This window comes from Aeromonas sp. INTO2 (genome assembly GCF_049860605.1).
GTDB lineage: Bacteria > Pseudomonadota > Gammaproteobacteria > Enterobacterales > Aeromonadaceae > Aeromonas > Aeromonas caviae.
The window spans coordinates 3,227,497-3,282,764 of the sequence record NZ_CP187588.1 but is presented as its reverse complement, the minus strand read 5'-3'; the positions used below and the strand labels follow the sequence as shown (position 1 = coordinate 3,282,764).

General features: G+C 60.7%; 53 protein-coding genes, 7 tRNA genes and 2 pseudogenes (1 of these 62 running past the window's edge). 28 read left to right on the top strand and 34 right to left on the bottom strand.

Going from position 1 to position 55,268, the window contains the following annotated elements; genetic code table 11:
* Positions 1-102 precede the first annotated feature (102 nt).
* The 7 genes from ACPW74_RS15485 to ACPW74_RS15455 form a co-directional block, all read right to left on the bottom strand.
* Positions 103-654 carry an NAD(P)H-dependent oxidoreductase gene (locus tag ACPW74_RS15485; RefSeq protein WP_052815900.1) on the bottom strand — a complete coding sequence of 184 codons (552 nt, stop codon included), beginning with the start codon at positions 652-654 and terminating at the stop codon, positions 103-105.
* 54 nt (positions 655-708) lie between these two features.
* Positions 709-1,140 (bottom strand): MerR family transcriptional regulator, encoded by a 432-nt coding sequence (locus ACPW74_RS15480; RefSeq protein ID WP_052815914.1) that lies wholly within the window; start codon positions 1,138-1,140, stop codon positions 709-711.
* A 509-nt stretch (positions 1,141-1,649) separates the two neighbouring features.
* Complete coding sequence (locus ACPW74_RS15475; protein ID WP_336580497.1) at positions 1,650-2,567, bottom strand: IS5 family transposase; 918 nt, start codon at positions 2,565-2,567, stop codon at positions 1,650-1,652.
* A gap of 107 nt (positions 2,568-2,674) precedes the next feature.
* The gene (locus ACPW74_RS15470; protein WP_162629644.1) at positions 2,675-3,409 is read right to left on the bottom strand and encodes a hypothetical protein; all 735 of its coding nucleotides are present in this window, start codon (positions 3,407-3,409) and stop codon (positions 2,675-2,677) included.
* Positions 3,410-3,677: 268 nt separating this feature from the next.
* Entirely contained in the window at positions 3,678-4,658 is a 981-nt protein-coding gene (locus ACPW74_RS15465; RefSeq protein WP_026141915.1) for an IS5-like element IS5 family transposase, read from the bottom strand.
* Between the two features lie 45 nt (positions 4,659-4,703).
* A complete protein-coding gene (locus ACPW74_RS15460; protein ID WP_201896848.1) occupies positions 4,704-4,949 on the bottom strand; it encodes a hypothetical protein in 246 nt (81 codons plus the stop codon).
* 82 nt (positions 4,950-5,031) lie between these two features.
* Positions 5,032-5,406 carry a hypothetical protein gene (locus ACPW74_RS15455; protein WP_201896847.1) on the bottom strand — a complete coding sequence of 125 codons (375 nt, stop codon included), beginning with the start codon at positions 5,404-5,406 and terminating at the stop codon, positions 5,032-5,034.
* A 351-nt stretch (positions 5,407-5,757) separates the two neighbouring features.
* Between ACPW74_RS15455 and ACPW74_RS15450 the strand changes: the two genes are divergently transcribed.
* Positions 5,758-6,738 (top strand): IS5-like element IS5 family transposase, encoded by a 981-nt coding sequence (locus ACPW74_RS15450; protein ID WP_041211574.1) that lies wholly within the window; start codon positions 5,758-5,760, stop codon positions 6,736-6,738.
* Between the two features lie 37 nt (positions 6,739-6,775).
* On the opposite strand, the gene ACPW74_RS15445 is transcribed toward ACPW74_RS15450, so the two are convergent.
* Together ACPW74_RS15445 and ACPW74_RS15440 are read right to left on the bottom strand one after the other, a co-directional pair.
* Complete coding sequence (locus ACPW74_RS15445; RefSeq protein WP_201896846.1) at positions 6,776-7,834, bottom strand: putative phage abortive infection protein; 1,059 nt, start codon at positions 7,832-7,834, stop codon at positions 6,776-6,778.
* Between the two features lie 152 nt (positions 7,835-7,986).
* Positions 7,987-8,649, bottom strand: a pseudogene (locus tag ACPW74_RS15440) (IS630-like element ISAeme16 family transposase); the annotation flags it as partial.
* A gap of 84 nt (positions 8,650-8,733) precedes the next feature.
* Here ACPW74_RS15440 and ACPW74_RS15435 point away from each other — a divergent pair.
* Positions 8,734-9,651 carry an IS5 family transposase gene (locus ACPW74_RS15435; RefSeq protein WP_336580497.1) on the top strand — a complete coding sequence of 306 codons (918 nt, stop codon included), beginning with the start codon at positions 8,734-8,736 and terminating at the stop codon, positions 9,649-9,651.
* A gap of 26 nt (positions 9,652-9,677) precedes the next feature.
* Here the strand turns inward: ACPW74_RS15435 and ACPW74_RS15430 are convergent.
* The 3 genes and pseudogenes from ACPW74_RS15430 to ACPW74_RS15420 all read right to left on the bottom strand — a co-directional run.
* Positions 9,678-10,084 (bottom strand): annotated as a pseudogene (locus ACPW74_RS15430) (helix-turn-helix domain-containing protein); the annotation flags it as partial.
* Positions 10,085-10,675: 591 nt separating this feature from the next.
* A complete protein-coding gene (locus ACPW74_RS15425) occupies positions 10,676-11,269 on the bottom strand; it encodes an MliC family protein (protein WP_052815285.1) in 594 nt (197 codons plus the stop codon).
* A gap of 110 nt (positions 11,270-11,379) precedes the next feature.
* Positions 11,380-11,748 (bottom strand): DUF2061 domain-containing protein, encoded by a 369-nt coding sequence (locus ACPW74_RS15420; RefSeq protein WP_010675518.1) that lies wholly within the window; start codon positions 11,746-11,748, stop codon positions 11,380-11,382.
* Between the two features lie 180 nt (positions 11,749-11,928).
* Between ACPW74_RS15420 and ACPW74_RS15415 the strand changes: the two genes are divergently transcribed.
* Positions 11,929-12,135: a hypothetical protein gene (locus ACPW74_RS15415; protein WP_052815284.1), complete on the top strand. Its 207-nt coding sequence runs from the start codon at positions 11,929-11,931 to the stop codon at positions 12,133-12,135.
* A 98-nt stretch (positions 12,136-12,233) separates the two neighbouring features.
* Here the strand turns inward: ACPW74_RS15415 and ACPW74_RS15410 are convergent, their stop codons facing one another.
* Positions 12,234-12,830 (bottom strand): FMN-dependent NADH-azoreductase, encoded by a 597-nt coding sequence (locus tag ACPW74_RS15410; RefSeq protein WP_052815283.1) that lies wholly within the window; start codon positions 12,828-12,830, stop codon positions 12,234-12,236.
* A 109-nt stretch (positions 12,831-12,939) separates the two neighbouring features.
* On the opposite strand from ACPW74_RS15410, the gene ACPW74_RS15405 reads away from it, so the two are divergent.
* Positions 12,940-13,869 carry a LysR family transcriptional regulator gene (locus ACPW74_RS15405; RefSeq protein ID WP_103859254.1) on the top strand — a complete coding sequence of 310 codons (930 nt, stop codon included), beginning with the start codon at positions 12,940-12,942 and terminating at the stop codon, positions 13,867-13,869.
* Between the two features lie 50 nt (positions 13,870-13,919).
* On the opposite strand, the gene ACPW74_RS15400 is transcribed toward ACPW74_RS15405, so the two are convergent.
* Genes ACPW74_RS15400 through ACPW74_RS15390 form a run of 3 tightly spaced genes read right to left on the bottom strand, consistent with a single transcriptional unit; the run spans position 13,920 to position 17,132 of the window.
* Positions 13,920-14,774: a 23S rRNA (adenine(2030)-N(6))-methyltransferase RlmJ gene (locus tag ACPW74_RS15400; RefSeq protein WP_052815281.1), complete on the bottom strand. Its 855-nt coding sequence runs from the start codon at positions 14,772-14,774 to the stop codon at positions 13,920-13,922.
* Positions 14,768-15,229, bottom strand: coding sequence for a DUF2390 domain-containing protein (locus ACPW74_RS15395; protein WP_052815280.1), 462 nt, complete (start codon positions 15,227-15,229; stop codon positions 14,768-14,770). The genes ACPW74_RS15400 and ACPW74_RS15395 overlap by 7 nt, the downstream gene beginning before the upstream one ends.
* Positions 15,222-17,132, bottom strand: a complete 1,911-nt coding sequence (locus ACPW74_RS15390) for an ABC transporter ATP-binding protein (protein WP_042879860.1) — start codon at positions 17,130-17,132, stop codon at positions 15,222-15,224. The genes ACPW74_RS15395 and ACPW74_RS15390 overlap by 8 nt, the downstream gene beginning before the upstream one ends.
* Positions 17,133-17,279: 147 nt before the next feature.
* On the opposite strand from ACPW74_RS15390, the gene ACPW74_RS15385 reads away from it, so the two are divergent.
* Positions 17,280-17,690 carry a CBS domain-containing protein gene (locus tag ACPW74_RS15385; RefSeq protein WP_041212425.1) on the top strand — a complete coding sequence of 137 codons (411 nt, stop codon included), beginning with the start codon at positions 17,280-17,282 and terminating at the stop codon, positions 17,688-17,690.
* A 288-nt stretch (positions 17,691-17,978) separates the two neighbouring features.
* Here ACPW74_RS15385 and tnpA read toward each other — a convergent pair whose 3' ends face one another.
* Complete coding sequence (gene tnpA, locus ACPW74_RS15380) at positions 17,979-18,383, bottom strand: IS200/IS605-like element ISAs26 family transposase (protein ID WP_041211383.1); 405 nt, start codon at positions 18,381-18,383, stop codon at positions 17,979-17,981.
* Positions 18,384-18,440: 57 nt separating this feature from the next.
* On the opposite strand from tnpA, the gene ACPW74_RS15375 reads away from it, so the two are divergent.
* The 3 genes from ACPW74_RS15375 (at position 18,441) to ACPW74_RS15365 (ending at position 22,197) form a co-directional block, all read left to right on the top strand.
* The gene (locus ACPW74_RS15375) at positions 18,441-19,667 is read left to right on the top strand and encodes an RNA-guided endonuclease InsQ/TnpB family protein (RefSeq protein ID WP_021141234.1); all 1,227 of its coding nucleotides are present in this window, start codon (positions 18,441-18,443) and stop codon (positions 19,665-19,667) included.
* Between the two features lie 149 nt (positions 19,668-19,816).
* A complete protein-coding gene (locus tag ACPW74_RS15370) occupies positions 19,817-20,917 on the top strand; it encodes a porin (protein WP_029314791.1) in 1,101 nt (366 codons plus the stop codon).
* A gap of 335 nt (positions 20,918-21,252) precedes the next feature.
* Positions 21,253-22,197, top strand: a complete 945-nt coding sequence (locus ACPW74_RS15365) for a chemotaxis protein CheV (RefSeq protein WP_041212426.1) — start codon at positions 21,253-21,255, stop codon at positions 22,195-22,197.
* A gap of 86 nt (positions 22,198-22,283) precedes the next feature.
* Here the strand turns inward: ACPW74_RS15365 and ACPW74_RS15360 are convergent, their stop codons facing one another.
* Positions 22,284-22,892, bottom strand: coding sequence for an arylesterase (locus ACPW74_RS15360; protein WP_111896862.1), 609 nt, complete (start codon positions 22,890-22,892; stop codon positions 22,284-22,286).
* A gap of 57 nt (positions 22,893-22,949) precedes the next feature.
* Between ACPW74_RS15360 and ACPW74_RS15355 the strand changes: the two genes are divergently transcribed.
* Both ACPW74_RS15355 and ACPW74_RS15350 read left to right on the top strand, forming a co-directional pair.
* Positions 22,950-23,660 (top strand): ABC transporter ATP-binding protein, encoded by a 711-nt coding sequence (locus ACPW74_RS15355; protein WP_111896861.1) that lies wholly within the window; start codon positions 22,950-22,952, stop codon positions 23,658-23,660.
* On the top strand, positions 23,657-26,098 hold the full coding sequence (locus ACPW74_RS15350) for an ABC transporter permease (RefSeq protein ID WP_111896860.1): 2,442 nt from the start codon (positions 23,657-23,659) through the stop codon (positions 26,096-26,098). Before ACPW74_RS15355 ends, ACPW74_RS15350 begins: the two co-directional genes overlap by 4 nt.
* Positions 26,099-26,140: 42 nt before the next feature.
* Here the strand turns inward: ACPW74_RS15350 and ACPW74_RS15345 are convergent, their stop codons facing one another.
* On the bottom strand, positions 26,141-27,046 hold the full coding sequence (locus ACPW74_RS15345) for a TIGR01777 family oxidoreductase (RefSeq protein WP_111896859.1): 906 nt from the start codon (positions 27,044-27,046) through the stop codon (positions 26,141-26,143).
* 245 nt (positions 27,047-27,291) lie between these two features.
* On the opposite strand from ACPW74_RS15345, the gene ACPW74_RS15340 reads away from it, so the two are divergent.
* On the top strand, positions 27,292-28,833 hold the full coding sequence (locus tag ACPW74_RS15340; RefSeq protein ID WP_041212429.1) for an EAL domain-containing protein: 1,542 nt from the start codon (positions 27,292-27,294) through the stop codon (positions 28,831-28,833).
* 63 nt (positions 28,834-28,896) lie between these two features.
* On the opposite strand, the gene ACPW74_RS15335 is transcribed toward ACPW74_RS15340, so the two are convergent.
* The gene (locus ACPW74_RS15335) at positions 28,897-30,078 is read right to left on the bottom strand and encodes a PLP-dependent aminotransferase family protein (RefSeq protein WP_103259609.1); all 1,182 of its coding nucleotides are present in this window, start codon (positions 30,076-30,078) and stop codon (positions 28,897-28,899) included.
* A gap of 199 nt (positions 30,079-30,277) precedes the next feature.
* Positions 30,278-31,345 carry a M28 family metallopeptidase gene (locus tag ACPW74_RS15330; protein WP_111896858.1) on the bottom strand — a complete coding sequence of 356 codons (1,068 nt, stop codon included), beginning with the start codon at positions 31,343-31,345 and terminating at the stop codon, positions 30,278-30,280.
* 260 nt (positions 31,346-31,605) lie between these two features.
* On the opposite strand from ACPW74_RS15330, the gene trmB reads away from it, so the two are divergent.
* From trmB to ACPW74_RS15305, 5 genes are all read left to right on the top strand, one after another.
* A complete protein-coding gene (gene trmB, locus ACPW74_RS15325) occupies positions 31,606-32,319 on the top strand; it encodes a tRNA (guanosine(46)-N7)-methyltransferase TrmB (protein ID WP_162624630.1) in 714 nt (237 codons plus the stop codon).
* A 26-nt stretch (positions 32,320-32,345) separates the two neighbouring features.
* Positions 32,346-32,678, top strand: a complete 333-nt coding sequence (locus tag ACPW74_RS15320; RefSeq protein ID WP_042879866.1) for a YggL family protein — start codon at positions 32,346-32,348, stop codon at positions 32,676-32,678.
* A gap of 96 nt (positions 32,679-32,774) precedes the next feature.
* Positions 32,775-33,695: a glutaminase B gene (gene glsB, locus ACPW74_RS15315; RefSeq protein WP_010675499.1), complete on the top strand. Its 921-nt coding sequence runs from the start codon at positions 32,775-32,777 to the stop codon at positions 33,693-33,695.
* 38 nt (positions 33,696-33,733) lie between these two features.
* Complete coding sequence (locus ACPW74_RS15310; protein ID WP_373870293.1) at positions 33,734-35,017, top strand: sulfurtransferase; 1,284 nt, start codon at positions 33,734-33,736, stop codon at positions 35,015-35,017.
* A gap of 183 nt (positions 35,018-35,200) precedes the next feature.
* A complete protein-coding gene (locus ACPW74_RS15305; RefSeq protein WP_111896856.1) occupies positions 35,201-35,407 on the top strand; it encodes a YgdI/YgdR family lipoprotein in 207 nt (68 codons plus the stop codon).
* A 55-nt stretch (positions 35,408-35,462) separates the two neighbouring features.
* Here the strand turns inward: ACPW74_RS15305 and ACPW74_RS15300 are convergent, their stop codons facing one another.
* Positions 35,463-39,023 carry an ATP-binding cassette domain-containing protein gene (locus ACPW74_RS15300; protein WP_362777370.1) on the bottom strand — a complete coding sequence of 1,187 codons (3,561 nt, stop codon included), beginning with the start codon at positions 39,021-39,023 and terminating at the stop codon, positions 35,463-35,465.
* A gap of 97 nt (positions 39,024-39,120) precedes the next feature.
* Positions 39,121-40,398: an alpha/beta fold hydrolase gene (locus tag ACPW74_RS15295; protein ID WP_425858302.1), complete on the bottom strand. Its 1,278-nt coding sequence runs from the start codon at positions 40,396-40,398 to the stop codon at positions 39,121-39,123.
* A gap of 236 nt (positions 40,399-40,634) precedes the next feature.
* Here ACPW74_RS15295 and ACPW74_RS15290 point away from each other — a divergent pair, with 236 nt between their 5' ends.
* Both ACPW74_RS15290 and ACPW74_RS15285 read left to right on the top strand, forming a co-directional pair.
* Positions 40,635-40,769 (top strand): hypothetical protein, encoded by a 135-nt coding sequence (locus tag ACPW74_RS15290; protein ID WP_268915805.1) that lies wholly within the window; start codon positions 40,635-40,637, stop codon positions 40,767-40,769.
* Positions 40,770-40,924: 155 nt separating this feature from the next.
* A complete protein-coding gene (locus ACPW74_RS15285; protein ID WP_223924611.1) occupies positions 40,925-41,146 on the top strand; it encodes a hypothetical protein in 222 nt (73 codons plus the stop codon).
* A 64-nt stretch (positions 41,147-41,210) separates the two neighbouring features.
* On the opposite strand, the gene ACPW74_RS15280 is transcribed toward ACPW74_RS15285, so the two are convergent.
* Positions 41,211-41,286: transfer RNA gene (locus ACPW74_RS15280), tRNA-Asn, on the bottom strand.
* Between the two features lie 5 nt (positions 41,287-41,291).
* Positions 41,292-41,367 (bottom strand) — tRNA-Phe (locus ACPW74_RS15275).
* Between the two features lie 381 nt (positions 41,368-41,748).
* Between ACPW74_RS15275 and rraB the strand changes: the two genes are divergently transcribed.
* The gene (gene rraB, locus ACPW74_RS15270) at positions 41,749-42,084 is read left to right on the top strand and encodes a ribonuclease E inhibitor RraB (protein WP_010675493.1); all 336 of its coding nucleotides are present in this window, start codon (positions 41,749-41,751) and stop codon (positions 42,082-42,084) included.
* A gap of 68 nt (positions 42,085-42,152) precedes the next feature.
* Here the strand turns inward: rraB and ACPW74_RS15265 are convergent, their stop codons facing one another.
* The gene (locus ACPW74_RS15265) at positions 42,153-44,126 is read right to left on the bottom strand and encodes a sensor domain-containing protein (RefSeq protein WP_053288764.1); all 1,974 of its coding nucleotides are present in this window, start codon (positions 44,124-44,126) and stop codon (positions 42,153-42,155) included.
* 166 nt (positions 44,127-44,292) lie between these two features.
* On the opposite strand from ACPW74_RS15265, the gene ACPW74_RS15260 reads away from it, so the two are divergent.
* Together ACPW74_RS15260 and ACPW74_RS15255 are read left to right on the top strand one after the other, a co-directional pair.
* The gene (locus ACPW74_RS15260) at positions 44,293-44,787 is read left to right on the top strand and encodes a hypothetical protein (RefSeq protein WP_029314787.1); all 495 of its coding nucleotides are present in this window, start codon (positions 44,293-44,295) and stop codon (positions 44,785-44,787) included.
* Between the two features lie 148 nt (positions 44,788-44,935).
* Positions 44,936-46,138, top strand: a complete 1,203-nt coding sequence (locus tag ACPW74_RS15255) for an ISL3-like element ISAeme19 family transposase (RefSeq protein WP_084865641.1) — start codon at positions 44,936-44,938, stop codon at positions 46,136-46,138.
* Between the two features lie 61 nt (positions 46,139-46,199).
* Here the strand turns inward: ACPW74_RS15255 and ACPW74_RS15250 are convergent, their stop codons facing one another.
* The 5 genes from ACPW74_RS15250 to rsgA are packed head-to-tail and all read right to left on the bottom strand — an operon-like array spanning position 46,200 to position 49,041.
* Positions 46,200-46,601, bottom strand: coding sequence for a hypothetical protein (locus ACPW74_RS15250; protein WP_124812695.1), 402 nt, complete (start codon positions 46,599-46,601; stop codon positions 46,200-46,202).
* A gap of 2 nt (positions 46,602-46,603) precedes the next feature.
* Positions 46,604-46,855 carry a DUF2960 domain-containing protein gene (locus ACPW74_RS15245; protein ID WP_124812693.1) on the bottom strand — a complete coding sequence of 84 codons (252 nt, stop codon included), beginning with the start codon at positions 46,853-46,855 and terminating at the stop codon, positions 46,604-46,606.
* Positions 46,856-46,859: 4 nt separating this feature from the next.
* A complete protein-coding gene (locus tag ACPW74_RS15240) occupies positions 46,860-47,108 on the bottom strand; it encodes a VF530 family DNA-binding protein (protein WP_041212447.1) in 249 nt (82 codons plus the stop codon).
* Positions 47,105-47,977, bottom strand: a complete 873-nt coding sequence (asd, locus tag ACPW74_RS15235) for an archaetidylserine decarboxylase (protein ID WP_039040204.1) — start codon at positions 47,975-47,977, stop codon at positions 47,105-47,107. Before asd ends, ACPW74_RS15240 begins: the two co-directional genes overlap by 4 nt.
* A 29-nt stretch (positions 47,978-48,006) precedes the next feature.
* Positions 48,007-49,041 carry a small ribosomal subunit biogenesis GTPase RsgA gene (gene rsgA, locus ACPW74_RS15230; RefSeq protein ID WP_223924610.1) on the bottom strand — a complete coding sequence of 345 codons (1,035 nt, stop codon included), beginning with the start codon at positions 49,039-49,041 and terminating at the stop codon, positions 48,007-48,009.
* Positions 49,042-49,132: 91 nt separating this feature from the next.
* Here rsgA and orn point away from each other — a divergent pair, with 91 nt between their 5' ends.
* The 6 genes from orn (at position 49,133) to ACPW74_RS15200 (ending at position 50,430) form a co-directional block, all read left to right on the top strand.
* The gene (gene orn / locus ACPW74_RS15225) at positions 49,133-49,678 is read left to right on the top strand and encodes an oligoribonuclease (RefSeq protein WP_042014296.1); all 546 of its coding nucleotides are present in this window, start codon (positions 49,133-49,135) and stop codon (positions 49,676-49,678) included.
* Between the two features lie 177 nt (positions 49,679-49,855).
* Positions 49,856-49,931, top strand: a tRNA-Gly gene (locus ACPW74_RS15220).
* A 25-nt stretch (positions 49,932-49,956) separates the two neighbouring features.
* Positions 49,957-50,032: transfer RNA gene (locus tag ACPW74_RS15215), tRNA-Gly, on the top strand.
* A 32-nt stretch (positions 50,033-50,064) separates the two neighbouring features.
* Positions 50,065-50,140 (top strand) — tRNA-Gly (locus ACPW74_RS15210).
* 114 nt (positions 50,141-50,254) lie between these two features.
* Positions 50,255-50,330 (top strand) — tRNA-Gly (locus ACPW74_RS15205).
* Between the two features lie 24 nt (positions 50,331-50,354).
* Positions 50,355-50,430: transfer RNA gene (locus tag ACPW74_RS15200), tRNA-Gly, on the top strand.
* 554 nt (positions 50,431-50,984) lie between these two features.
* Here the strand turns inward: ACPW74_RS15200 and ACPW74_RS15195 are convergent.
* From ACPW74_RS15195 to ACPW74_RS15185, 3 genes are all read right to left on the bottom strand, one after another.
* On the bottom strand, positions 50,985-51,194 hold the full coding sequence (locus ACPW74_RS15195; protein WP_005297820.1) for a cold-shock protein: 210 nt from the start codon (positions 51,192-51,194) through the stop codon (positions 50,985-50,987).
* Between the two features lie 295 nt (positions 51,195-51,489).
* Positions 51,490-52,149: a LysM-like peptidoglycan-binding domain-containing protein gene (locus tag ACPW74_RS15190; protein ID WP_113977902.1), complete on the bottom strand. Its 660-nt coding sequence runs from the start codon at positions 52,147-52,149 to the stop codon at positions 51,490-51,492.
* 99 nt (positions 52,150-52,248) lie between these two features.
* Entirely contained in the window at positions 52,249-54,351 is a 2,103-nt protein-coding gene (locus ACPW74_RS15185; RefSeq protein ID WP_223924609.1) for a methyl-accepting chemotaxis protein, read from the bottom strand.
* A gap of 264 nt (positions 54,352-54,615) precedes the next feature.
* On the opposite strand from ACPW74_RS15185, the gene gltX reads away from it, so the two are divergent.
* A protein-coding gene (gene gltX, locus ACPW74_RS15180; protein WP_223924608.1) for a glutamate--tRNA ligase crosses the window boundary here: on the top strand, positions 54,616-55,268 show its 5' portion. The gene runs 763 nt beyond the window's last position; 653 of the gene's 1,416 nt are visible here — the first part of the coding sequence; it begins with the start codon at positions 54,616-54,618; its stop codon lies off the right edge, out of view.

Sequence of the window (55,268 nt, the reverse complement as noted above, 5' to 3'; positions counted from 1 at the left end):
CCGCAACTGCGGGGCTTTTTAATGGGCAAAACATGCCCATGGCAGGGATTAGGCGGGGCGCCTGCCCAGCCGCTGCACATCCTGGCGGGCGGCGGCCCCGGCCTAGCTGAGCCAGCGCTGGCGGGCCCCCTCATCCGAGGTGTGGACGGGCCCCAGATGCTGGCGGTGGGTCAGCCGGATACCGCACAGCCCCAGCACCGGCTTGTCCAGGGTGCGATCCAGGGGGGCTCCCTGCCACCAGCGGTAATACCAGGGGGGGCTGTCCATGGTGAGCAGCAGGCGTGCCGTCTTGCCGGCGAGCAACTGCTCCGGGTACGCCTTCCCCGGCTGGTAGCGAAAGGCGAAACCCGGCAGCAGGGTGCGATCCAGCAGCCCCTTGAGCCGGGCTGGCAGGTGGCCCCACCAGACGGGGGCGACGATCACCAGATGGTGGGCCTGCGTCAGGCTCTGCTGCACCGACTGCAGATCGGGCTCGAGGGGCTGCACCTCGTCATAGCCATGGTGAAGATCCGGCGCGAAGGCGAGCTCCCCCACGTGATGCAGGGTGACGCGCGCGCCCCCTTGCTCGGCACTGCGGGCATACTCTCGGGCGAGGGCGTGGCAGAGGCTGTCGGGTTTGGGGTTGCCGTTGAGAACAAGCAGGTTGGGGGTCATGGTATGGCTCCTTGAAGTGAGCCCCCATTACACCCCTTGTCCCATGGGACAGAGTCAAGCCACCTTTTGACCCCGAGCCGCGGCGGCGGGATGATCCCGCCCGTCGGGGGATTGCCGCGCCGGGGCGCCATAGCGGCAGGGGTGCTGCGCCAGCAGCGTGGCGCACTGGCTCAAGCCCTGATGCTGGCGTTGCAGCCGGGCGACCTCCGCCGCGATCTGCGCCAGCTTGTCCGCGATAAGCTGCTCCACCTTCTGCCAGGGGAAGTGGTCGAGGCTGGTGACGCCCGCGAGCAGGGGAACCAGCTCCCCGAGCTTGCAGCCAAGCCGCTGGGCCTCGCGGATAAAGCCGACCCACTCCAGATCCTCGGCCCGGTAGACGCGATACTTGCCGCGCCGCCTGGGCTCGGGCAGCAGCCCGAGCTGCTCGTAGAGACGGACCGCCTTTGGGGTGGTGCCCGCCAGCCGGGCAAATTCACCGATATACATACTGCTGCTCGCAAAGGTGGTGTGAAAGGAGCCCACTATAGGTCAGTGGCAGGGGGGATTGAATACCCGAGGGGGAGGGCGCCATCGGTGCAGTGTGGGGAGGATAACGATGTGGAGCTGTGACGGCATCGCCGCATCCCTGACACGGCGCAGGGGCGGGATATGGCTTTGCCCTCGACGGGGTTTCGCCCGCTCTTCGGGCCGGGGAGAGTGACATTGGAAAGACCCAAAGCCACCAAAGGTCTTCTCCCCCGGCAAGCCGTCCGTTTCGCGGATTCCCTCGCCTACTTCATCGGGTCGGACGGAGCACCGCACACGGCACATCCCTGTGCCGCCTGCGGCTGCGCCGTCATCCATGACGGCGCTCCTGACCAGCTAAACTCGGCTCGGCGGCTTGCAGGGGGAAATACCCTGCCTGTCTGCGGCGAAGGAGGTTGGTGTCAGGTGATAACTGGCGTTGTTGATCAAATCCGTCGCTGGATGGCCGTTCCCCAACCCGTTGATACCACTCAATTCACTGGCTGGCGAACAGGCATACCAAGCCCTGTCAGCTTGTTCATCACCTTCACGCCAGCCAGGATTTCGCCCACCTGGGCGTTGTAGTTCCGCAGGCTCAGCGTTGGCCCGATGAGTTGCTTGAACCGGTACATGGCGGTCTCGGCTATCGAGCGCTGGTGATAGCCGGAGTCTTTCTTCCATTGCTTCAGTTCACCGGCCTTGAGCGCCGTCACCGCCTCGTTGCGGGGATGGCCTTCCTCCCACGGTGCCGCATTTTTTCTCGGCGGTATGGTGGCTTTCGCCCCCTTCTTCTTCAGTAGCGCATGACAGGCCTTGGTGTCATACGCACCATCGGCGCTGACCTGTTTTATCTTGCGTCGTAAGGGGTTGAGCAACGTCGGTAACACCTCGTTATCCGCCACCGTCTCCAGGCTGACTTCGGCAGCGATGACCGCATGGGTTGTGGCATCCACCGCCAAGTGGAGCTTGCGCCACACTCGTCGCTTCTCCTTGCCGTGTTTGCGAATTTTCCATTCGCCTTCGCCATAGACCTTGAGGCCGGTGGCATCAATGACCAAGTGAGCCACCGGGCCTTGGCTGGGGACGCGGTACTTGATGTCGACGGTCTTGGCGCGCTTGCTGATACAGCTATAGTCCGGCGACTGCAAAGGCACCGCCATCAGTTGGAACAACGAGTTAATGAAGCCTTCTAGCGCCCGCAGCGGCAACTTGAACAAGCCTTTTAGCATCAGGGCCGTCTCAATGGCGGTGTCACTGTAGTGGAAACCTCTCCCTCGGCGGCCATGGTGGACCAGGCAATGCCACTGCTTAATGGCTTGTTCGTCCATCCAGATGGTCAACGAACCGCGTTGCACCAAGGCTTGGTTGTACTGCTGCCAGTTGCTGATCTTGTGCTTGGACTTGCCCATCTGATGCTCTCGGAGACTGCGCTACAGGATCAGATCACCGAGATGTCAGATAGTTCCCCGATTTGAGCAACAAGGCCGTGATAACTAGATCTGTACACACCGCCTTATTAATCATCATCCCAACCTGCCCGTCCATCACAAAACTCACACCCAGACCACATAGTACCTTCAGACAGATTTGTAGATTCATCATTGCACCATTCGCATACTCCATAACTGTCTGTAACTGTGAAACACTCGGTGCACAAAAACTCGTTTGTACCCACCTCAACGACAGTTTCGTAACTGCAACATTCGCCACAATTAATGGGGAATGGATAATCTCCGCCATCTTTGACTGCTAGGTAAGCTTCTGTCTCGTCAACAAACTCTTCAAGTAACGAACTACTCCCGTGTTCCTCATTGCATGAGGAGCACGTAGCCGACGGTTCTCCATGAAAAAATAAAATTCCGTCATCACACTCTTTGCAGGCAATACGAATGCAGTTTTCTTTTAACCCGCAGACCAGACATTCCGAAAGATAAAGCTTTTTTAACTCGGTTTCGTGCTGTTCTGCTGTAAATCCGCAGGATGGACATTCTTGGAATTCGTAACCCTTATTCTCCAGTTCAGCTATGGCGGGTTTTAACTCATCAAACACGACTTTTAGAAATTCATGGTGCTCCCTTAGTTTGGCATCAATATCGGAAATTTGAGTTGACCACTCTTCAAAAACCGATTTCCATTGACCTAACAATAAATCATGCAGGAAATACCACGCCTTTAGCTGCTCCTTTACAATGCCACGAACTCTACGCTCATCAGCTTCTGATGTTTCGGCTTCATGGAAAAAGTGAACCATCTGATTCCTATGCTTTGAGACTGAGCGAAATGCATCGACCTGTTTGCCGGATAAGCCAGATTGAGCAACCTTATCTAAACGCTTTGTAGCCTCTTCAAGCGTTACAGAAAGGAATTTACCTTGGGAAGGTGCGAATAAGCGGGGAAATTCTTCTCGGCTGACTCAGTCATTTCATTTTTTCAGTTTGAGCCGATCTTTTCTCCCGTAAATGCCTTGAATCAGCCTATTTAGACCGTTTCTTCGCCATTTAAGGCGTTATTCCCAGTTTTTAGTGAGATCTCTCCCACTGACGTATCATTTGGTCCGCCCGAAACAGGTTGGCCAGCGTGAATAACATCGCCAGTTGGTTATCGTTTTTCAGCAACCCCTTGTATCTGGCTTTCACGAAGCCGAACTGTCGCTTGATGATGCGAAATGGGTGCTCCACCTTGGCCCGGATGCTGGCTTTCATGTATTCGATGTTGATGGCCGTTTTGTTCTTGCGTGGATGCTGTTTCAAGGTTCTTACCTTGCCGGGGCGCTCGGCGATCAGCCAGTCCACATCCACCTCGGCCAGCTCCTCGCGCTGTGGCGCCCCTTGGTAGCCGGCATCGGCTGAGACAAATTGCTCCTCTCCATGCAGCAGATTACCCAGCTGATTGAGGTCATGCTCGTTGGCCGCGGTGGTGACTAGGCTGTGGGTCAGGCCACTCTTGGCATCGACACCAATGTGGGCCTTCATGCCAAAGTGCCACTGATTGCCTTTCTTGGTCTGATGCATCTGCGGATCGCGTTGCTGCTCTTTGTTCTTGGTCGAGCTGGGTGCCTCAATGATGGTGGCATCGACCAAGGTGCCTTGAGTCATCATGACGCCTGCTTCGGCCAGCCAGCGATTGATGGTCTTGAACAATTGGCGGGCCAGTTGATGCTGCTCCAGCAGGTGGCGGAAATTCATGATGGTGGTGCGGTCCGGCAAGGCGCTATCCAGGGATAACCGGGCAAACAGACGCATGGAGGCGATTTCGTACAGAGCATCTTCCATCGCGCCATCGCTCAGGTTGTACCAATGCTGCATGCAGTGAATGCGTAGCATGGTTTCCAGCGGATAAGGTCGCCGGCCATTACCAGCCTTGGGATAAAACGGCTCGATGACTTCCACCATGTTTTGCCATGGCAGAATCTGCTCCATGCGGGACAAGAAAATCTCTTTTCTGGTCTGACGGCGCTTACTGCTGAATTCACTGTCGGCGAAGGTGAGCTGATGACTCATGATGAACCCTTTTTCATGGCTCCAGATGACAAACATGATCTCATATCAGGGACTTGTTCGCACCTTCCCTTGCTGAAACTCAACCCAATCAGGATCTTTTTTAGGTGAGACAATCAATGACCAATGCTCTGCCATTAAGCGAGCTTTGAGGAACAGCTCAATTGCAGAGTGAAAGTTGATCACGGAGTACTTTGGATATTGTTGCAGCTCAGATATTGACTTGCTTAAGAAATCAATCGCGTTTCCCACCAAGTGCCTGAGCATCTTTTCTTGTTCTTTATGACTTCCCATAACTCACCAAGGTGTATAACGATTAAGCTAAGGGGCCGGCTTCGCCGGTCCCAGCGAACGAAGTGAACGCATTGTTAGTCTACTACTGCTCCGACCATTCGCGGTTCTTTACATATGTCCAACCTTCCTCACCGCGCGCGAGTGTGAAGCCTCTAGCTCCAATCTCGATTAATAGGCGTCTACACTCTTCCGGCTCAGCTCCTGTGACCCTAGAAAGAGTTTTCAATGAGCGTCCTTCGGTGAATTTAGGATTATCAAGCATCTTTCGTAATAAGTCTTTTCTCAGATTGTCTAGAGAATTTGCTCGACGATTTTGATACCAATGAAATATGAGATTTCCTATAACTGACAGAACAGAGCCTACTAACACCCCAATAAATCCAATAACTGCCGCCCAGAATTGGGCATCACTTATAAGTTTTAGTGCGATTTCCTGTGTGATTTGCGGGTCAGCCACGAATAACCTCCTGTAGTAGCCTAACGCTCGGCTAAACGGCGCGAACGCAGTGAGCGTCCGGCGTAGTGAAACGGAGCGAATTTGAGCCACTTGTTATGTGCAGTCTATGATACGTGATCATCAGATTCGTATTTTACGCTTGGGTAGTAGGTCTTATATCGAATTCCAAACAGGTGCTGCCCTGGTAAATTTTTAATCAAGTTGTATTTTGTTATTAGCTTTGAGTGGTTTTCGTCACTCTCTGATGAATCAGGTGTGAACTCCCATTTCATACCTATGCTAGGGAAGGTGCGAACAAGTCCCTGATATGAGATCATGTTTGTCATCTGGAGCCATGGAGCAGGGTTCATCATGAGTCATCAACTTACCTTCGCCGACAGTGAATTCAGCAGTAAGCACCGTCAGACCAGAAAAGAGATTTTCTTGTCCCGCATGGAGCAGATCCTGCCATGGCAAAACATGGTGGAAGTCATCGAGCCGTTTTATCCCAAGGCTGGTAATGGCCGGCGACCTTATCCGCTGGAAACCATGCTACGCATTCACTGCATGCAGCATTGGTACAACCTGAGCGATGGCGCGATGGAAGATGCTCTGTACGAAATCGCCTCCATGCGTCTGTTTGCCCGGTTATCCCTGGATAGCGCCTTGCCGGACCGCACCACCATCATGAATTTCCGCCACCTGCTGGAGCAGCATCAACTGGCCCGCCAATTGTTCAAGACCATCAATCGCTGGCTGGCCGAAGCAGGCGTCATGATGACTCAAGGCACCTTGGTCGATGCCACCATCATTGAGGCACCCAGCTCGACCAAGAACAAAGAGCAGCAACGCGATCCGCAGATGCATCAGACCAAGAAAGGCAATCAGTGGCACTTTGGCATGAAGGCCCACATTGGTGTCGATGCCAAGAGTGGCCTGACCCACAGCCTAGTCACCACCGCGGCCAACGAGCATGACCTCAATCAGCTGGGTAATCTGCTGCATGGAGAGGAGCAATTTGTCTCAGCCGATGCCGGCTACCAAGGGGCGCCACAGCGCGAGGAGCTGGCCGAGGTGGATGTGGACTGGCTGATCGCCGAGCGCCCCGGCAAGGTAAGAACCTTGAAACAGCATCCACGCAAGAACAAAACGGCCATCAACATCGAATACATGAAAGCCAGCATCCGGGCCAAGGTGGAGCACCCATTTCGCATCATCAAGCGACAGTTCGGCTTCGTGAAAGCCAGATACAAGGGGTTGCTGAAAAACGATAACCAACTGGCGATGTTATTCACGCTGGCCAACCTGTTTCGGGCGGACCAAATGATACGTCAGTGGGAGAGATCTCACTAAAAACTGGGGATAACGCCTTAAATGGCGAAGAAACGGTCTAAATAGGCTGATTCAAGGCATTTACGGGAGAAATAATCGGCTCAAACATGAAGAAATGAAATGACTGAGTCAGCCGAGAAGAATTTCCCCGCTTATTCGCACCTTCCCTAGAAATGCTATTTACAAGAAGTAGTGCCTGCTCATAAGTGGACAATTGGGCTCGATACATTTTTCCATAAGCATATTTCTGATCTTCGTTTAGGTAGTCACTCCCATTTAAGTATTTGTAGCTTTGATACAGGTGTCTAAAATAGTGGCCTAGGCGGAATTGATGGCCGCCATAATACTTTTCATATGGAAGGTGCATATTCAAATCGGCGGCCATCTGAGAGAGGTTGGCGGATTTTTCTGGGGTGCTCCTATTGCGGTACAGCTCTCCGATCAGTTCATGTAGTTTATTGAGGTCCAAGTTTCTTGCTTTCTCCCAGTTGGCGAACCTTTCTTCACTTGACCTTTTTGGCTTCAGCTTAATGTAGTACAGGAGCTTAAAATAATAATCAGGATTGTATTTTTTCTGGAAGAGTTTTCTCAATGCGATCTCCCCCTCAGCGCCAACCCCATAAAATACCATACAGTAGGCAATATCAATCCTGGCCAGTTCGATTGCATTAATTTTTGGGTTATTTTTCGCGATGATCTCTCGAACGCGCTCAAGATATTTTGGTGCAATATAGTCGGTAGGGTTTTTTGAGTTAGAAAATTTCTTTACCTCCATATAACACTCAATAAATTCTTGAAATATTATTTTTAATACTTGTCTGTTTTCATAAATTTCATAATCGCCAGACGAATGTTTTCTGTACCTCAATTCGCTCACATTTTCTCGATATAGCCTAATCATTTCGAAAAAGGTTGCCTCAAACGCAGTTCTCTTGTTCTCTTTGGCCTGCTCTTGAAATGTCAGATATATGAGAAACGTCCCAGTCAAAGCGAAAAATGTACCTATTACACCCCCAACAAAATCACCAAACTGTCCTGTGACCTCATAGTTTGTTTTTGCTTCGAAATAAATTGAGTAGCCATCAGCTGCCGATTTTCCCAGAAAATAGACAAGCATACCCAATCCTATTACTAGAAAAGTAAAGGCTGATATTTTTATGAATTTTGCCATGAATAAATTAAGCCCCTGTGGGTAATAAGCACATAACAGTGATTAGATGGAGGGCGGTACTAACAGATTAATACCGTCTTCTATCTAAATAGCTGATCCTAATTTCGCTCCAGTTGCATAAGCCCATGTCCATTACCGGGGAACGGGGCGGCATGATCCAGGAAGTAGAACACGCGACGTAATAACTCACCCAATGTGCGGCATTGGTGGTTCCGGGTGATCGTTTCATGGAGGGCATGCCACAGCCGCTCAATCTGGTTCACCCATGGCGAATACACCGGCTGAAAAAGCACGATGAACTTCGGATTTTTTGCCAGCCATCGCTGTGCTTTTTTGCTCTTGTGGATGATGTAGTTATCCAGGATCAGCGTGATGCTCTTGGCGCGCCGATAAGTCCGCTTTAGTGTTTGGAGCAGTGACAAGAACAAGTCCGTGTCTTTGCTATCGCTCGCCACATAGGTCACGTTACCTGTTCCGGCATGCAGGGCGCCAGCGAGGTAATGTTTGCGATTCTGGCCCGGAGTTGCCACTTTCTTCTGCTTCCCTCGCATCATCCAGTCCGCCCCCAGCTTGGGATTTAGGTGGATATCCACCTCATCTTCATAGAACACGGGATGGTCCGCACTGCAGCGTCCCAAGGCCTCATTGATAGCGGCCATTTTCCGCTCTTTATGGGGATCGCGGATGTGCAAAGTGGGCGCGGCCCGGCGCCAGACAATCCCTAGCCTGGGCAGCCATCGCCGTATTGTTGAAGCATGCAATGTCAGGGGCCTTGTTGCTCAAATCGGGGAACTATCTGACATCTCGGTGATCTGATCCTGTAGCGCAGTCTCCGAGAGCATCAGATGGGCAAGTCCAAGCACAAGATCAGCAACTGGCAGCAGTACAACCAAGCCTTGGTGCAACGCGGTTCGTTGACCATCTGGATGGACGAACAAGCCATTAAGCAGTGGCATTGCCTGGTCCACCATGGCCGCCGAGGGAGAGGTTTCCACTACAGTGACACCGCCATTGAGACGGCCCTGATGCTAAAAGGCTTGTTCAAGTTGCCGCTGCGGGCGCTAGAAGGCTTCATTAACTCGTTGTTCCAACTGATGGCGGTGCCTTTGCAGTCGCCGGACTATAGCTGTATCAGCAAGCGCGCCAAGACCGTCGACATCAAGTACCGCGTCCCCAGCCAAGGCCCGGTGGCTCACTTGGTCATTGATGCCACCGGCCTCAAGGTCTATGGCGAAGGCGAATGGAAAATTCGCAAACACGGCAAGGAGAAGCGACGAGTGTGGCGCAAGCTCCACTTGGCGGTGGATGCCACAACCCATGCGGTCATCGCTGCCGAAGTCAGCCTGGAGACGGTGGCGGATAACGAGGTGTTACCGACGTTGCTCAACCCCTTACGACGCAAGATAAAACAGGTCAGCGCCGATGGTGCGTATGACACCAAGGCCTGTCATGCGCTACTGAAGAAGAAGGGGGCGAAAGCCACCATACCGCCGAGAAAAAATGCGGCACCGTGGGAGGAAGGCCATCCCCGCAACGAGGCGGTGACGGCGCTCAAGGCCGGTGAACTGAAGCAATGGAAGAAAGACTCCGGCTATCACCAGCGCTCGATAGCCGAGACCGCCATGTACCGGTTCAAGCAACTCATCGGGCCAACGCTGAGCCTGCGGAACTACAACGCCCAGGTGGGCGAAATCCTGGCTGGCGTGAAGGTGATGAACAAGCTGACAGGGCTTGGTATGCCTGTTCGCCAGCCAGTGAATTGAGTGGTATCAACGGGTTGGGGAACGGCCATCCAGCGACGGATTTGATCAACAACGCCAATGTCAGGCGCCAACTCCGTTTGAGTTCAAGCGCCATCAGTTCGGTACTCCAACGCGAGCGCTGATATCCGAGCTCCTGTGGAGACAACTGGATCAACAGCTGTAATAGACCCGAGATGTGAGCAAATGGCAGCACCGGCTTGCGCCCCCGAGGCTCGCTTTCAAGCCCCTCCAGACCGTACAAGGTGTACCAGTTCACCCAGCGATTGATCGATGACCGGGCGGCGGCTGTGAGCCGAGAAACAGCCGAGACACTGTGCCCGTCAGCAAGGAGCAAGATGGCGTTGAGCCTCCGGCAGAGATCTTTATCTTTGGTCCGGTGCATCTTGTTGATGATCCGGCGTCGCTCATCATGGTCGGGGAGTGTTAGTATCATTTCGGGCTCGGCTCGTTTGTCGTTTGATTGGTTTGGCGATTAATCAGATCGCACAAACGACGCCGAGTTCCCTTCTTTCCCGGATAAGTGATCTACATTTCGGAACGGTTATTTAGCTCCGCTTCACTTTGATTTCGGGATTTAGAAGTAACATTTAAATCAATGGATTACCTGCCTACCTCTGAAGCAGACTGTATTCGCTTGACCTCTTCTTTTTGCACAACCATTACGACGGTATAGAAAAGCAGTGTGACCTTGGTCATGACAAACGCCGGCATGGCTACCGCCCTGAATTACAGCCTCCAGTCTGCTGCACGTTACCTGCGAGAGGGTTGGCATGGCTCATGGGAGACTCCGACGAGGCGTATGTTGCCAATTGGCTATATTAACGGCCCGCGAGCGAAGGGGAAGGAGGAAATGGCGAATTGCCGGGCAAGATCAACAAATGGAGGCAAGCCCGAAAGCCTGGCGTCCGGGCTGGATTGGCGAGAGAGGGCTGGGCATAGGTAAAAGGGAGCGAGTGGCCACCAACTGGTGACCCTCTTGCTGCCTGTACGGGAGTGGTTGCCCGGCCCTTGGCCGGGCGGGGGATCAGTTGCCCGGGATCTCGCTGCAGTTGAGGGTGGGCTGACCGTAGCGCTCCAGCATGGCGTCGCTCCCCTTGGTCCAGAGGGTGAGGTTTTGCCCCTCGTACCGGGCGCCGCTGGCGCTGGGGGTCTCATAGGCGAGCACCTGCTGCTGGTCGTTCCCCTCGCTCAAATTGATCATGGCGGCGGGCCGCTTGGCCTCGTTGTAGAAGTAGGTGGAGAGGGTGAGGCTCTTGCCGCACTGGTAATCAATCGGCGTCGGCACCCTCAGTTGGCCGCCTTTTATCTGCAACTCGGTGATCCGCAACTGGTAGCTCTCTTCCACGCACTGGCGCAGGTCGCCCGCCTTCCAGCAGTCGTTGCGCCCCTTGATCCAGCCGCGCTGGATGGCGCGCTCGCTCTTCTGCTGCTCGGGGGAGAACCCGGCAATCGCCTTGGGATAGAGGGCTGACAGCTCGTTATCCAGCGCAGCCAGTCCGGCATCCTTGCAAATGAGGGTTTCGGCGGCGCCTTTCGCCTTGGCGCACTCGAAGGACGGGGTGGCCGCCGCGGCCAGCAGAGGGGAAAACAGCAGGGTTCCAAGCAAGATCTTGTTCATCGACAGGGCTCCAACAGGGGGCGTGATGCCCCGTGATCAGAGCACACTTTACACCCGAAGGAGGCAGGAGCACCCCGTGTTTTTGGGTGCCGGGCGGCCCTGCATGGCAATCAGACGCCGGCCAGCGCCAAGGTCTGGCGGCTGCGCCACAGCCGCTCGTGGAAGAAGAAGACGACGGTGTTGATGGCAGGTTCGATCAGTGCCATCACGCCGCCGGTGAGCAGCTCGCCACTCAGCAGGTAGGCGACACCGAAGGCCACCGAGAAGTGGACCAGGGCGAAGCTGCTGGTCTTGGCCTGCAGGCTGTGCTCAGGCTTGAGCTTGTGCCAGCCAAGGTCGTGGAAGTAGAAGGCGACCGTGTTCACGGCGGGCTCGATGAGGGCGATCAGGCTGGCGGTGAGCAGTTCGCCGGTCAGCAGGTAAGCCACGGTGAAGGCGACACAAAAGTGCAGGATGGCGAAGCTGATGGTCTTTTTCATGGTGGTGTCTCCTCTGGCGATGAAGGCAGTATCACCCAGAATCTCATCAAATGAAAACCATTCTCATCTATCAGCGAAATAGAAAATGCCTATCGACCGGGGGAGGCACCACCAGATTGGGAGTTGCCCGGGACCGCAACGGCGCTAGAGTGTGCCTTTTGCCATGAAAAAGGAGCTTTCATGACCATCAACTCCAACCTGTTTGTTCTCTTCATGCTGCTGATGATGATCGTTGTCGGTGTGGTGGCCTGGCGACTGGCCCGGCGCAAGAGCCGCCACCCGGGGCTTGTCACCTTCCTGTGCGTGCTGCTCTGCCTGGTGCCGCCCTTTGCCCTGCTGGCGCTGCTCATTCTGGCGCTCTGGCGGGATATGCCCGTCAGGGCCTGATGTTTGCCTGCACGTGAAAGCCCCTTGCGGGGCTTTTTTACTTGGAATGTCCCGCGCAGCAGGTGGCCGGTTGGAAGGGGCAAGATCGGGTGATGGCCCTACCTGCCTAGGTCAGCGATCCGAGCATGGGCCTCGCGCATCCCCTGCTCCGCCCCGTGGGGGCGCAGATCCATCCCCTCTGCGTAGACGAAGTCCACCGGGATGCCCATCAGGCCGAGCACGGATTGGAGGTAGGGGGTGACCGCATCCGTCGTCTGTCCCTGATGCACGCCGCCGCGGCTACTGAACACCAGGGCGTTGACCCCCTCCACCAGCCCCATGGGGTAGGTGTCGGTGTAACGGAAAGTCACCCCGGCCCGTGCCACCAGATCGAACCAGTTCTTGAGGGGGGTCGGTACATTGAGGTTGTACATGGGGGCGCCGATCAGCAGCAGGTCGGTGGCCTTGAGTTCGGCAATCAGCCGATCCGACAGCGCCACCGCCTGCCGGATGGCCTCATTGGCCGGTTCAGCCCCGCGCAGGGCGTGAAACAACGGGCTGTCGAGGACGGGCAAGTCGAGGGCGGTCAGATCACGCACCACCACCTGGTCCTGATGGCCCTGCTCCCGGCGTGTTTGCAGGAAGCGCTCCATCAACTGGTTGGTGCGGGATGCGGGGCCGTTGAGGCTGGATTGCAGCAGCAGGATCTGGCTCATGAGGGAAACTCCATCTGAAACGTGTGAAGAATGAAGGGAGCTTACCAGTCATTTTTTTCCGCAGTGCTGATAGTATTTCGCCATATTGGTTCCAAAAGGTATGCAATAGATGGCAAACACGCTCAACGGCATCGATCTCTTCGCCACCGTGGTGGAGGCGGGCAGCTTCGCCCAGGCGGCGGAGCGGCTTCACCTCACCCGCTCGGCGGTGGGCAAGGGGGTGGCGCGGCTGGAGCTGCGTCTCGGCGTGCAACTGTTTCATCGCACCACCCGCAGCCAGAGCCTGACCGAGGAGGGGGCGCTCTTCTATCGCCACTGCCTGCGGGCGCTGGAGGAGGTGCGTCTTGGGGAAGCGGCGCTGGCCAGCAACAAGCTCACCCTCAACGGCAGATTGAAGGTCTCCATGCCGGTGCTGTTCGGCCAGCAGTGCGTGGCCCCCATTTTGCTGGCGCTGGCGAAGGCGCATCCCGGGCTGGCCCTGGAGCTGTCGTTCAGCGATCGCAAGGTGGATCTGGTGGAGGAGGGGATGGATCTGGTGATCCGCAACGCAGAGCCGCCGGACAGCCTGGATCTGGCGGCGCGCAGGCTCGGGGAGCACGGCATGACGCTTTGCGCCTCGCCCGCCTATCTGGCCGAGCGGGGGGAACCTGTGACCCTGGCCGAGTTACCGGAGCACGAGTGCATTGCCTATCTGCGCCAGGGGCGGGTGCTGTCGTGGTGGTGGCAGGAGGCCGAGGCATGGCGCGAAGTCCAGCCCAGAGGGCGGTTGCAGATGGACGATCTCAACGCCATCACCCAGGCGGCCATCGCGGGCTTTGGTCTCGCCTGGCTGCCGACCTGGCTGGCGCGGCCCCACCTTGAGCGGGGCGAGCTGCGCGAGCTGCTGGCCCGATTGCCGGGTCGGCGCTATCCCATCAACGCCCTCTGGCCCCATGGTCCGCATCTGCCCCTCAAGACCCGGCTTGCCATCGACTGGCTGGCGAGCCGCCTGTCCGAGCAGCTGGCCAGCGTGAACGTGCCGGGTCATCAGCCCCAATGAAAAAGGGCCTGCTGTGACAGGCCCTTTTTCATTTTCTGTGGTTCCGAGGGTCAGGCTTCGGCCTTGTTCAGCCACTCCACCCTGTACTGGGCGCCGGCGCCCTGGGCCAGCCTGGCGCACAGGGGTTTCAAGAAGGCCTCGATCTGCTCGTCCAGCATCCAGGGGGGGCTGACGATGAGCATGCCGGAGCCGTTCATGCCCCAATCGCTGGTCTGGCCGGCCACTTCCAGCTCGGCCACCAGGACGTTGCCGAAGTTCTCGCGCTTGATCGCTTTGAGCATGTCGCGGGACTTGTCCGCCTCTTGCCCGAGGATGGGATACCAGAGGGCGTAGATGCCGGTGGCCCAGAGCTTTTGCGCTTTTTTAAGGGTATCGACCACGGCGAAGTAATCTTCCTTCAGCTCATAGGGGGGGTCGATGAGCACCAGGCCGCGGCGCGGGGTGGGGGGCAGCAGGGCAACCAGCCCTTCGAAGCCGTCGCGATGGTGGACGGCGACGCGGGGGTCGTACCCCATGTTGGCGCGAAGATCCTCCACCTCGTTGTTGTGCAGCTCCATCAGCGCCAGCTTGTCCTGATCGCGGATAAGGCGGCGGGAGAGCTCCGGCGAGCCGGGGTAGTAGTGCAGCTGGCCATCGCTGTTCATCTCCTCGATGACACCCAGATAGGGGGCCATGGCAGACCACTGGGCCCGTTCATCCCACAGGCGTTTGATCCCGTCGGCGTATTCCGCCTTCTTCTGGGACCAGTCGCCGCGCAGGTCGTAGAGACCGCCACCGGCATGGGTGTCTAGCACGATGAAGGGTTTCTCCTTCTTCTTGAGGGACTCGATGATCAGGGCCTGGACGGCGTGTTTGAGCACATCGGCGTGGTTGCCGGCGTGAAAGGCGTGGCGGTAGCTCAGCATATGAGATCTCTGAGGGGGCCCTGCTGGGCACCCAGTAACGATAGATAGTGAAACAGGTTGCGGCTGTCGCCGCGAAACAGGGCGAGGGTGCGCAGGGTCTGCAGCAAGACCCCCTGTTGCAGCCGCTCCAGCTCCAGTTCGTGGGCCAGCATGGTCTGGTACTCCTCGGTTCCCACCCGTGACTTGGCCTGCTGGCGCAGGGTGCGCCAGGGGAGCAGCACCGCCTCGGTCTGTACCAGGGCCGGTTGCAAGTCCGTGAGGTCGACCGGGATCCGGAGCAGGTCGAGGTGGTGCAGCAGGAGTGCCAGGTTGACGTTGCCCCCCATGCTTTGCACGTGGAGCCAGTCCTGGCTGCGCTGGCCATAGGCGCCCGTGCTCCATGTCCAGAACTCGGAAGGGGTGGGCAGGGCGTCGGGGCTGACCCGCTCGCTGGCCATCAAGGCTTCATCACGCAAAGAAGGCCTGCTCCATGGTTTCCAGCTCTTCAGAGAGGCTCATCCACTCCAGCTCGACGTGCTCCAGCTCCTCCTTGAGGGGGCCCTGGGACTTGAGCAGCTCGGAGAGCTTGCCCTTGGCACTCTCTTCATAGATGGCGGGATCGGCGAGCTGCTCTTCCACCGCGGCCAGCTTGGCCTGCAGCTTCTCCATGCTGGTTTCGAGCTTCTCCAGCTTCTGGCGCAGCGGCCGGGTCGCTTGCCGGAACTGGGCTTCGAGGCGCTTCTGATCCTTGCGCGCCACCGCCGAGTTGGCGGAGACAGTGCCATCTGCCGGCTTGGCATTGGCCTCTTTCTCCTGCTCGCCGAGCCACTTGTGGTAGTCGTCGAGATCCCCATCGAAGGGCTCGACCCGGCCGCCGTGGACCAGATAGAAGTCATCCGTGGTGGTGCGCAGCAGATGACGGTCGTGAGAGACCACCACCATGGCCCCCTCGAACCCTTGCAGGGCCATGGTCAGGGCGTGGCGCATCTCCAGATCCAGGTGGTTGGTCGGTTCATCCAGCAGCAGCAGGTTGGGCTTTTGCCAGGTGATGAGGGCCAGCACCAGACGCGCTTTCTCACCGCCGGAGAAGGGGGCCACCTTGTCGAGCACCTTGTCGCCGTGAAAACCGAAGCTGCCGAGGTAGTTGCGAAGCTCCTGTTCGGTCTTGTCCGGGGCCAGGCGCACCAGGTGATCGAGGGGGCTGTCATCGAGGCGCAGGGTTTCGAGCTGATGCTGGGCGAAGTAGCCGATGCTCACCCCGGCGCTCACCTCCAGCTTGCCCGACAGCGGCGGGTTGCTACCGGAGAGCATCTTGATGAAGGTGGACTTGCCGGCGCCGTTGCGACCGAGCAGGCCGATGCGCGACCCCGGCACCAGGTTGAGCTTGATCTTCTCGAGGATCACCTTGTCACCGTAACCGGCGCACAGGTTCTCCATGGCGATGAGGGGAGTCGGCAGGGCCGAGGGCTCGCGAAACTCGAAGCTGAATTCGGAGTCGGCGTGGGCGGGCAGGATCTTCTCCATCCGCTCCATGGCTTTGAGCCGGCTTTGGGCCTGACGGGCCTTGGAGGCCTTGTAGCGGAAGCGATCCACATAGGATTGCATGTGGGCCATCTCCCGCTGCTGCTTCTCGTACATGGACTGCTGCTGGGCCAGGTGCTCGGCCCGTTGCAGTTCGAAGTCGGAGTAGCCGCCGCTGTATTCGTTGAGCTTGCCGTTCTCGATATGGATGATGCGATTCACCACGGAATCGAGGAAGTCGCGGTCGTGAGAAATGAGCACCAGCGTGCCCTGATAGCCCTTGAGCCACTTCTCCAGCCAGATGACGGCGTCGAGATCCAGGTGGTTGGTCGGTTCATCCAGCAGCAGCAGATCGGAGCGGCAGAGCAGCGCCTGGGCCAGGTTCAGGCGCATACGCCAGCCACCGGAGAAGCTTCTGACCGGCGAGTCGAGCTGATCGCCGCCAAAACCCAGACCGTGCAGCAGCTCGGCGGCACGGGCGCGAATGCTGTAGGCACCTATGGTATCGAGCTTGCCGTGCAGCTCGGCCACCAGCAGACCGTTGTCATCCGCCTCGGCCCGGGCGAGCTCGGCTTCCAGGGCGCGGAACTCCTTGTCGCCGTCGATCACGTACTCCAGGGCGGAGCAGTCCAGCGCCGGGGTCTCCTGGGCCACGCCGGCAATCTGCCAGCCGGCGGGCAGGCTGAAGCTGCCGTTGTCGATGGCCAGCTCGCCCCGTACCAGCGCAAAGAAGGTGGACTTGCCACAGCCGTTCTTGCCCACCAGGCCCACCTTGTGGCCGGGGTGTATGGTGGCGGACGCGTTGTCCAGCAGCGTGCGGCCGCCGCGGATCAGTTCGATTTGACTGGCAACTATCATGGATGGGTCTGCTTGGCTCGATTGAAGGAGAGAAACTGGCGCGGATCTTACGTGAAATGACACAAATTTGCACTTGAGGGCGGGGGGGATGGCTGCCGCCGGAAAAACGTGTCATAACAGAGACATCTGGGGGGCAGGAGGCTGACCATGTTGATTAAAGAGATCATGACGACCCGGGTCGCGACCGTTTCCATGGATGACAGGCTGAGCGTCATCAAGGAGATCTTCGAGCAGGCCCATTTCCGCCACCTCCTGGTGGTGGAGGAAGAGAAGCTGGTGGGGGTCATCTCGGACCGGGATCTGCTGCGTGCCATCAGCCCCTATCTGGACACGGATGCCGAGATGAACCGGGACACCGAGACCCTCAACCGGCGCGCCCACCAGATCATGAGCCGTGAACCCATCACCGTCTCCCCCGAACGCTCCCTGAAAGAGGCCGCCGGCCTCATGCTGGAGCACCAGATCTCCTGTCTGCCTGTGCTGGAAAACGGCGCCCTGGTGGGCATAGTGAGCTGGAAGGACCTGCTGAGGGTCATGCGCGGCTGGCAGCCGGTCTGACAGGGCGGGGAACATAAGCGGGGAGTCCGTGTCGCCCGGCAGGGCTTCCCTGCTTCTTGCTTTGCTGAAACATTAAACTGCATTCATCAAATCTTTCAGTTCACTTGTGTTGCAAAAATGATTTTTATGGTCATAAATTCTGCCAGTGTCATTTCATGTGACACTATATGTCGCAGCGTCAGCTCGAATTGATGCTTTTATAATTAATCGTTCGCCGCTTCAGTTCCCATCTTAAATACGAAAGGGGACTCCCTCCGACGTAGGTGGGAGGGGAATTTCGCCGGGGCGTCAGCCCCGCTGGTTTTGAATGTATTGCTTGATCACCTCCAACGGTGCTCCGCCGCAAGAGCCCGCAAAGTAAGAGCGTGACCAGAGTACGGGTTTGCTGTAAGCACCTCTCAAGTCCAGAAATTCATTACGCAGTCGCCTTGATGTGACCGCCTTTAACGAGTTCACCAGTACCGATAGCTGTACCGTTGGCGCGTACTCTATCAGCATGTGAACATGATCAGCCTCTCCGTCACACTCTTTCAGTTCCGCACCAAAATCTCTGCAAACCTCTGCCGCACACTGACTGAAGGAAGCGTGATGCAGATCCCCCAATATCGGCTTTCGATACTTGGTGATAAACACCAAATGTACGTGCAAAGCGTAGGCCGCATGGCGTGATTTATTAATTTTAGTGAATTGCATTCTGTCACTCAATCGGGCTTAATAGATATGGCAATAATGCTACACACTGAGCGCTAAATGCAAATTCTGAAAGCCTACAAATTCCGACTCGAACCGACCGAACAACAAGCGCAACGCCTGCGCCAGTTGGGCGGTTGTGCTCGTTATGTCTGGAATCACGGGCTGGCAGAAACCAAACGCATTCTGGATGCTGGCGAAAAACTGCCTTCTGCCTTTGAGCTGAACAGGATGCTCACCAGTTGGAAGAAAGACCCAGAAATGGCCTTTCTGGCCGAGGCATATACCGACAACCTCCAGCAGAAGCTCAAGGATTTGCATGGCGCGTGGATGCGCTGCTTTGATAAGAAACTCGCCGCCAAGGCACCCGTATTCAAGAAAAAAAGCGACAACCGCGACGCTATCCGGTTCGTCAACTTCGACAAGTATTGCCGCCTTGAAAAGGGTCGCGTGAAGCTGCCTGCCGGGCTGGCGTGGGTCAAGTTCCGTCAGTCCCAGCCAGTTGAAGGGAAAATTAAAAACGCGACCGTCAGCCAAGCAGCCGGGCACTGGTATATCTCCTTTCAGGTCGAGCAGGAGACGCTTGAGCCAATTCACCCCTCCGGCTCAATGGTCGGGCTAGATGCGGGGATCGCCAAGCTCGCAACCCTGTCAGATGGCACGGTGTTTGAGCCCGTCAACAGCTTCAAAACCAATCAGACCAAGCTGGCAAGGCTCCAACGCCAGTTGAGCAAAAAGGTAAAGTTCAGCAGCAACTGGAAGAAACAAAAAGCCAAGATCCAGCGGCTGCACTCACATATCGCCAATACCCGCCGCGATTACCTTCACAAGGTCACAACGACTATCAGCAAAAACCACGCGATGATCGTCATTGAGGATTTGAAGGTTGCCAGCATGTCAAAATCAGCAGCGGGCACGACCAGCCAGCCGGGGCGCAACGTCCGGGCAAAATCAGGGCTGAATCGTTCGATATTAGATCAGGGCTGGTTTGAGCTGCGCCGCCAGCTCGAATATAAGCAGGCATGGCGAGGCGGTCAGGTGTTGGCGATAAACCCGGCCTACACCAGCCAGCAGTGCGCCTGTTGTGGGCATACTGCGAAGGATAACCGCCAGACGCAAAGCCAGTTTAAATGCGCTGCGTGTGGTTATGAGGCGAACGCCGATGTGAACGGCGCTCGCAATATTTTAGCGGCGGGACACGCCGTTTTAGCCTGTGGAGGCGTGGTGCAATCAGGCCGCCCGATGAAGCAGGAACCCGGTACTGCGCGAGCAGCTATCACCCAGTAATGGGAATCCCCCTCCTGTGACGCGAAGCGCTAAGGTGGGGGAGGATGTCAACAAGGTTTCCGGATCTACCTTAGGCCATCGGCACATCAACCGATCATCACGACCGAACTCTGGTCTGACAGAGAGTGCTTACACCTGAGGAAAGAACAATGAAAAAGACAGCATTGACGATGGCCATCTCCAGCCTGCTGCTGGCCGGTGGTGCACAGGCCGCCAACGTTTACGATCAGAATGGTACCAAACTGGACATCGGCGGCCGCGTCAACGGCATGTACTACGGCACCGATGACAACGCCACCGAAGGCGATGCCAGCTACCTGCGTCTGCACATCGCAGGTGAAACCAAGGTTGACGAGGATCTGACCGCGTTCGGCTTCGCCGAGTACAACCTGCCGGTCTCCGGTTCTGACAACGACGAGCTGCGTTACGCCTATGCGGGCATCAAGCACGATCGCTTCGGTGCCTTCAGCTACGGCCGCCAGGACGGTCTGTTCACCAAGGCGGTGAACAACTACACAGACGTGCTGCCGGAGTGGGGTGGTGATGGTCTGGGCAAGGACACCGAGGTGTTCGGCACCGGCCGTACCAACGGCCTGGCCCAGTACATGTACAACTGGCAGGGGCTGACCCTGGGTGCCCAGTTCACCGGCAACAACGACCCGCAGAACGCGAGCCGCAGCGAGCGCGTCGGTCCGAACAGCACCTGGAGCCCGAAAGGTTCTTCCGAGGGGTATGCCCTCTCTGCCAACTATGACTTCAACATGGGCCTGAGCCTGGGTGCCGCCTACAACCAGGCAGGCAAGACCGACGAACAGGCCGAGAACGTGAGCTTCGGCGGCGACAACGATGCCAAGCTGTTCGGGGTGGGCGCCAAGTATGCCGTCGGCAACCTCTACATGGCCGCCACCTACTCCCACGGTGAAGATCACCTCTTCGTGGATACCGGCTCCCTGCGCGGTTACGCCGAGAAGATGGATGGCTACGAAGCGGTCGTGCAGTACAACATCACGCCGAAGTTCAAGCCCTCCCTGGCCTACCTGCGTACCGACGTGAAGGACAGCGCTCACGGCATCGATGACACCGCGACCGAATACGTCTCCGTGGGTGCCTGGTACAACTTCACTGACAACTTCAATGCCTACGTGGACTACAAGATCAACCTGCTGGACGAAGTGGGTTCCACCGGCAAGAACAGCCTGAACAAGTCCACCGACGACATCGTCGCCGTGGCCCTGCAGTACAACTTCTAAGTCGTCCCGGACGCACTGCACATCCCAGGACCGGCCCATGTGGTCGATCTTTTTGTTGCTGGCGGACCGCGCTGGATGACAAGAGCGGCACGCCGGGGTTCAGCAATGGCCCTGTGTGGTCGATACCCTTGTTGTCGGGGCCGGTGCGTGGCTGTGCTTGCCATGAGGCAGTGATGGGGCGATGATCACGCCCCGTGGTCAAGATCCTATCTTTCCTCGACGCTTTTCATTATTTCTATATAGGCTTGCGTTGTCCCGACAGGGAAAGCGGGGCTGGTTGGCATGTCGCAGCTCCGGTGCGGGGCAATTTCGGGAAATGGACGTAAGGGCGTTATATGGCGAGCATATTGGATTCAGTGGATCAACGTACCCAGCTTGTAGGGGAGAATCGCCTGGAACTGCTGATGTTCCGTTTGGGTGCCCAGCAACTGTTTGCGATCAACGTCTTCAAGGTGCGGGAAGTGGTCAAGCTGCCTCATCTGAACAAGATGCCGGGGTCCCACCACAACATCAGCGGCGTCGCCAACATTCGCGGCGTCTCCATCCCCGTCATCAACCTGCGCGGTGCCATCGGGATGCGTCCCATGGCCATCGATCAGGAGTCCAACCTCATCATCACCGAGTACAACCGCACCATTCAGGGGTTCCTGGTGGGGCAGGTGGCCCACATCGTCAACATGACCTGGAAGGACATACTGCCGCCGCCCCGTTCGGCGGGTCGTGCCAACTACCTCACCGCCATCACCCGCATCCCGGAAGGGGGCGTTGACCAGATCGTCGAGATCATCGACGTGGAGAAGGTGCTGGCGGAGATCATCACCTATGACGTGCGCATCTCGTCCGAGGTGCTGGACGAAGAGATCCTGCCCCAGATGCAGGGACGTCGGGTGCTCATCGTCGATGACTCCAGCACGGCCCGCAACCAGGTGCGCGAGACCCTCGCCCAGCTCGGGCTCGAGGTCATCGAGTGCCAGGACGGCTTGCAGGCCCTCAAGCTGCTCAAGGGGTGGTGCGATGCGGGCAAGAAGGTGACCGACGAGATCATGCTGATGATCACGGACGCCGAGATGCCGGAGATGGATGGTTATCGCCTGACTCACGAGGTGCGCAGCGATCCGCGCATGTCCGATCTCTTCATCACCCTGAATACTTCCCTGAGCGGCAACTTCAACGAGGCCATGGTCAAGAAGGTGGGGTGCGATCGCTTCATCTCCAAATTCCAGCCCGACTTGCTGGTGGACGTGGCCCAGCAGCGGATGCGGCAGATCCTGGGCCGTTGAACCCGGCACGCCGAACCATGAAAAAGCCCCCGCCATGCGGGGGCTTTTTGCTGAGCAAGGGGAAGGCCAGGGGCCCGGCCACCGGGCTATTGTGTCAGCAGAGGCTCGACAAAGCGGGCGACCTTGTCGCGGATCCGGGGCTGGGCGGCGGCCGTCGGGTGCAGTCCATCGTTCATCATGAGTTCAGGGCGCAGCACAATATCATCCAGAAAGAAGGGCATCAGCGGCAGGTCATTGGCCTTCGCAAGATCCGGGAAGATCTGCTCGAACTGTTGCAGATAGCGCGCCCCATAGTTGCGGGGCAGCAGGATCTGGGTCAGCACCGTCTTCGCCTGGTGCGCCCGGGTGAGCTCGATCATCTTGGTCAGGTTGGCCCGGGTGATGGCGGGAGCAAAGCCCCGCAGCCCGTCGTTGGCGCCGAGTTCGATCAACACCCAGTCCGGTCTGTGGGTTTCGAGCAGAGCGGGCAGGCGGGCCAGGCCGCCCTGGGTCGTTTCACCGCTGATGCTGGCATTGATGAGGGTGTGTTCTCCCCCCTGCTGCTGCCACTTTTCATTGAGCAGGGCAGGCCAGCTCTGTTCGGCCTGCATCTGGTAGCCGGCACTCAGGCTGTCGCCCAGTACCAGCAGGGTCTGGGCCTGGACGGACGCTGCCCAGCAGCACAGGCAACTCACGGCAAACAAGAGACGCATCATGCAGTCAACTCCCACGTTCTATTGTCATTACAGGTTCAGGCAAACAGGATACCCAAGATGAGTTCAACGCCCATTATCGCCGTCAGGGGGCTCGGTAAAACCGTTCGCCTCGGTCAGGAAAGCCTCACCATCCTTGAAGGGATCGATCTGCAAGTCAATACCGGCGAGACGCTGGCGCTGGTCGGTGCGTCCGGTTCCGGCAAGTCCACCCTGCTCGGTTTGCTGGCCGGTCTCGATCTGCCGAGCAGCGGCGAGATAGAGATCCTCGGTCACTCCCTCACCCGGCTGGACGAGGAGGGACGCGCCAGGCTGCGGGCCGAGCAGGTGGGGTTCGTGTTCCAGTCGTTCCTGCTGCTGCCCACCCTGAGCGCCCTGGAAAACGTCATGTTGCCGGCCGAGCTGCGGGGGGAGACCGACAGCGAGCCCCGTGCCCGGGAGCTGCTGGCACAGGTCGGTCTGGGAGAGCGGTTACACCACCTGCCGCCACGCCTCTCCGGCGGCGAGCAGCAGCGGGTCGCCATTGCCCGTGCCTTCATGACCCGTCCCAGCCTGCTGCTGGCGGACGAGCCCACCGGCAACCTCGACAGCAAAACGGGGGAGACGGTGATCGAACTGCTGTTTCGTCTCAACCGCGAGCACAACACCACCCTGGTGGTGGTGACCCATGACCATGAACTGGCCCAGCGCTGCCAGAGGCAGCTGGTGATGTCAGCCGGGCGGCTGGAGGCACAATCTGTCATGGCGGCCAAGGTGGGAGAGCTGTCATGAGTCAGTGGCGACTGGGATTGAAGCTGCTGCGCCGGGAAGGGTTCAGCGGCGAGCTGCGCTGGTTTGTGCTGGCGCTGGCGCTGAGCGTCGCCTGCGTGCTCAGCGTGGCTCTGGTGGCGGATCGGCTGGATGCGGGGCTCAAGGCCTCCGGGCGGGATTTCATCGGAGGGGACAGGGTGCTGCGCTCCGCGACGCCGGCACCGGCAGAGTGGCTGGCGCAGGCGCATCAGGAGGGGTTGGCCGTGCAGACCACGGTCAGCTTCAACAGCATGCTGTTTCACGGCGATACTCTGCAACTGGCCTCCATCCGTGCCGTGCCCGGGGATTTTCCCTTCTACGGCAAGCTGGAGCTCACTCCCCAGCGCACCCCGGCGCCCGGCGAGATCTGGCTCTCCGCCAGGGTGATGCAGCTGCTCGGCGCCAAGGTGGGGGAGGCACTCGAGGTCGGCAACACCCGGCTGACGGTGGCAGGGGAGCTGGGCCAGGAGCCGGATCAGGGGTTCAGCCCCTTCCAGATGGCGCCAAGGGCCTTGATCCACAGCGCCGATATCGAAGCGACCGGGGCCCTGCTGCCGGGCAGTCGCCAGCAGTGGCGCTATCTCGTCAAGGGACCCCGCGACGCCATCGCCCGCTATGAGGCCTGGCTCAACCCCAGGCTGAGCGCCGGGCAAAAGCTCGTCAAACCCGACGATCAGGGTACCCAGGTGGGGAAATCCCTGGGCAATGCCGAGCGCTTCTTCCGTCTGGCATCCCTTGCCGGCGTGCTGCTCGGCGCCCTGGCCATGGGGATAGCGGTGCGCCATTTCGCCGAGCGCCAGACCAACATGGTGGCCCTGCTCAAGACCCTGGGGGCTTCGCGGCGCACCCTGTGGCAACTGATGGGCACCCTGCTGTTCTCCCTGACCCTGGTGGGGGCCCTGATGGGGCTGGTGGCGGGCAGCGCCATGCAGTGGCTGACCCTGAACCTGCTGGGGGATCTGCTGCCTGCGGATCTGCCGCCCCCCTCCTGGCGACCCTTTGCCCTTGGCCTCGCGGTCGCCTTCTTCATCACCCTGATGCTGGCGTTCGTCCCCTTCCTGAGGCTGCTCAAGGTACCGCCGCTGCGGGTGCTGCGCCGGGAGCTGGAGGCGGGGATCCCCCCCTGGCTGACGGTGCCCGTGGGGCTCATCGGGCTGTTTGCCCTGGTGTGGGGCTTTACCGCCGACATCAGGCTGGCCTGCGGGCTCATCGGTGGCATGGGGGTGTTGATGGCGCTGCTGGCCCTGCTCGCCTCCGTGCTGCTGCGTCTTGGCAGTCGGCTCAAGGGGCCCCATGCCCTGCGCCTGGCCATCAATCACCTCTCCCGGGAGCGGGGCAGTGGTCTGTTCCAGCTGGCGGGCTTCGCCCTGGCCCTGATGCTGTTCGGGCTGCTGTGGGCGGCGCGGGTCGATCTGCTGGAGGATTTTTCCACCCGGTTGCCTGCCGACGCCCCGAACCGCTTCCTGGTCAATGTGGCGGACAGCGAGCGGGAAGGGATCCTAGCCGATCTGCACCAGGCCGGGGCCATCACCTCGGACTTCTACCCCATGGTGCGCGGGCGCTTGACCCGTATCGCCGGTGAGGCGGTGGGGGAGGATGCGGCGCGGGAGGGGGTGGACAGAGAGCTCAACTTCACCACCACATCGGCCCTGCCCGCCGACAACAAGGTCACTGCCGGTCAATGGCTGGCCGGCAAGGGGGAGGTCTCCGTCGACGAGGCACTGGCGGGACGGCTCGGCATCGCGCTCGGAGACGTGCTCGGCTTCACCATAGAGGGGCAGGCGTTCGAGGCCAGGGTGACCAGCCTGAGGTCCATCAAGTGGGACAACATGAGGCCGAACTTCTACATGATCTTCTCGCCGGATGTGTTGGCCCCCTTCTCCCAGACCTGGCTCGGCAGCTATCGTCTGCCGCCTGAGGGGCGAGGGGCAGAGGTGGAACTCATCCGCCGCCACCCCACGGTGAGCCTCATCGATGTGGAGGATCTGATAGGCCGCCTCACCCTGGTCTCCGATCAGGTGAGCCGCGCCCTGGGGTTGATGCTCGGGCTGGTGACGGTGGCCGCCCTGCTGGTGCTGCTGACCCAGACCCAGGCCGGCATGGCCCATCGGCGCCGGGAGCTGCTGCTGATGCGCACCTTGGGGGCGGGCAGCGCCCTGCTCGAGAAGATGCTGCGCTGGGAGCTGGTGGCGAGCGGTGCCCTGGCAGGGCTCTGCGCCGCCATGGTGGTGGAGCTCTGCTCCTTCGGCCTGCAGTGGTGGTGGGAGGGGGCGCAGTGGCAGTTCCACTGGGCCATCTGGGCTGCACTCCCCCTGCTTGGGGCCGTGCTGGTGACCCTGGCCGGACAGGGCATGCGCCGCCAACTGCTGGCGGGTACCCTGAGCGACCGGCTCAGGGGACTGGGGCAGGGGCTGCTCTGATGGCTCGACACATCCCGACCTTGGTCGGGATGTGTCATTGGGTCAACGGGGTGAGTGCAGCAGATTGTCCAGAGCGCCGGGCAGGGCCGGGAAGCTGAAGTGAAAACCGGCCTGCTGCAAGCGGGCGGGCAGCACGTGCTGTCCGGTGAGCAGCAGATCCGCCGCCTCTCCCATCAGGAGTCGCAGGAGGGGGGCCGGTACGAAGAAGAGGTGCGGGCGATGGAGCGTGGCGGCCAGGATCTCGCTGAACCGGCGATTGCTGACCGGTTGCGGGGCCGTGCCGTTGAAGATGCCGTCACACTCGCCGTGCTCGACGAGAAACAGCATGGCCCGCACCAGATCCTGCACGTGGATCCAGCTCATCATCTGGGTGCCGCTGCCCATGGGGCCGCCGAGGCCCAGGCGGTAAGGGGGCAGCATCCTGGGCAAGGCGCCCCCCTCCATGCCGAGTACCAGGCCTATGCGCAGGATGCAGACCCGGGTCTGGGCCGAGCGGGCCTGCTGGGCAAGCTGCTCCCACTGCTGACAGAGACGGTGGGTGAATTCGTCGTGAGGGCTCTGGCATGTTTCATCCAGAGGGGCGTCATCCTGGCGGCCATACCAGCCGATGGCGGAGGCATTGAGCAGCAATCTGGGGGGCGTGCTGGAGAGTTTGACGAGATCCACCAGCTGTTCGGTCAGCAGCCAGCGGCTGTTGCAGAGCAACTGCTTGCGGGACTCGCTCCAGCGTCCGGCGGCGATGGGTTCGCCGGCCAGGTTGATGACGATGTCCACGTCATTGAGGTGATCCAGCCTGTCCAGACTGTCCAGCAGGGTGACATCGTGGCCGAGCAGCTCGTAGGCCCGGCTGCCCTGGCGGGTCAGCACGACTACTTCGTGCGCCACCTTGAGGTGTGCCACCAGACGGCGGCCGATAAACCCCGTGCCCCCCGTGATCAGTATCTTCATGTCCTGCCTCCCTGACGCTCTAGGGTCTACTCTAGAGCCTGGGTGCCCGATGGACAAGCTCCTGTTTTTATGAGCATTATGATTTTTGTCTCCCAAGACGCCGCCCCCTTTGTCCACGGGGTTGCCGGGCGTTGCGACCACGGGGGGCGCCGTGGCGCGGCGGTATCAGGGGCGCATTCCGGCTTGCCAAACGGGCGCCAGCGGGTAAACTCGAGCGCTTTTTCGCCATGTTCATGAGGGCCGTTATGCCATTTCGACGTTTGAAGGTGCGTCAATTCTATGTTCGGCTGCTCTGTGCCTTGCTGGCCGGTCTGTTGCCCATGCTCCTTGGGCTCGTCATCGTCATCTGGCAGACCGCCACCGGCGTGAAACAGGATGCGGTGGCGCGCCTGGAACATGCCAGGGTCATGTTCGACCGCACTCTGGACAATGCCCAGTTGGCGGCGTCGGCCCTCACCGGCAGCCTGGGCAGGCCCTGTCTCGAGGTGGTGCAGGGGCTCAGGGATCAGGTGGCCACGGTGCCGGATGTGCGCAGCGTCAACCTGGCCAGGGGAGATCGGATCTACTGCTCTTCCCTCTATGGCCCAGTCGATGGCGGCATCAAACTGGATGACTATGTCGGGGGCAGGCTCGACCTGATGAAGGGCAACCCGGTCACCCCGAATCGCCCCCTCATCGCCTACCGGGAAGAGGTGGGCGAGTTCAGCGTGCTGGTGGGGGTCGACGGCTACTACCTGCTCAACATCCTGGACATGCTGAGCCGCAACTCCCCACTGGGGCTGGTGGTCGGCAACGAGATGCTGCTGCGAAACAGCGAGCTCACCGACAAGCTGATCCCCAAGGACCGCAGTGGCTATCTAGAACAGGTCTCGACCAGGTACCCGTTCAAGGTAGTGACCACGGTGTCGGTGGATGAGTACCGTGCCCACATCTGGGACTACTCCAAGGTGGGCGTCATTATTTATCCTCTGCTGAGCCTGCTGCTCGGGGTGGCGGTCTTCTGGCTGATGGGCCGTTCGACTTCGCCGGCCCAGGAGCTGAAACGGGCACTCTCCCAGCAGGAGTTCATCCCCTATCTGCAACCCGTGGTGAACGGGGAGGACGGCCAATGGAGCGGTTGCGAGGTGCTGATGCGCTGGCAACACCCCCGTCAGGGGATGATCTCGCCGGATCGCTTCATTCCCCTGGCAGAGGACAGTGGCCTCATCGTGCCCATGACCCGGCTGCTGATGGCGCAGGTGCGCGAACAGTTTGCGGGCAAGGCGCACCATCTGCCGCGAGGGTTCCACTTCGGCTTCAACATCAGCGCCAGCCACTGCAAGGATCTGAGCCTGGTGGAGGATTGCCGGGATTTCATCAACGCTTTCAAGGGGAATCCCATCAAGCTGGTGCTGGAGCTGACCGAGCGCGAGCTCATCGTGGCGGACGAGACGACGGACCGGCTCTTTGCCGAGCTGCATGCCCTCGGGGTCTTCATCGCCATCGACGATTTCGGCACCGGCCACTCCAGCCTGACCTACCTGCAGACCTTCCAGGTCGACTTCCTCAAGATCGATCAGAGCTTCGTCGGCATGATTGGGTCGGACGCGCTCTCCAGCCACATCGTGGAGAACGTCATCGATCTGGCGACCCGGCTCGGTCTGCAACTGGTGGCGGAAGGGGTGGAGAATCAGGTGCAGGCCGACTATCTGAAGGCCCGCGAGGTGACCTTCCTGCAGGGCTACCTGTTTGGCAGGCCCATGCCCATGAAGGAGTTTGTCAGCCAGCTGGCCGGCCAGGGGCGCTGAGGGGAAAGCGCGAGGCAAAAAAAACCAGCGACCGGGTCGCTGGTTTTTTTATGGCCGGATGGCTCAGAGCATGCGGGCCAGGGCGCGGCACAGACGCTGAACACCCTCTTCCGTGGTCGCCTCATCCACACAGGAGAAGCTCAGGCGCAGGGTGTTCTGGATCTCGGGGCGCACATAGAAGGGGGCGCCGGGCACGAAGGCCACCTTCTCCTTGATGGCCTCGTCGAACAGGGCCATGGCACTGACGCTGGGCGGCAGGGTCAGCCAGAGGAACATGCCCCCTTCGGGACGGGTGTAGCTGACGCCGGGCGGACAGTGGCGGGCGAGGGCGGCTTCCATGGCGGCACGCTGGCGACCATAGACCTCCTTGATCTTCTCCAGGTGAGCGTCGAGGGAGTTGTCGCTCAGGAAGCGGTGCAGCACCTGCTGGCTGAAGGCGTTGCTGTGCAGGTCGGTGGCCTGCTTGGCGATGGTGACCTTCTTGCGCAGCCAGTCCGGCACCACCATCCAGCCCAGGCGGAAGGCGGGTACCACCGTCTTGGAGAAGGAGCCGAGCAGCACGGTGTTGTGGGGGGCCAGCTTGGCGATGGGGGGCAGGTGCTCCCCTTCGAAGCGCAGCTCGCCGTAGGGGTCGTCTTCCACCATCAGCAGATCGTGGCGCACCAGGCGCTCGGCCAGGGCTTCCCGGTTGGCGCGGCTGTAGGATACACCACTCGGGTTCTGGAAGTTGGGCACGCCGTAGAGCAGCCTGGCGCTGGAGCCCTGCTCCAGCAGCGCATCCAGCGCGGCCAGATCCAGCCCCTCTTCACCCAGGGTGATGGGCTTGAAGTTCGGTTGATAGACGGAGAACGCCTGGATGGCGCCAAGGTAGCCCGGCTCTTCGATGATGAGATCCTGCCCCTCGTTCACCAGCACCTTGCCCAGCAGATCCAGCGCCTGCTGGGAGCCGCTGGTGATGAGGATGTTGTCAGGATTGACGGTCATGCCGTGGCGGCTCAGGTAGCGATCGGCGATGAACTGGCGCAGCGGGGCAAAGCCCTCGGTGGTGGCGTATTGCAGCGCGGCGGCTCCCTGCTCGCGCAGCACGTCCTGGCAGGCTTGCTCGATGGCCTTGACCGGGAACAGATGGGGGTTGGGCAGGCCGCCAGCGAAGGAGATGATCTCCGGATTGGCGGCAACTTTGAGGATTTCGCGGATAAAGGAAGGCTCGACCTTCTCGAAGCGCTGGGCAAAAAACGGCTGCATAGGGTTCTCTCTGACTAGGTGGCGGTCGCTCCATTCAACCGCCAGGTTATCCGTTTGTATCAGATTTCAGAAATGAGGCAATGGCTGTCACAAAAATCCATAAAAAAGGGCAGGTTTGGCACCTGCCCGAATTTTATCGTCCCGACCCCGGTCAGGGGCGCAAAAACCCCTGTCAGGGGGGCATCGGGCGGGGTGGGGGTCAGAGCCCCGGCGCCTTGAGGAAGCGGATCATCAGGTCGGTGTTGGCCCCGAGCTGCTGCTCGATCCGGCCCGGGAAGAGCTCGGCCATCTTGTCGAGGCGATCATGCTCCGTGTGCCAGATCTTGCCCCACTGGGTCTCGCTGTCCCGGTCGCAGGCGCTCTTGGTGGCGTCGTCGTAGCAGTCCCACAGTGCCGGATTGGTGCTCTGGGAGTAGCCGTCATAGCCATCTTCCCCGTTGATGGTGAAGTTGGTGGCCTCCACGTAGGCGATGGGCACCCCCAGGCAGGCAAAGGGGGCATGATCGGACCAGCTGCCGGTCTCCCCTTCCGGGTAGCCGCTGTAGCTGGGGTGGATGGCGAACGGGGTGGCGGTCTGCTGGGAGATGGCCAGCAGGCGATCGCGCACCTTGGGATCGAAGCTGTAGCGGCTCGGGTCGGCGCAGTTGTACTCGGCCACGTCGGAGTGGGCCGAGTGGACATAGACGATGTCGCCCCCGGCGATGGTGTCGTAGTTCACCATGGCCAGCAGCTTGGCGACGGCATCGGTGTCGAGACTGGCGGCATAGGCTCTGGAGCCGTTGAGGCCGTTCTCCTCGGCGCCGAAGAAGGCGAAGCGCACCGTGTAGGGCAGGGTCTCTCCCTTGAGTGCCTCGGCGACCGCCAGCAGGGCGGCGACGCCGGCCCCGTTGTCGGTGGCGCCTTCGGATCCTTTCTTCTCGCCGGTGCTGTCATAGTGGGCACCGATGAGGATCACCTTGTCGCTCTGACCCTTGAGCTCGGCGACGATGTTCTGGGAGGTTCGTTCGGTGCCGCCCCTGGTGTAGGTGAACGGCTGGTTCTGCACCTCGTAGCCCCAACCGGCCAGGTGATCCTGGATCCAGGCGGCGGCGCGGGTTTCGGCCTCGGTGCCCGTGGGACGAGCGCCTATCCCTTCTGCGCCAGAGCTCAGTTGCACCAGAAATTCATGGGCCTGAGCCGCGGGGGCAGGGGGTTGGGAGTCGTTGTCAGAGGGGTTGCAACCGGCCAGCAGGGCAGGCAGGACGAGGGCCAACAGGGTTTTCTTCATACTGCAATCCTTTGTTGTATATGGTTTTATTTTTCCGCGTCAGGATGAACCCGACGTCCGGCAGATTCTGTGAAGGGGGTGGCATTTGTCAACCTTGCCGGTGGATGTGGGCAGTCCCGGGGGATTTGTTGTGGGAAACACTTGCGCCTTGTGCCTATCTTGGGATAATTCGCTCCCCTGTTTTTGCGAACTGATGCAATAACGAGCGATCCATTTATGTCGGCTCTGTTCCAGAGCGATGCAATAACGAGCAATTTACTATGTCTGTGACCCAAGATGTGTTTAACGAAGACGGCAAGTTCATGCGCAAGATCCGCAGCTTCGTCCGTCGCGAAGGCCGCCTGACCAAAGGGCAGGAGAAGGCCCTGGAAGAGCTCTGGCCGGTCATGGGCATCGATTTCGCACCAGAGCCGCTCGACATGGTGGCCCTGTTTGGCCGCGAGGGACCCGTGGTGCTGGAGATCGGGTTCGGCATGGGCGCCTCCCTGGTGGAGATGGCCAAGAACGCCCCCGAGAAGAACTTCATCGGCATCGAGGTGCACTCTCCGGGTGTGGGCGCCTGCCTTGGCACCGCCCAGGAGGCGGGCGTCACCAACCTGCGCGTCATCTGCCACGATGCGGTGGAAGTGCTGGAGCACATGATCCCGAACGGTTCTCTCTCCTGCCTGCAGCTCTTCTTCCCGGACCCCTGGCACAAGAGCCGCCACCACAAGCGTCGCATCGTGCAGCCTGCCTTTGCCCAGGATATCCGCCAGAAGCTTGCCATCGGTGGCGTCTTCCACATGGCCACCGACTGGGAGAACTACGCCGAGCACATGCTGGAGGTGATGAGTGCCGCCGAGGGGTACGAGAACACCTCCGCCACCGGCAACTGGGTGCCCCGTCCCGACTGGCGCCCCCTGACCAAATTCGAGCAGCGTGGCCATCGTCTGGGCCACGGTGTCTGGGATCTGATTTTCAAACGAGTCAACTGAGTCAACGTATCAACTAAGGAGCTATCATGGCCAACCGTAGCCGCCGTCTGCGCAAGAAACTGCGCGTCGATGAATTCCAGGAAATGGGGTTCGACATCAGTTTCAACTTCCCGGTCGGCACCGCCGAAGAGACCATTGATGCTGTGGTCGATGCGCTGATCGACGAGGTGATTGAGCCTCGCAAGCTGGCCTTCGCCGGCTCGGGTCACCTGGCCTGGGAAGGGATGATCTGCACCCAGCAGCTCGGCAAGTGCTCCGACGAAGACCGTTCCGCCGTTCAGACCTGGCTGCAAGGCAAAGGGCTGGAGGCCGTGGTGGTCACCGAGCTGTTCGATCTCTGGTACGGCGAGCCGGCCTGATATCTGACTGCCTCCCGGGCAGATAGAAAATCCCGCCGCCGGCGGGATTTTTGTCGGTGGGCTGGCCCCGCCTCGTTTCACGTCATGGAATAGCCAATGGTGTTGTCATCCGAATTACTGGCCGGCATCCTGGAAGAGGTGCGTCCGCTGCTCGGGCAGGGGAAGGTGGCCGATTACATTCCCGCCCTGGCCCAGGTGCCTGCCGACCGGCTGGGGATCGCGGTCTGTACCGTTGAAGGAGAATTGTTCACCGCAGGTGACGCTTTCGAGCCCTTCTCCATCCAGAGTATCTCCAAGGCCCTGAGCCTCACGCTGGCCTTGACCCTCTATCAGGAGGAGGAGATCTGGGCCCGGGTGGGCAAGGAGCCCTCCGGTCAGCCGTTCAACTCCCTCGTCCAGCTGGAGTTCGAGCAGGGCATTCCCCGCAACCCCTTCATCAACGCCGGTGCCCTGGTGGTGAGCGATCTACTGGAAACCCGGCTCACCGCTCCCCGCCAACGCACTCTGGAACTGGTGCGCCGCCTGTGCGGCAACCCGGCCATCATGGCGGATCAGGTGGTGGCGCGCTCCGAGTACCAGCACTCCGCCCGCAATGCCGCCATCGCCTATCTGATGAAGGCCTATGGCAACTTCGAGAACGAGGTGGACAAGGTATTGCAGAGCTACTTCAATGCCTGCGCCATCCGCATGAGCTGCGTCGATCTGGCACGAGCCTTCGTCTATTTGGCCAACCGGGGCGTCCCCCTTGGCGAGAGCACGCCCCTGCTGCCGGCCCGTACCACCAAGCAGGTCAATGCCCTGCTCGCCACCTGCGGCCTCTATGACGAGGCGGGCGACTTCGCCTACCGGGTCGGCATGCCGGGGAAATCCGGGGTGGGGGGCGGCATCATGGCGCTGATCCCGGGAGAGCTTTCCATCTGCGTCTGGTCACCCGAGCTCAACAAGGCGGGCAACTCCCTGGCCGGGACGGCGGCGCTGGAGCTGCTGGCCGAGCGCCTGGGCCGCTCCATTTTTTAACTCTCTTCACTATGCATCGAGACGACATCATGAAACGAATGACTGGACTGTGGCGAAGCTGCCTGACCGCCTTGCTGCTCTGGTGTGCCTGGCCCGCGCTGGCCGCCGAGCTGCCCCCGCTCTCCCTGGCGGATGCCAAGGGGAAGGAGGCGGTGATCCTGGATACCCGCCCGAGCTATTTCTATCAGGGCTGGCCCATGGACGGGGAGAAGCAGGGGGGCCATGTGGCCGGTGCCGAGCTGCTCTCCGCAGAGTGGAAATACAGTGACGAGGAGTGGCCTGTGGCGCTTGCGAGCAAGGGGCTGAAGGCCGACAAACCCGTCGCCCTCTATGGCACCCCTCGCGAGGTGGCCGAGGTGGCCCGTCTGCTGCGCCAGCAGGGCATCAAGCAGCTGTTCGAGCTGCAGGGATGGAAAGAGGCGCCCCGGGAGCATCTGGCACGCTGGCAGCAGCTGGTCCATCCGCTCTGGCTGGCGGACTTGCAGGCAGGCAAACCGGTCATCGCCGCCCCCAAGGGGGAGTGGAAGGTGTTCGAGGTGGACTGGGGATCCCCCAAGGCCTATCTGCTGAGCCACATTCCGGGAGCCGGCTACATCGACACCAACCGGCTGGAAGGGGAGCCGCTGTGGAACAAGGTCTCTGACGAGGCGCTCAAGGCGCTGCTGCTGGAGAACGGCATCCGTCATGACACCACCGTCATCCTCTATGGCCGCAACACCATGGCGGCGGCCCGTGCGGCCCATCTGATAATGTATGCGGGGGTCGAGGATGTGCGGCTGCTGGACGGCGGGCTGGAGGCCTGGTTCGTGCAGCATCTGCGCACCGAGACCGGGCTGGCCAACAAGTTCACCCCGGCCAAGGAGTTTGGCGTGGCCATCCCGGCCCATCCCGAGTACTACACCACCCTTGACCAGGCCAAGGCCCTGCTCAAGCAGCCGGACGGCGCCCTGGTCAGCGTGCGCACCTGGGACGAGTTCGTGGGCAATACCTCGGGCTACAGCTACATCAAGCCCAAGGGGGACATTCCCGGGGCCAGATGGGGTCATGGCGGGGTGGATGCCAACAGCATGAGCGACTTCCACAACCCGGACGGCACCATGAAGCCCGCCCGCGAGATCCTTGCCATGTGGGATGAGTGGAATATCGAGCCGACCCAGCAGGCCGCTTTCTACTGCGGCACCGGCTGGCGCGCCTCCGAGGCGTTCTTCTACGCCTGGTTGATGGACTGGAAGCGGATCAGCGTCTACGATGGCGGATGGTTCGAGTGGAGCATGGATCCGGCCAACCCCACCGTCATCGGCGAGCGCAAGCCGGGCAAGTAACTAATAATCCAGAGCAGGCCGGACAGATGTCCGGTCTTTCTTTTCTTGATAGATCATTTTCAATGGCTATAGCAGGTGGATTCTTTCTGTGAATCCTGTTGCTGCAATCAAGGTAAACGGGCCATCCGGTTGAGCTAGGCTTCACCTATCACCGCCAGGGTGAGCGTGAAGAAGGGGAGAGTGATGAAAGCTGTGATGATGCTGATTTGTCTGTTGGGATTGGCGGGGTGCAGCTCCCAATACATCATGAGCACCAAGGATGGCAAGATGATTGCCACCGACAGCAAACCCAGGTTGGACGAGAGCACTGGCATGTATCGCTATTACGATGAAGAGGGGCGGGAGGTGCATATCAACAAGGACGACATCACCCAGATCATGGAGCGTTGAGGCTCTCCTCAAGCAACAAGGGCTGCCCGGGGGCAGCCCTTGTTATTGTTGGCGCTCATGCCGTCTGGGGCACCTGACGGCTGACCTGGCCGGCAAACAGCTGGTGGAAGCGGGAGTGGGAGTTGGCCAGCAGGCTCACCGGCGAACCCTGCTCCACCACGGTGCCGGCCTCCATCACCACCACCTTGTCTACCGACAAGAGCGGCTCCAGGTGGTGGGCGATCACCAGATAGCTGGCCTCCGGCCGGTAGCGGTAGAGCAGCTCTGCCATCTTGCGCATGCCGCCGTGATCGAGGTCCGAGGTGGCCTCGTCCAGCACGATGAGCGGTCGGCGCGACAGCAGGATGCGGGCGATCACCAACAACTGGGTCTCGCCAGCGGAGAGTTGCAGCCTGTCGAGATCCTCGTCCAGCCGCCCGGCGCAGCGCTCGGCGAGGCCCACCCGGGCCAGCGCCTGCTCAAGCACGGCGTCCTCATGCTCGGCCAGGGGCGTCAGATTGGCCCGCAAGGTGCCAAAGAAGGTGAGCGGGATCTGGGAGACTGTGTCGTAGAGGTCGCGCACCGCCTCCGGTGCAAGTCGTGACAGTGGCTGATTGCCGTAGAAGATCTCTCCCTGGGAGGCGGGATACATGGCCTGCAATACCCCCAGCAGGGAGCTTTTGCCTGCCCCGGTACGCCCGCACACACCCACCTTTTCACCGGGGGCCAGCTCGAAGTTCACCTTGTGCAGCGCCCACTGGCTGGTCTGGGGGTAGCGCAGCCCCAGGTTGTCGAAGCGCACTGCGGGGTGAGGGGTGGCGAGGGCCTCTCCCTCTTGGCGTTCGCTCTCTATTTCGCTGTATTCGCGCACCCGCTCTACCGCGTTCATCACCTGTTCCACTTCGGCAAAGGTGCGGATGAGGGAGTTGAGCATGGCGGAAGCGGTAAAGGCATAGGTGATGGCAACCGCCCCCAGCAGCGGGCTGTTGCCAAAGGCCACCATTAGTGCCACGGCCCCCACCAGGGCGGCGGAGAGCAGGGTCTGGTGCATGCCGAGCCAGCGGTTGATGGAGGTGGTGGTGTACCAGCTGCGCAGGTTGTTGTCATAGTGGTGCAGCACCTGGTCCAGCGCGAAACGCTCGGCCCCGGCCAGGCGCAGGGCGGGGGCGCCGCGGATGGTTTCGCTGATGCTGATGTAGAGCGGGGAGCGCAGCACCGAGGACTGGCGCCGCAGCTTGAGTTGCACCGCCCGGTAGCGGCGCTGTAATACATAGAGCGCCCATCCCACCAGGGGGGCGATGAGCAGCAGCAGGGGAATATTGATGCCGATCACCACCACCTGCAAGGCCACGGACACCAGCATGCCGAACAGTCCCACCAGCATGGAGAGCAGCATCTCTTGCGCCTCCCCCAGATCCCGGTCGAAGCGGTTGAGGATGCGCCCCTGGGGCACCTTGTCGAAGAAGGCCATGGGGGCGCGGCTGATGCGCCCCAGCATGCCGTCAAACAGGGTCCAGGCCAGCTTGAGGCCGAGTTTGTAGTTGATGACTCGCACCGCCATGATGCAGGCGAGGGAGCCCGCCCCCAGCAGCACATAGATGCCGAGCAGGGTCGTGACGTCGCTCACCTCGGCCTTGCCGCCGAGCCAGAGATCCGAGGCGATGCGCAGCCCCTCCTGGCCCAGGGTGAGCAGCAGGACGAGCAGGATGGCACCGGGGGCGGCGAGGCGCTGCCACATGAAGCCAAACAGCCCCCAGTCCACCTTGCCCTCCACCACTTTCTCCTCGCTGAACTGCTCCGCCTCCTGAGGGGGCACCGGCGGGGCGGGCTGGGGATGCTGGACAAGATCCGCCAACTGGTGGGCATCGAGCTCCACCAGGCGCCCCTGCTCGATGCGGATCACCCGATCGCACCTGGCCAGCACATCCGGATCGTGGCTCACCAGGAGCCGGGTCGGCCCCGGCTTGAAGACGAGCCCCTGCTCCAGTACCTGGGCCGCGACCATGGGGTCGAGCGCAGACAAGGGGTTGTCCAGCAGCAGGATATCGGCCCGGGCGTAGAGGGCGCGAGCTAGGGCGACCCGCTGCTGCTGGCCGCCGGAGAGGCGGGTGCCGAGCTCGCCCACCAGGGTTTGATCCCCGTGGCTGAGCAGCGCGAGATCGGCCGTGAGGGCGCAGGCGCCGAGCACCCAACGATAGCGCTCGGCGTGCCAGGGCTGGCCGAACAAGATGTTGTTGCGGATGGTGTCGTTCATCAGCCAGGGTTTATGGCCCAGATGGGCAACCCGGCCGTGGCGACGGATGCTGCCGGCAAACTCGCTGTCAAAGCCGGCAACCAGATGCAGCAGGCAGCTCTTGCCCGCCCCGGTGGCCCCGGTGATCCCCACGAGCTCCCCCGGTGCGATGGCGAGGTTGGCTCCCTCGAGCACCGGTTTTTGCTGGTGCAGGGCACTGACGCCTTCCAGGTGGAGGGCCCCCGCCGGCAGGGCGGGATCATCGAGTTCCCGATGCTGCTCCGGGCTGTTCAGGAACTCGCACAGCCGGCTGAAGCCGGTGTTGAAGTTGATCAGGGTGCGGATGAGGTAGGGCAGTCGCATCATGGGGATGCGCAGCACGGTAAACAGGGCGATGGTGGTGAACACCTGGGGCAGGGTGAGGGTGTTGCCCGACGCCAGGTAGGTGGTGAAGGTGGCCAGGGTCACCAGCAGGGGAGTGCTCAGCATCAGCCCTTCATTGATGGCATCGAGCCTGAGCACCCGGCCCAGCACCCCCAGCTCCTGCTGGCGCTTGGTGTTGGCCGCCCGGGTGAAGAAGGGGCCAAGCCCGTTCTGGCGCACCAGCCGCAGCTTCTTGATGTATTCCGCCAGGATGCCGTTGCGCTCGTCCTGTTGACGCTTGAGCTGCTGCTCCTGCTGGTTCATGCGCCGCACCACCCGGGTGGAGATGAGCAGCAGCAGGGCCAGCACCGCGAAGCCCACCAGACCGGCACTGCCCACCTGCCACACCAGCAGGGCGATGGTGCCGATGAGTTGCAGCGCCATGGTGATCGGCATGGCGGGGTCCGCAAGAATCCAAGTAATGTCCCACACGTCCCGGTTGATGAGGTTCTGAACCCGGCCGCCGGCCTTGTCGTCGAAGCTCTTGCCACCCTGCTTCATCACCTTGGCGAGCAGGGATTCGGCCAGCAGACGGCGGATGGGCACGTGCATCTTGAGGGCCAGTTGCAGGGAGTGCTCTGCCAGCATGCCGGCGGCGAGCACGGAGGCGAACAGGGCCAGGGCCAGCAGCAGCTTGTGGCCGGTGGTGGCATCGGTGCCGAGCTGGGTCATGCTGTGGTTGAGCAGCCAGGGGCTGGTCAGGGTGGCGAGCATGCCGAGCAGTTGCAGCAGGGTGAGCAGGCCAATCCGTCCCTTGTAATGGCGCCAGATAAAGGCGGTCAGGGGCCAGGGGCGCACCGGCTGGCGGGCAGTGAGCGCGAGGAAGGCGTCGGCGCGGCCGTCGCGCCTGTCTTCCGGCAGCAGGGGATAGAGATCGTCGAGACTGACCTGGGGCTGGGTCAGCCCCTTGCGCAGCAGCGGGCCGGTCCAGCTATAGAAGAGGCGACTCAGCCAGCCGGCCGAGATTTCCGGATGATCCAATGGGTGTCCTTGTTGTTTTGTGTTGCTTCCATGGGCGGGGCGGCTCATGGGCCGCCCTCGAACTTGTTGTCTTGCTGCGGGCGTGCGCCCGGCGGGATCAGCGATCCCGGTTCATGCGGATGAGACGGTCCAGGATCCGCTCGCCATCGACCCGCAGGCCGTTGTGTTCGTACTCGTTGGTGATCCAGGCGCGGCTGTTGCCAAGCCCCTTCAGGGTGTCGCGGCTGAAGTCAAACTCCACGAACATGTCCTCGGCATAGACGGCGCAGGCCACCGGCACAGTGTTGCGGGCCAGCTGCGCCGGATCGTAGAGGGGGCCCCAGTCCGCTTTCTGGGCCAGCAGGTGGGCGGCCTCCTTCAGGGGAATGAGCTCGCGGAACTGCTCGAACATCCAGGGGAAGATCATCTCGCCGGTGAAGGCGAAATCTTTGCCTGGCGCCCAGGCCAGGGCAGGAAACTCCCTTCTCACCCGCTCGGCCGCCCAGTTGCTGGCACTCCCTTCGCAATAGATGAGCTCGTGCAGGATGGCGAACACCGGGTTGGTGTTGAACGGCTGCATGGCCTGCACCTGGTAGAGGAAGGCGGGGTTGAGGCGTTCGCCGATGAAGGCGTCTTCCAGCAGGTAGTAAAGTGCCTCGAAGGCGCCGCTGGCCCCCAGATCCAGCCCCTGCTGCTGCAACTGCTCCACCGTCAGACGTTGGCCGTTGGGCAGGCGCACATCGTAGTGGTGCAGGTGGTTGGCCAGCCGGTTGGCCAGGGCCTGGGCATGGGGGAAGCGGGTGAAGAAGGCGCGGTTCTTGTCCGCTACCCGCTGGTAGGTGGCGCGGTAGACCTCATCCGCACTGCGCCCGATGGGGGCCACGCCGCCGGTGAGGTAGACTTCGTGCAGGCTCCTTGGGAACAACGAGAGGTAGGTGAGGCTGCAAAAGCCACCGAAACTCTGGCCGAGCAGGCTCCAGGGGCGCCCCGGGCTCAGCACCCCGCGAATGCATTCGGCGTCGCGCACTATGCTGTCGGCGCGAAAATGGCCGAGGTAGTCCGCCTGCTCACTTGGGGTCATCCCCGCCAGGGCGTCAGCACTGATGGGGGTGGAGTGGCCGGTGCCGCGCTGATCGAGCAGCAGCACCCGAAACTCCTGCAGGGCCCGCTTGATCCAGCCGCCATCGGCGGTCGGGCGAGGTGCGCCAAACCCCGGGCCCCCCTGCAGATAGAGCAGCCAGGGCAGGTCATCATCCAGCTTGTCCTTGCGGCAGAGGGTGCGGCCAAACAGGGTGAGGGTCGCCTCCTCGTCGGGATGCTGGTGGTCGAGGGGCACGGTAAAAAAGTGTGGCTCGCAATGGATGCCATCCAGCACATAGTGCAAGGGGCTGCTCATCTGGGGTCTCCCTGAGGGTAGGAAAATCGTCGGCCTCATCATAGCCCTGGCGCAGGGGCGGGTCACGCCGGTTTTCCAGATTGTTAACAGAGATGGAGCCTGAGGTCGGTGCCGTACAAGGTGTGGTTTCGCCGCGGTTGACGGCGGGCTGCAACTGGACAAAGATGAGCCGCCTGCCGGGACGGGCAGGGATAGGTCAGCACCCCGGGTGCAGGAAACTGGATGGAGTTGGCTCGATGAAGCCGAGATGGATACGTGTTCGCAAGAGACGCACACAGAGGGATCCGGAGGGGGTGCTGCAGGCGGGTTTGCTGGTGTTCAGCGCCACCTGTGGTGCCACTCTGTTGCTGGCGGCCTGCAACGGCAGTTAGCTGAGTGAAACAGACCCGCTTGTCATGAGCGGGTTTTTTCATGCCGGAGCAGAAGGTCGGGACCTGCCTGTAGCCCTTTGCTGAGGCGGGTTTGCGGTATGCAGAGTACGGCTGCTATGGTCAATTTACGACCGGATCCACAGAGGGAGGCGATCATGAACAGTCGTGAAAAAGTCTTGGCTCATTTGGCCACAGATCACCGGGTTGCAGGATTGACCGCCGGCGAGGCACTGGCTGGCATGAGCCACTCGATGAGTTCGCTCCTGCTGCAACAGGATCAGCACTTCTTCCGCCGCCATGCGGACGACCCCTGCCACGAAGTCGCCCGGGCCTGCTCGTCCGGACACGTATGGCATGGGGACGAAAACCACTACTAGCCCCGGCATGTGAGTAAATGACAGATGCAAAAAGGCCCGCTCATCTGAGCGGGCCTTTCGAATTTGGCTCCTCCTACTGGACTTGAACCAGTGACATACGGATTAACAGTCCGCCGTTCTACCGACTGAACTAAGGAGGAATAGTTGGTGCCCAGAGACGGAATCGAACCGCCGACACGGGGATTTTCAATCCCCTGCTCTACCGACTGAGCTATCTGGGCAACGGCGCGCATTAAACCCTTTCTGGACTGGGGTGTCAACCACAGGCCGCAGATTGATGTACCGTTCGCTCGATATCCGAGCAATCTTCCCGTGATTGGACCGGTTTCCCCGTTTTAACCATGAAAAGAGGGGCGCCTGCGGGGCAGGGTGGGCCGACGGCCAGCAGAACATCATGAAGGGGGGCGAGCTGCCTGACGTGCCGAGGGCTGCCCGCTGGCGCCAAGCCGGGAGAGGCGCCAGTTATCTTGGCCCATCGATTGAGCCTGCCGCGCTCTGCGGGTATGCTTTGCCGCACTCATCCCCTGGCCATGGTCCGGGCCGACGCGGCTGGCAGGGGTGACATCCATCCAACACCGCCTGGGGTTTATATGAATACCAATATGCAAGAGTGGCGCGAAGAGACCGCCGCCATCGTCAACGAGCTGCTGGCAGATGGCAGCAACCCGGATCTGGATTACGAGATTGAGCACCACTTTGCCTGCCAGAAGTTCGATCTGCTGGAGAAGGCGGCGGTCGATCTGTTCAAGGCCGGTTTCGAAGTGACCGACGCCGAGGAGATGGAGCTGGACGACGGCGCCACCATCTTCTGTTTCGACGCCATGGTGGAGTGCAAGCTGGACATCGACACCATCGTCGCCGACATCGAGAAGATGCTGCCCATCCTCGAGAAATACGGGGTGGACTACGACGGCTGGGGCACCTACTTCCAGGAGTAAGTGCGCCAGATCATGCACGCTTTGCAAAAACAACAAGGCCACCCTCGGGTGGCCTTGTTGTTGCTGGCTTACTGCTCCGGCAGCTGGTAGCTGCGGGCAAACTCGGCCGGTGGGAGGGGGCGGCTGAACAGATAGCCTTGTAGCCGATCGCAACCGACCTGCACCAGCCAGGCCTGCTGCTCCGGCGTCTCCACCCCTTCGGCGGTGATCTTGATGCCAAGCTCATGGCCCAACCCGATGACGGAACGCACGATGGCGGTGGTGGCCTGGTTGGTGGCCAGCCCCTGGGTGAAGCTTTTGTCGAGCTTGAGGGTCGCCACCTGCAGCCTGGGAAGATAGGCGAGGGAGCAGTAGCCGGTGCCGAAGTCGTCGATGGCGAGCTGGAAGCCCGCCTCGATGAGGCTGGCCAGGTTGCTCTCTATCTCGTCGGCATTCTCCATCAGCACCCCTTCGGTGATCTCCAGCTCCAGTTGCCAGGGGGCGAGCCCGTGGCGCGCGATGCAGTCGAAGATCTGCGGGCAGAGCTCGGGATCGCGGAACTGCAGGGGCGAGAGGTTGATGGAGAGCACCAGGTCCGGGGCCGCCACCTGCCAGCGGGCAAGCTGGGCACAGCCGAGCTCCAGCATCAGCTGGCCGAGCTGGCCGATGAGCCCCAGCTCCTCCGCCAGCGGAATGAACTCGTCGGGGGAGATCATGCCGAATTCGGGATGGGGCCAGCGGCAGAGCAGCTCTGCCCCGTGCAGCCGGTTGCTGTGGGTGCAGATGATGGGCTGGTAGACGGCGGTCAGCTCGGCGGACTTGATGGCGAGTGGCAACTGGGCGGCGATGAGCTGGCGGCGTTTGAGCTTGGCATCGAGTGCGGGGTCGAACAGGGTACAGTGCTGCTGCTGGCGCTTGCCCTGGGCCAGGGCGGCCTCGGCGTGGCTCAGCAGACGCTCGGCATCCTTGGCCTTGCCATGGGCGATGCCGAGGAACACCGGGATCTGAATCCTGTGTTCTTCCACCTGATAGGGCGTCATCAGCTCCTGCTGCAGGTTGCGGCTCCACGCATCCAGAGAGAGGGGGAGCTCGGGCAGCAGCAGGGCGAAGTCATCCGCCGCGACCCGGCAGAGCAGGGACTGGGGCGGCGCCAGTCGCTGCAGGCGACGGGCCACCTGGCTCAGCAGGCGGTCGGCGACCCGGATGCCGAAGCGATCGTTGATCTCGCGAAAATGTTGCAGATCCACCAGCAGCAGGCTGGCCTTGCGGGCGCCCAGATGACGGCTGGTCTGGAGGAAGTGGGAGAGCTTGAGCAGGCCGGTCAGGCTGTCGTAGTGCTGCTCCTGCTGCAACTGGGCCTGGGTGGTGCGCAGCCCGGTGATGTCGCGGCTCAGGGTGAGGATGCCGAGGGAGTTGCCCTCGTCATCCGGCACCTCGACCCGGGTGACCTCCAGATGGCGGCCTCTGCCCTGGGCATCCACCACGCAATACTCCCCCTGACCCAGGGTTTGTTCGACGGGCAACCGGGGCGGGACGCGCCGACCCAGAGCCTCGCTTGCCACCAGCCCCATGAAGTCGAGAAAGGCCTGGTTGCAGTCGATGAGCACGCCCTGGTGATCCTCGAGACGGATGAGGTCGGGAATGGCATCCAGCAGGCGGCGTTGCAGCAACTGCTGCTGGCGGAAGGTTTGCTCCAGCTCCTTGCGCTGATCGATGGCGCTGACCATGGCAAACAGGGCGATGGGATCGCCGTGCTCGTCATACAGAGGAACCTTGTTGATCTCCATCCAGCTGGCGCCTTCGCCGCTGTGGCAATGGAGCTGCTGGTGCAGCAGGGGTTTGCCGTCGGCCAGCAGGCGGTCATCTTCCTCCCGGAATACATCCCCCCAGGGCATCTCGGCATCGCTCTTGCCAATGAGTTCGCTCGGGTCTTGCAGGCCGGCTTCCCTGGCGAATGCCTTGTTGGCAAACAGGTACCGTCCGTGCTTGTCCCGGCAGAAGATATTCATGGGTAACTGGTCGATGATCTGCTGCAGCAGCGCCAGGGAGAGCGAAGAAGTCACGAGAGCACTCACGGGGGAGACTTCGAGCAAATCTATGATAACAGGTGGGTTTTGTAAAGCCTGGGTTAAGAGTACGCCATTTGTGCGGATCCCTGCTGACAGTCTGTGTCGCGATCGCCATAATAGCCGCCGGTCGGCCTATGGCCTTATGGATGAGAGAAGCAGCATGAAGAAGATAATGGGGGGCGCCCTGGCCCTGTTGATGGTGGGTTGTGCGAGCGACAACAACGGCGGCGAGCAGTATCGCTATACCCCGCCGGTTGCCAAGGCAACCAACAACACCCAGGAGATGGCGATCCCGGTGGATCTGGTGTGGGCCCGTGCCGAGAAGTGGTTCGGCGATCACGGCCTGAACATCGAGAACAGCCAGCGTGGTGCCGGTCTGATGACCGCCAACGTGGAAAACTCGGCCGATGGTCTGGAGTGGCTGGATTGTGGCACCATGGGGTCCAAGGTGGCGCTGGGCAACCCCAACCTGCAGATCAACCTGATCATCACCCAGAGCGGCAACAACAGCGTGGCGACCGTGAACGTCAAGGGCAATACCCAGCTCTACTTCGTCGAGTCCTCCGGCGAGCGGGTACTGGCTCCCTCCATCACCCCGGTGTGCGTCTCCCGCGGCAGCCTGGAACAGAGCCTGTTCTCCACCCTCGGCAACTGATCCTGCCGGGTATCATGAAAAACCCCGTTGCGTGCAACGGGGTTTTTTTAGGTTCTTCGCGGGATCTTGGGGAAGTGGAAGTTGACAGACAGGGTGCTGGTAAACTGGCTGTCTCCAAACACACCACCACCATCACCCTGCTGTCGCCGTGCATCATATTGATATTGCCTCCTTCTGGCCAGGTTATACCGTCATCGCCCAAGCGCTTTCTGCCAACCATCACACCCTGTTTACCCTTGAGCCTCGCGCCGACCTGTTGCCCCGTTGTCGCCGATGCCTGCAACCCACGCCATTGATCCACGACCAACGTATCCGCCGGGTGCGTGAGCGAGACCTATTTGACCGACAAGTCTGGTTACAACTGCCTGTTCGCCGCGTCGACTGTCTGCGCTGTGGTCGCGTCAGTGAACATATCGACTGGCTCCCCTCTGGCTCCCGCCTCACCCGGCGCATGCAGTGCTGGATTGAAGCGCTCGTTCAGTACCTCCCCATCCGCCATGTCAGCCAGCTCACCGGGGTCGGTTGGCACACCATCAAGGAGATCGACAAGCGCCGTTTGCAGACCAGTGTGGGCACCATCGAACTTGGGGAGGTGCGGCGGCTGGTGATGGATGAGTTTGCCCTGCACAAGGGACACCGCTATGCCACCGTGATCATGGATGCCGAGCGAACCCGCGTCCTGTGGGTGGGGCACGGCAACAGCCGGGCCGCTATCCGTCCCTTCTTCGAGCAGCTCGGCGAGCGATGCCAGCAGATTGAGGCGGTGGCGATGGACATGAACACGGCGTTCGACCTGGAGGTGAAGCAACACTGCCCGCAGGCGGAGGTGGTCTACGACCTGTTCCACGTGGTGGCTCGCTATGGCCGAGAGGTGGTGGACCGGGTGCGAGTGGAGCAGGCGAATGCACTGAAAAGCGATAAACCGGCGCGAAAAGTGGTCAAAAGTGCGCGTTGGTTGCTGCTACGTAATCGGGCGAAGCTGAGTGAAAAACAGGATGTGAAGTTGCAGGAGCTGTTGGCGGCGAATCAACCGCTGGCGATGGTGTACGTGCTGAAAGAGGCGTTGAAGGGCATCTGGTATGCGCCGAGCGTGTGGGAAGGATGGCGACGATGGCGGAGCTGGATGCGGCAGGTGAAGGAAAGCGGGCTAGCGCCGCTGCAACGATTTGGTCGAAATTTATCGAAATATATGCGGGGGATCCTGGCGAGTGCAAACTACCCGATGCACACGAGTGTGCTGGAAGGGGTGAACAACAAGATCAAAGTGATAAAGCGTATGGCATATGGATTTAGGGACTCAGAATACTTTTTTCTGAAAATCAAGGCGGCCTTCCCCGGAAAGCCGCGATGAACCTTTTTTTATGCCTGCTCAGCGCCGATCAGGGCGTGGGGGGAGGGATGACGCCAGAGGATCAGGGGGTCAGATCGCCGTGATAGAGCACATGGTCGCCGGCTTTGAGCACATAGCCCTTCCAGGGGAAGAGCTGATAGCCACCGCCCTGCCAGGACCAGTTGCCCTCTTCGCCCAGGCGGATCAGCCGGATCGGCTCGCCCTCTGGCAGGGTCAGCTCGGCCTGACTCTGATCGGCATTGAACAGCACGAAGGCGCTGACGGTCTGACCGGCATCGGTCGGGTTGAGGCGAATGCCCTGCTCGAACAGCCGCACGCACTTGCCTGCCAGCGCCGACCATTGATAACCCGCGCTGCCGATGCAGCCATGTTCGTCGCGATCCGCGCCGACCAGGGGCTCCCTCGGTGTCGTGTTGCAGGCGGCCAGCAGCAGGGAGGCGGCCATCAGGGTCAGGGTGCGCATGCTTACTCCTTGTCGTCCCGTTCGATGACGATGTTGGAGAAGCCCAGCTCCTTGAAGTAGTTCTCCCGGTAATCCTTCACGCTCTTCTTGTCGCGGCGGCACACCTGGGCCAGCTGCTCTTCCATGGCGTGGAAGCGGGTCAGATCGATCCCCTCGGCGGCGGCAACGGCATCATAGATGCTGTTGAACTTGTCGTTGGCGTAGCCAATCTCCCTGGCCTGCTTCTTGTAGGTGTAGGTAATCTTGAACGCCATGGCGTCACTCCTTCTCTTTGGCCTGCTTGCGCTGGACGTACAGATAGAGGCTTTCGACCTTCTCTCTGGCCCAGGGGGTCTTGCGCAAGAACTTCAGGCTGGACTTGATGCTGGGATTATCGGTGAAGCAGCGGATATTGATCTGCTGCCCCAGCGCTTCCCAGCCATAGTGCGCGACCAGGGCGGTGACGATGGCCTCCAGGGTCAGCCCGTGCAGCGGGTTGTTCTTCTGGGAAGCGGGTTGATCGCTCATGCTTGCGCCGCCAGGGTGGCAAAGGGCTGACCCATGCGGGTGGTGACCCCGTTGGCCAGGTGCGGCTCGAAACCGGCCAGCATGCCCGGGCCAAACAGGCAGACGACTGTGCTGCCCAGCTTGAACAGGCCCATCTCGGCCCCCTTTTGCAGGGTGATGGCTTCATCGCCGGTGTAGTCCCAGCGCACCACCTTCTTCTCTTTGGTCGGCGCTATGTTGCCGGCCCAGATGGTCTCGATGCTGGCGACTATGGTGGCGCCGACCAGCACCAGCGCCATGGGGCCGTGGGGGGTGCGGAAGGTGGCCACCACCCGCTCGTTGCGGGCGAACAGGTTCGGCACGTTCTCGGCGGTGAGCGGGTTGACGGAGAAGAGATCGCCGGGTACGAACACCATGCTCTCCAGCACGCCATCCAGCGGCATGTGGATGCGGTGGTAATCCTTGGGTGCCAGATAGATGGTGGCAAAGTCGCCATCCTTGAACGGGGCCACCAGATCCTCATAGCCCCCCAGCAGCTCGCGGGCGCTGTAGTCGTGGCCCTTGGCCTGAATGATGCGACCTTGGCTGATCGGCCCGAGCTGGCTGACGGTGCCATCCACCGGCAGGGCCAGGGTCATGGCGTCTTCCACCACGGGGCGGATGCCGGGCTTGAGCTCGCGGGTGAAGAAGGCGTTGAAGCTCTTGTAGTGGGCAGGGCTCTCGTGCAGCGCCTCGCTCATGTCGACCTGGTACTGCTTGATAAAGGCCTCGATCACCCTGGTGGTGAGGTTGCCCGCTTCGGCGGCGGCAAGTTTGCCCACCAGGCGGGAGAGGGCGTGTTTGGGCAGGCAGTATTGACCGGCAATTTTCAGGTTGTCAGTGATGCTCATGATCTTCATCTGGGAATGAGTTGAACGGGTCACAGCCGCGCCTGTTGGCGACCGTGGCGGGCTTCCTGCATGGTTTCCAGGATGCGGTGATAGTTGCGGAAGCGATCGGCGCTGATGGCGCCCGCTTCGACCGCGGCGCGCAGGGCGCAGCCGGGATCATCCTTGTGGGTGCAGTCGCGGAACTTGCAGCCACCCAGGTAGTCGCGAAACTCGACGAAGCACCAGGTGATGCGGTCGGCTTCCAGGTGCCAGAGGGCGAACTCGCGGATCCCGGGGGAGTCGATGAGATCGCCGCCGCTCGGGAAGTGGTAGAGCCGCGCCGTGGTGGTGGTGTGCTGGCCGAGCCCCGAGTTCTCGGAGATCTCGCCGGTGAGCACGTCCAGCCCCGGCATCAGGGCGTTGGTGAGGGACGACTTGCCCACCCCGGACTGGCCGACGAAGATGCTGATCTTGTCGGTGAGCGCCGCCTTGAGGGCGTCGATGCCCTCACCGCTCTCGCAGCTCACCAGCAGCACCTCGTAACCGAGCTTGCGGTAGGTCTCGAGCTGGTGCTCGATACGGGCGCGGGCCGCGTCATCGAGCATGTCGACCTTGTTCAGCACGATGAGGGGCGCTATCTCCACATCTTCTGCCGCCACCAGGTAGCGGTCGACGATGTTGGTGGAGAACTCGGGCATCACCGCCGAGACGATGATGATCTGGTCGATGTTGGCGGCGATGGGTTTGACCCCGTCGTAGAAGTCCGGCCGGGTCAGCACCGAGTGGCGCGGGTGCACCGCCTCGATGACGCCGGCAGTCGCGGCATTGAGACCGGGGCGCCACACCACCTTGTCGCCGCACACCAGGCTGCTGATGCTGCTGCGCCGCAGGTTGCTGCGGTGGATGGCACCATCGCTCGCCTCGACATCCGCGTGCTGGCCGAAACGGCTGATCACCACCCCTTCGATGGCGGGGCCGAACAGGGTGTCATCTACCACAGTGGTGTGCTCTTTTTGCAGCCGCCGCTCGCGGTTGGCCTGGACGCGCCTTTGTTGACCCAGATTGAGTTTTGCTTTCTTTGCCACGGGGTTTGCCAGTTTATGAACAGATTCAAAGCCAGTATGATACATGCAAATTGGCAAAATTCCGCCATTCCTCCCAATAGAGAGAGCAATCATGACAGTCAGCGCGCAGAACCTGGTATGGATCGACATGGAGATGACGGGTCTGGACCCCGAAGAGAACGTGGTACTGGAGATCGCCACCATCGTCACCGACAAGGACCTGAACGTGCTGGCCGAAGGGCCGGTCATCGCCATCCACCAGAGCGAGGAAGAGCTGGGCAAGATGGATGACTGGAACGTCAACACCCACACCAAGAGCGGGCTGGTGGCCCGGGTCAAGGCGAGTGAATACGACGAGGCCAAGGCCGTTGCCGAGACCCTCGCCTTCATTCGCCAGTGGGTGCCGGAGCGCACCAGCCCCCTGTGCGGCAACAGCATCGGCCAGGATCGCCGCTTCATGGTCAAGCACATGAGCGATCTGGAAGCCTTCTTCCATTACCGCAACGTGGACGTCAGCACCATCAAGGAGCTGGTCCGTCGCTGGCAGCCTGAACTGCTGGATCAATTCAAGAAGAGCGGCTCTCACCAGGCGCTGGACGACATCCGCGAATCCATCGCCGAACTGCAGTTCTACCGCGCCCACGTCTTCAAAATCTGAGTGGCTGGCAAGGGTTTGCCGTCGTTCGGTTGCTAAAATCAGCAGTTCGGCCAGCTTTTGAGCGAACGGCTGCAACCAGACAAAAAAGCCCTTGCAATTGGAATGTCTGCTCTTATAATTCGGCTCCCGTACAGTAGCGCAAGCAACCAAATGCTGTACGGTCTGTTTTCAGGTTTTGCGGGAATAGCTCAGTTGGTAGAGCACGACCTTGCCAAGGTCGGGGTCGCGAGTTCGAGTCTCGTTTCCCGCTCCAAAATGTTTGCTGATGACGTTCCGATGCGGGAATAGCTCAGTTGGTAGAGCACGACCTTGCCAAGGTCGGGGTCGCGAGTTCGAGTCTCGTTTCCCGCTCCAATCATCAGCACAGCCTCAAGACAATCCATGTTGCGGGAATAGCTCAGTTGGTAGAGCACGACCTTGCCAAGGTCGGGGTCGCGAGTTCGAGTCTCGTTTCCCGCTCCAATATGCAGTGCCGGAGTCACTGCGTTGGTAGAGCATGTTGAGTGCTTGCCAAGGTTGTGGTAGAGAGCGCGAGTCTCGTTGCTGGCTCCAAAAATATGTAAGTGATATTCCGATGCGGGAATAGCTCAGTTGGTAGAGCACGACCTTGCCAAGGTCGGGGTCGCGAGTTCGAGTCTCGTTTCCCGCTCCAATCACTTGCAGATGACATTCTGTTGCGGGAATAGCTCAGTTGGTAGAGCACGACCTTGCCAAGGTCGGGGTCGCGAGTTCGAGTCTCGTTTCCCGCTCCAATCTCTCTTCGAACCCTTCGAATTCAATCTCTCCCCCAAGTACACGAATCCAGTTTCTCAGTACCATCACTGCCGCGTCCTGTTGGTAGAGCATGATCCGCGCTTGCCAAGGCTGGGGTCGCGAGTTCGAGTCTCGTTTCCCGCTCCAATTTCTCTTCGACGTCCTCATAATCCCTTTGAATTCCCCATCACATCGCGCCGCGATGATTTGTCGTATCCGGCGTTTGCCTGCTTTCTCTCTTCCCCGCACATCCCAAGTCATAAGACCAAGATGTATTGCTTGCTAATAGCCTCCCGGAGATCGGGCACAACCCTTTGCGGTCGGCTAACAGGCTTGGCAGGGCCTGAATGACAGACAGTGGCTCGGTATAAGTTAAAACCGGGGCATTTAACCAAAACTCATCATTTTGATTTATAGCGGCTGGTGGCGGCCATAAACGGCTTGCAGGTGGGGATGGCAAGCCCGGCAAGAGCTCTGCCGATCGGGGAGGGGAAATCGCGGGCAAAAAAATAGGAGGGGCGATGGCTCCTCCTACGGGTTCACTGGCGCTGGCTCAGATAACGGTGACGTTCTCGGCCTGAGGGCCTTTTTTGCCCTGGGTCACAGTGAACTGGACTTTTTGACCTTCAGCCAGGGTCTTGAAACCTGCGCTCTGGATGGAGGAGAAGTGAACGAAAACGTCCGGTCCCTGGGATTGCTCGATGAAGCCAAAACCCTTGGTTTCGTTGAACCATTTTACTTGGCCGGTGCGAATGTCAGACATGTGGTAAGTCCTATCTATAACAAAATGAAACTAAGCCTGGTTGGGCAGCATTTGCCTGGAAGTCAGGGGTTGAAGCATGACTGACCACGTCTCTTTGTCCCAGTAGCATGTAGCACAATCCCTGTCTAAAGCCTGACCGATTGTACTGGAGCCCGATCCCTTGTCAATTTGGCACTTTTCATTTTTTGAGCGAGCTAAAAGTATTGTGAAGTCAGCAGCTTGTTTCATGCTTCACATCAAAAAAAACGGGAGGCCATGGCCTCCCGTCTGCATAAGGGGGGGTGGTCGAGCCCCCTTATTCCTTGAGGGCGAACCCTTCCCCCTGGCGGTCGTAGCGGTAGCTGACCTGACCCAGAGAGCGGACCTCGACCCGCTGGATGCGGCGGCTGGTGTCCACCAGGATGAACACCGACTTGCCCGACTGCAGCCGGGTCAGCGGCCTGTCCGGCCCTTCGATGGCGATGAGCCGGCTGAGCTCGGCCCCCGGCAGCTCGAACTTGCGGAAGATGGAGTAGAGGGTTTCACCGGCCTGCACGTCGTGCTGCAACCAGGTGCCATCCACTTTTTCCTCGACGGGCTTGGCGGCCTGGAGCTCACCGGCGTTGCCGACGGTCAGGGCCTGGGCCGGCACGGCCAGGGGGACCGCCAGGGAGCCTGACGGCGCCGTGGTCGGGGCGGCGGGGGCGGGCTCCCAGGCCAGCACCAGCAGCCAGAGCGGGATCAGCACCAGCAACCCTATGGTGTGTTTGCGGGGCAGGGGGCTTGCCAGCTTGAACGAGGCCGCCTTCGGCTCCTTGTTGCGCTGACCCAGGCCACTCATACCCTGGCCGAGACGCTGGCGCAGGGGCAGGGTAGCCGCGTTGATACGTTGGAGCAGGGTTCCTTGTGATTCGTCTTGGCGACGCTGCTGGGCTCGTCTGTTATGGCCACGTGGGCGACGGTCCGGGGTGGGCACGGCATTTACCTCTCACTACATTGCCTGCCATCAGGCAAATATGCCGCCTATGGTAAACGGACTCGTCCCCGAGGGGGAGAGTCCGGAGCATGAAAATTATCAGCTGAGACGAAACTGACCCAACAATTGCTGCAAACGTTCCGCCGCCTGACGCAAGGCCTGACTGGCGTTGGCCGTGCTGGTGGCGTCCCTGGCGATGTCGTTGGCCAGTGCGCTGGTTTTTGACAGATTGCCGGAGACAGTCTCGGAAACCGAGCTCTGCTCCTCGGCGGCGGAGGCGATCTGGTAGGTCATGTCGTTGATGGTGGCGATGGCCTGGAAGATGCTGCCGAGGGCCGCCTCCGCCTGATCCGCTTCCCCCACCGCCTGATGGGTCAGCTGCTGGCTCTGCTGGATGGCGTTGACCGCGTTGGTGGAGCTGTGGCGGATCTTGTCGATCAGCTCCTGGGTATTCTGCACCGCCTGCTGGGTGTTGCCCGCCAGCTTGCGCACCTCGTCGGCCACCACCGCAAAACCGCGCCCCTGCTCGCCGGCCCGGGCCGCCTCGATGGCGGCGTTGAGCGCCAGCAGGTTGGTCTGATCGGCGATCCCCTGGATGACGGTGAGGATGCTGGTGATCTGCTCGCTGTCGTGAGCCAGCCCTTCCACCACTTCGGCTCCCTTGCCCGCCTCGGCGGCCACCTTGTGCATGGAGTGGATCACCCGCTGGAAGCGTACCTTGCCCTCGTCCGCCGCGCTCTGGGCCTGCTTGGCGGAGTCGGCGGTGTTGTTGGCGTGGGTGGCCACCTCCTGGCTGACGTAGGACATCTCCTGTACCGCGGTCAGCATCTGCTCCATTTCCGCCTGGTGATGCTGCAGGTTGGTGTCGGTCTGGCCGGCGATGCGATCGGTATCCCCGGCGTGGCGATGGACCTCGCTCGCGGTCTTCTGCACATCCCCGAGCAAGGCCTGCAGCTTGTCGATGAAGCGATTGATGCCCCGGGCCAGGGCCCCCAGCTCGTCCCGTGAGCGAGTTTCCAGGCGCTTGGTGAGATCCCCCTCGCCGTCGGCGATGTCATCCACCAGGCTGACCATCTGGCGGATGGGGCCCGTGATGCTGCGGGCAATGACCAGCATGGTGCCAAGGGCCAGCGCCAGTACGATGAGGGCACCGATGAGCTGCTGGGTCATGGCGGCGCGGTTCATGTCGGTGAGCTGGCGTGCCAGCTCGTCCGCTCCCGCCAGCACCACCTTGTAGGGCAGGGTGACGATGATGGCCCAGTTTCGGGCCATGCCGGGCACCGCGATGGGCACCGAGATACGGAACGCGTCGGTGAGCTCCTGGCGCTGCACGTCCGGTTTGAGGTACTGCTGCCAGCCGTTGCCGAGCACCTTGTCGGCGCGGCTGCCGAGCAGGCTGGCGTCGCCGCTGGTACCGGTGATGACGCCGGCGGCGCTGACGATCAAGGTTTCCCCCTTGCCGTCATAGATGTTGCTGTTGAGGGACTGGGCCTGGCGGCTGATGGAGTCCACCGCCAGATCCAGCGCGGCGATGCCCTTGAACCGGCCATCCACCAGGATGGGGGTGGTGATGGTGCTCACCAGCACCTGCTGGCCGTTGATGTCCACCTTGAAGGGGTCGATGAGGCAGGGGCGCCCCTCCCGTTTCGGGCAGGCGTAGTAGTCGTTGGCCGGGTTGCCGAACTCGTCCGGATCGCTCTTCTCGATGGAGAGCAGCAGGTCGGTGCCTATGCTCTCCTTGTCGCGATAGAAATAGGGAACGAAGCGCCCCTTGTCGTCACTGCCGAGCGCGCTCTGGCCGGCGAAGCTTTCGTCCTGGCCGTCGAAGCCGTTGGGCTCGAAGCCCGCGAAGGCGCCATAGAGCTGGGGCTCCAAAGCAAGCTGGGCCTTGAGCAGGTCGGTGGCCTGCTGGCGATCCAGCGGCAGCTTGCCCTCCTGCTGGCGGGCGAAGACGCTGGCCATCTGCTGGGTGTAGGAGAGCCCCTTTTGCAGCAGCTGGGTGATGGTGGCGGCCTCGGCACGGGCGTTGGCGCTCACCTTCTGCCACGCCTCCTGTTGCAGGGCGGCGCGACTGGAGTCGATGGTGAGCTGCTGGGTCTGCCGGCCTGAATACTGGTTGAGCAGGATCAGGATGACCAGGGCCGTGGTCATGGCGACACCGGCCAGTACCAGGATACGATTCTGGATAGAACGAAACTGCATCGCGCGTTCCTTGTATCGTTGAGGGTTCGTTGACGGGGTGACTGAAGTATCGGCTGTGCGGGAGATCTCTCCAGCGACCTCGCCTAGCTAAGCGGGAAAAAAGGGAAAATTCTGAGACATCACTCTAAAACAGCGGTTTTTGCGGGAATAGACCCTATTTTCCCCTCTGCCTCGCCATGGTTTTCCCATCCGTCATTGTCGGTGCTAAAATGCGACGGTTTTTTTTAACGAATTGGCCCAAGGCCCTCTACACAAGGCTTAAAGATGAAAGTCAAAACCCGTTTTGCTCCCAGCCCGACCGGCTTTTTGCATGTCGGCGGTGCCCGTACCGCACTCTATTCCTGGTTGTTTGCAAAGAACCAGGGCGGTGAGTTTGTGCTGCGTATCGAGGATACCGATCTGGAACGTTCCACTCAGGAGGCCATCGACGCCATCATTGAGGGCATGGAATGGCTGGAGCTGAACTGGGATGAGGGCCCCTACTACCAGACCAAGCGCTTCGATCGCTACAACGGCCTCATCGACGAGATGCTGGCGGACGGCCGTGCCTACAAGTGCTACTGCTCCAAGGAGCGGCTGGAAGCGCTGCGCGAAGGCCAGATGGCCAACGGCGAGAAGCCCCGCTATGACGGCAAGTGCCGGGATGGCGACCACGATCACCCGGCCGATGCGCCGCACGTCATTCGCTTCCGCAACCCGACCGAAGGCTCCGTGGTGTTCGATGACCACGTCCGTGGCCGCATCGAGTTCGCCAACACCGAGCTGGACGATCTGATCATCCGCCGTACCGATGGCGCGCCGACCTACAACTTCTGCGTGGTGGTCGATGACTGGGACATGGAGATCACCCACGTGGTGCGTGGGGAAGACCACATCAACAACACCCCGCGCCAGATCAACATCTACAAGGCGCTGAA

Coding starts and splice junctions, on each gene's coding strand:
- ACPW74_RS15435 (WP_336580497.1), top strand. CDS start 8,734: ATGGGCAAGTCCAAGCACAAGATCAGCAACTGGCAGCAGTACAACCAA.
- ACPW74_RS15365 (WP_041212426.1), top strand. CDS start 21,253: ATGGCGAGCATATTGGATTCAGTGGATCAACGTACCCAGCTTGTAGGG.
- ACPW74_RS15425 (WP_052815285.1), bottom strand. CDS start 11,269: ATGAACAAGATCTTGCTTGGAACCCTGCTGTTTTCCCCTCTGCTGGCC.
- ACPW74_RS15250 (WP_124812695.1), bottom strand. CDS start 46,601: ATGCGCACCCTGACCCTGATGGCCGCCTCCCTGCTGCTGGCCGCCTGC.
- ACPW74_RS15345 (WP_111896859.1), bottom strand. CDS start 27,046: ATGAAGATACTGATCACGGGGGGCACGGGGTTTATCGGCCGCCGTCTG.
- ACPW74_RS15360 (WP_111896862.1), bottom strand. CDS start 22,892: ATGATGCGTCTCTTGTTTGCCGTGAGTTGCCTGTGCTGCTGGGCAGCG.
- ACPW74_RS15295 (WP_425858302.1), bottom strand. CDS start 40,398: ATGAGCAGCCCCTTGCACTATGTGCTGGATGGCATCCATTGCGAGCCA.
- ACPW74_RS15420 (WP_010675518.1), bottom strand. CDS start 11,748: ATGAAAAAGACCATCAGCTTCGCCATCCTGCACTTTTGTGTCGCCTTC.
- ACPW74_RS15310 (WP_373870293.1), top strand. CDS start 33,734: ATGACTGGACTGTGGCGAAGCTGCCTGACCGCCTTGCTGCTCTGGTGT.
- ACPW74_RS15240 (WP_041212447.1), bottom strand. CDS start 47,108: ATGAGCGATCAACCCGCTTCCCAGAAGAACAACCCGCTGCACGGGCTG.
- ACPW74_RS15400 (WP_052815281.1), bottom strand. CDS start 14,774: ATGCTGAGCTACCGCCACGCCTTTCACGCCGGCAACCACGCCGATGTG.
- ACPW74_RS15410 (WP_052815283.1), bottom strand. CDS start 12,830: ATGAGCCAGATCCTGCTGCTGCAATCCAGCCTCAACGGCCCCGCATCC.
- orn (WP_042014296.1), top strand. CDS start 49,133: ATGACAGTCAGCGCGCAGAACCTGGTATGGATCGACATGGAGATGACG.
- ACPW74_RS15370 (WP_029314791.1), top strand. CDS start 19,817: ATGAAAAAGACAGCATTGACGATGGCCATCTCCAGCCTGCTGCTGGCC.
- ACPW74_RS15320 (WP_042879866.1), top strand. CDS start 32,346: ATGGCCAACCGTAGCCGCCGTCTGCGCAAGAAACTGCGCGTCGATGAA.
- ACPW74_RS15340 (WP_041212429.1), top strand. CDS start 27,292: ATGCCATTTCGACGTTTGAAGGTGCGTCAATTCTATGTTCGGCTGCTC.
- ACPW74_RS15460 (WP_201896848.1), bottom strand. CDS start 4,949: ATGGGAAGTCATAAAGAACAAGAAAAGATGCTCAGGCACTTGGTGGGA.
- ACPW74_RS15385 (WP_041212425.1), top strand. CDS start 17,280: ATGTTGATTAAAGAGATCATGACGACCCGGGTCGCGACCGTTTCCATG.
- ACPW74_RS15330 (WP_111896858.1), bottom strand. CDS start 31,345: ATGAAGAAAACCCTGTTGGCCCTCGTCCTGCCTGCCCTGCTGGCCGGT.
- ACPW74_RS15185 (WP_223924609.1), bottom strand. CDS start 54,351: ATGCAGTTTCGTTCTATCCAGAATCGTATCCTGGTACTGGCCGGTGTC.
- ACPW74_RS15470 (WP_162629644.1), bottom strand. CDS start 3,409: ATGGTTCACTTTTTCCATGAAGCCGAAACATCAGAAGCTGATGAGCGT.
- ACPW74_RS15260 (WP_029314787.1), top strand. CDS start 44,293: ATGAAGAAGATAATGGGGGGCGCCCTGGCCCTGTTGATGGTGGGTTGT.
- ACPW74_RS15390 (WP_042879860.1), bottom strand. CDS start 17,132: ATGATAGTTGCCAGTCAAATCGAACTGATCCGCGGCGGCCGCACGCTG.
- glsB (WP_010675499.1), top strand. CDS start 32,775: ATGGTGTTGTCATCCGAATTACTGGCCGGCATCCTGGAAGAGGTGCGT.
- ACPW74_RS15450 (WP_041211574.1), top strand. CDS start 5,758: ATGAGTCATCAACTTACCTTCGCCGACAGTGAATTCAGCAGTAAGCAC.
- ACPW74_RS15355 (WP_111896861.1), top strand. CDS start 22,950: ATGAGTTCAACGCCCATTATCGCCGTCAGGGGGCTCGGTAAAACCGTT.
- ACPW74_RS15285 (WP_223924611.1), top strand. CDS start 40,925: ATGAACAGTCGTGAAAAAGTCTTGGCTCATTTGGCCACAGATCACCGG.
- ACPW74_RS15350 (WP_111896860.1), top strand. CDS start 23,657: ATGAGTCAGTGGCGACTGGGATTGAAGCTGCTGCGCCGGGAAGGGTTC.
- ACPW74_RS15195 (WP_005297820.1), bottom strand. CDS start 51,194: ATGTCTGACATTCGCACCGGCCAAGTAAAATGGTTCAACGAAACCAAG.
- ACPW74_RS15305 (WP_111896856.1), top strand. CDS start 35,201: ATGAAAGCTGTGATGATGCTGATTTGTCTGTTGGGATTGGCGGGGTGC.
- ACPW74_RS15245 (WP_124812693.1), bottom strand. CDS start 46,855: ATGGCGTTCAAGATTACCTACACCTACAAGAAGCAGGCCAGGGAGATT.
- ACPW74_RS15485 (WP_052815900.1), bottom strand. CDS start 654: ATGACCCCCAACCTGCTTGTTCTCAACGGCAACCCCAAACCCGACAGC.
- ACPW74_RS15335 (WP_103259609.1), bottom strand. CDS start 30,078: ATGCAGCCGTTTTTTGCCCAGCGCTTCGAGAAGGTCGAGCCTTCCTTT.
- ACPW74_RS15465 (WP_026141915.1), bottom strand. CDS start 4,658: ATGAGTCATCAGCTCACCTTCGCCGACAGTGAATTCAGCAGTAAGCGC.
- ACPW74_RS15375 (WP_021141234.1), top strand. CDS start 18,441: ATGCAAATTCTGAAAGCCTACAAATTCCGACTCGAACCGACCGAACAA.
- ACPW74_RS15475 (WP_336580497.1), bottom strand. CDS start 2,567: ATGGGCAAGTCCAAGCACAAGATCAGCAACTGGCAGCAGTACAACCAA.
- tnpA (WP_041211383.1), bottom strand. CDS start 18,383: ATGCAATTCACTAAAATTAATAAATCACGCCATGCGGCCTACGCTTTG.
- asd (WP_039040204.1), bottom strand. CDS start 47,977: ATGAGCATCACTGACAACCTGAAAATTGCCGGTCAATACTGCCTGCCC.
- ACPW74_RS15445 (WP_201896846.1), bottom strand. CDS start 7,834: ATGCTTGTCTATTTTCTGGGAAAATCGGCAGCTGATGGCTACTCAATT.
- rraB (WP_010675493.1), top strand. CDS start 41,749: ATGCAAGAGTGGCGCGAAGAGACCGCCGCCATCGTCAACGAGCTGCTG.
- ACPW74_RS15405 (WP_103859254.1), top strand. CDS start 12,940: ATGGCAAACACGCTCAACGGCATCGATCTCTTCGCCACCGTGGTGGAG.
- trmB (WP_162624630.1), top strand. CDS start 31,606: ATGTCTGTGACCCAAGATGTGTTTAACGAAGACGGCAAGTTCATGCGC.
- ACPW74_RS15415 (WP_052815284.1), top strand. CDS start 11,929: ATGACCATCAACTCCAACCTGTTTGTTCTCTTCATGCTGCTGATGATG.
- ACPW74_RS15290 (WP_268915805.1), top strand. CDS start 40,635: ATGAAGCCGAGATGGATACGTGTTCGCAAGAGACGCACACAGAGGGAT.
- ACPW74_RS15480 (WP_052815914.1), bottom strand. CDS start 1,140: ATGTATATCGGTGAATTTGCCCGGCTGGCGGGCACCACCCCAAAGGCG.